The 55,088-nt window shown below is 68.3% G+C and carries 55 protein-coding genes (1 of these 55 only partly in view); 22 read left to right on the forward strand and 33 right to left on the reverse strand.

Annotated features, from left to right (window positions below):
• From C5B91_RS11835 to C5B91_RS11895, 13 genes are all read right to left on the reverse strand, one after another.
• Nucleotides 1-614, reverse strand: partial view of a winged helix-turn-helix domain-containing protein gene (locus tag C5B91_RS11835; RefSeq protein ID WP_049967806.1) — the 5' portion only. It extends 196 nt beyond the left edge of the window; 614 of the gene's 810 nt are visible here — the first part of the coding sequence; its start codon is at nucleotides 612-614; the stop codon falls past the left edge of the window.
• Nucleotides 615-713: 99 nt separating this feature from the next.
• Nucleotides 714-1,373 (reverse strand): hypothetical protein, encoded by a 660-nt coding sequence (locus tag C5B91_RS11840; RefSeq protein WP_008095098.1) that lies wholly within the window; start codon nucleotides 1,371-1,373, stop codon nucleotides 714-716.
• Nucleotides 1,370-2,083 (reverse strand): hypothetical protein, encoded by a 714-nt coding sequence (locus C5B91_RS11845; protein ID WP_008095101.1) that lies wholly within the window; start codon nucleotides 2,081-2,083, stop codon nucleotides 1,370-1,372. Before C5B91_RS11845 ends, C5B91_RS11840 begins: the two co-directional genes overlap by 4 nt.
• A 56-nt stretch (nucleotides 2,084-2,139) precedes the next feature.
• On the reverse strand, nucleotides 2,140-2,484 hold the full coding sequence (locus tag C5B91_RS11850) for a hypothetical protein (RefSeq protein ID WP_004974708.1): 345 nt from the start codon (nucleotides 2,482-2,484) through the stop codon (nucleotides 2,140-2,142).
• Nucleotides 2,485-2,571: 87 nt separating this feature from the next.
• Nucleotides 2,572-2,820 (reverse strand): DUF5816 domain-containing protein, encoded by a 249-nt coding sequence (locus C5B91_RS11855; protein ID WP_004974710.1) that lies wholly within the window; start codon nucleotides 2,818-2,820, stop codon nucleotides 2,572-2,574.
• 39 nt (nucleotides 2,821-2,859) lie between these two features.
• Nucleotides 2,860-3,225 (reverse strand): iron-sulfur cluster assembly accessory protein, encoded by a 366-nt coding sequence (locus C5B91_RS11860; protein WP_008095106.1) that lies wholly within the window; start codon nucleotides 3,223-3,225, stop codon nucleotides 2,860-2,862.
• Nucleotides 3,226-3,345: 120 nt separating this feature from the next.
• On the reverse strand, nucleotides 3,346-4,626 hold the full coding sequence (gene hisD, locus C5B91_RS11865) for a histidinol dehydrogenase (protein ID WP_181950704.1): 1,281 nt from the start codon (nucleotides 4,624-4,626) through the stop codon (nucleotides 3,346-3,348).
• Nucleotides 4,627-5,091: 465 nt separating this feature from the next.
• Nucleotides 5,092-5,697: a hypothetical protein gene (locus C5B91_RS11870; RefSeq protein WP_008095110.1), complete on the reverse strand. Its 606-nt coding sequence runs from the start codon at nucleotides 5,695-5,697 to the stop codon at nucleotides 5,092-5,094.
• A 72-nt stretch (nucleotides 5,698-5,769) separates the two neighbouring features.
• Nucleotides 5,770-6,036 carry a hypothetical protein gene (locus C5B91_RS11875; RefSeq protein ID WP_049967802.1) on the reverse strand — a complete coding sequence of 89 codons (267 nt, stop codon included), beginning with the start codon at nucleotides 6,034-6,036 and terminating at the stop codon, nucleotides 5,770-5,772.
• A 127-nt stretch (nucleotides 6,037-6,163) separates the two neighbouring features.
• Entirely contained in the window at nucleotides 6,164-7,300 is a 1,137-nt protein-coding gene (locus C5B91_RS11880) for an alanine--glyoxylate aminotransferase family protein (protein ID WP_008095115.1), read from the reverse strand.
• A gap of 195 nt (nucleotides 7,301-7,495) precedes the next feature.
• Nucleotides 7,496-10,642 carry an FAD-binding and (Fe-S)-binding domain-containing protein gene (locus tag C5B91_RS11885; RefSeq protein WP_115819365.1) on the reverse strand — a complete coding sequence of 1,049 codons (3,147 nt, stop codon included), beginning with the start codon at nucleotides 10,640-10,642 and terminating at the stop codon, nucleotides 7,496-7,498.
• 133 nt (nucleotides 10,643-10,775) lie between these two features.
• Nucleotides 10,776-11,588 (reverse strand): hypothetical protein, encoded by an 813-nt coding sequence (locus tag C5B91_RS11890; RefSeq protein ID WP_115819366.1) that lies wholly within the window; start codon nucleotides 11,586-11,588, stop codon nucleotides 10,776-10,778.
• A 30-nt stretch (nucleotides 11,589-11,618) separates the two neighbouring features.
• Nucleotides 11,619-12,194: a flavodoxin domain-containing protein gene (locus tag C5B91_RS11895; protein ID WP_049967799.1), complete on the reverse strand. Its 576-nt coding sequence runs from the start codon at nucleotides 12,192-12,194 to the stop codon at nucleotides 11,619-11,621.
• Between the two features lie 180 nt (nucleotides 12,195-12,374).
• On the opposite strand from C5B91_RS11895, the gene thiE reads away from it, so the two are divergent.
• From thiE to C5B91_RS11915, 4 genes are all read left to right on the forward strand, one after another.
• Nucleotides 12,375-13,007: a thiamine phosphate synthase gene (gene thiE / locus C5B91_RS11900; protein ID WP_181950686.1), complete on the forward strand. Its 633-nt coding sequence runs from the start codon at nucleotides 12,375-12,377 to the stop codon at nucleotides 13,005-13,007.
• The gene (gene thiM / locus C5B91_RS11905) at nucleotides 13,004-13,900 is read left to right on the forward strand and encodes a hydroxyethylthiazole kinase (protein WP_181950685.1); all 897 of its coding nucleotides are present in this window, start codon (nucleotides 13,004-13,006) and stop codon (nucleotides 13,898-13,900) included. Before thiE ends, thiM begins: the two co-directional genes overlap by 4 nt.
• Entirely contained in the window at nucleotides 13,901-14,758 is an 858-nt protein-coding gene (gene thiD, locus C5B91_RS11910; RefSeq protein WP_008095128.1) for a bifunctional hydroxymethylpyrimidine kinase/phosphomethylpyrimidine kinase, read from the forward strand.
• Between the two features lie 75 nt (nucleotides 14,759-14,833).
• Nucleotides 14,834-15,631: an HpcH/HpaI aldolase/citrate lyase family protein gene (locus tag C5B91_RS11915; protein WP_008095130.1), complete on the forward strand. Its 798-nt coding sequence runs from the start codon at nucleotides 14,834-14,836 to the stop codon at nucleotides 15,629-15,631.
• 9 nt (nucleotides 15,632-15,640) lie between these two features.
• Here C5B91_RS11915 and C5B91_RS11920 read toward each other — a convergent pair whose 3' ends face one another.
• Nucleotides 15,641-16,387, reverse strand: a complete 747-nt coding sequence (locus C5B91_RS11920; protein WP_115819367.1) for a class I SAM-dependent methyltransferase — start codon at nucleotides 16,385-16,387, stop codon at nucleotides 15,641-15,643.
• Between the two features lie 31 nt (nucleotides 16,388-16,418).
• Nucleotides 16,419-17,303 (reverse strand): aldo/keto reductase, encoded by an 885-nt coding sequence (locus C5B91_RS11925; protein ID WP_008095133.1) that lies wholly within the window; start codon nucleotides 17,301-17,303, stop codon nucleotides 16,419-16,421.
• Nucleotides 17,304-17,449: 146 nt separating this feature from the next.
• Between C5B91_RS11925 and C5B91_RS11930 the strand changes: the two genes are divergently transcribed.
• The 3 genes from C5B91_RS11930 (at nucleotide 17,450) to C5B91_RS11940 (ending at nucleotide 20,096) form a co-directional block, all read left to right on the forward strand.
• Complete coding sequence (locus C5B91_RS11930) at nucleotides 17,450-18,439, forward strand: ring-cleaving dioxygenase (RefSeq protein WP_049967796.1); 990 nt, start codon at nucleotides 17,450-17,452, stop codon at nucleotides 18,437-18,439.
• Between the two features lie 153 nt (nucleotides 18,440-18,592).
• The gene (locus tag C5B91_RS11935) at nucleotides 18,593-19,705 is read left to right on the forward strand and encodes an alanine--glyoxylate aminotransferase family protein (protein ID WP_049968582.1); all 1,113 of its coding nucleotides are present in this window, start codon (nucleotides 18,593-18,595) and stop codon (nucleotides 19,703-19,705) included.
• Between the two features lie 19 nt (nucleotides 19,706-19,724).
• On the forward strand, nucleotides 19,725-20,096 hold the full coding sequence (locus C5B91_RS11940) for a tautomerase family protein (protein WP_049967795.1): 372 nt from the start codon (nucleotides 19,725-19,727) through the stop codon (nucleotides 20,094-20,096).
• On the opposite strand, the gene C5B91_RS11945 is transcribed toward C5B91_RS11940, so the two are convergent.
• Nucleotides 20,057-21,943, reverse strand: coding sequence for a PAS domain S-box protein (locus C5B91_RS11945; protein WP_115819368.1), 1,887 nt, complete (start codon nucleotides 21,941-21,943; stop codon nucleotides 20,057-20,059). The genes C5B91_RS11940 and C5B91_RS11945 overlap by 40 nt on opposite strands.
• Nucleotides 21,944-22,068: 125 nt before the next feature.
• Between C5B91_RS11945 and C5B91_RS11950 the strand changes: the two genes are divergently transcribed.
• The gene (locus tag C5B91_RS11950; RefSeq protein ID WP_115819369.1) at nucleotides 22,069-23,427 is read left to right on the forward strand and encodes an NRAMP family divalent metal transporter; all 1,359 of its coding nucleotides are present in this window, start codon (nucleotides 22,069-22,071) and stop codon (nucleotides 23,425-23,427) included.
• A 72-nt stretch (nucleotides 23,428-23,499) separates the two neighbouring features.
• Nucleotides 23,500-25,113, forward strand: a complete 1,614-nt coding sequence (locus C5B91_RS11955) for a lipopolysaccharide biosynthesis protein (protein WP_049967793.1) — start codon at nucleotides 23,500-23,502, stop codon at nucleotides 25,111-25,113.
• A gap of 317 nt (nucleotides 25,114-25,430) precedes the next feature.
• Here the strand turns inward: C5B91_RS11955 and C5B91_RS11960 are convergent, their stop codons facing one another.
• Both C5B91_RS11960 and C5B91_RS11965 read right to left on the reverse strand, forming a co-directional pair.
• A complete protein-coding gene (locus tag C5B91_RS11960; protein WP_115819370.1) occupies nucleotides 25,431-25,874 on the reverse strand; it encodes a Tat pathway signal protein in 444 nt (147 codons plus the stop codon).
• Between the two features lie 42 nt (nucleotides 25,875-25,916).
• Entirely contained in the window at nucleotides 25,917-27,302 is a 1,386-nt protein-coding gene (locus tag C5B91_RS11965; RefSeq protein ID WP_115819371.1) for an NAD(P)/FAD-dependent oxidoreductase, read from the reverse strand.
• Nucleotides 27,303-27,632: 330 nt separating this feature from the next.
• Between C5B91_RS11965 and C5B91_RS11970 the strand changes: the two genes are divergently transcribed.
• The 3 genes from C5B91_RS11970 to C5B91_RS11980 all read left to right on the forward strand — a co-directional run bounded on the left by C5B91_RS11970 (nucleotide 27,633) and on the right by C5B91_RS11980 (nucleotide 29,238).
• Nucleotides 27,633-27,860, forward strand: coding sequence for a hypothetical protein (locus tag C5B91_RS11970; RefSeq protein WP_004974750.1), 228 nt, complete (start codon nucleotides 27,633-27,635; stop codon nucleotides 27,858-27,860).
• Nucleotides 27,861-27,915: 55 nt separating this feature from the next.
• Nucleotides 27,916-28,878 carry a D-2-hydroxyacid dehydrogenase gene (locus tag C5B91_RS11975; protein ID WP_049967790.1) on the forward strand — a complete coding sequence of 321 codons (963 nt, stop codon included), beginning with the start codon at nucleotides 27,916-27,918 and terminating at the stop codon, nucleotides 28,876-28,878.
• 99 nt (nucleotides 28,879-28,977) lie between these two features.
• Complete coding sequence (locus tag C5B91_RS11980) at nucleotides 28,978-29,238, forward strand: hypothetical protein (RefSeq protein ID WP_115819372.1); 261 nt, start codon at nucleotides 28,978-28,980, stop codon at nucleotides 29,236-29,238.
• A 42-nt stretch (nucleotides 29,239-29,280) separates the two neighbouring features.
• Here the strand turns inward: C5B91_RS11980 and ilvD are convergent, their stop codons facing one another.
• The 3 genes from ilvD to C5B91_RS11995 form a co-directional block, all read right to left on the reverse strand.
• On the reverse strand, nucleotides 29,281-31,035 hold the full coding sequence (gene ilvD, locus C5B91_RS11985; RefSeq protein WP_115819373.1) for a dihydroxy-acid dehydratase: 1,755 nt from the start codon (nucleotides 31,033-31,035) through the stop codon (nucleotides 29,281-29,283).
• A gap of 96 nt (nucleotides 31,036-31,131) precedes the next feature.
• Nucleotides 31,132-31,728, reverse strand: coding sequence for a molybdenum cofactor biosynthesis protein B (locus tag C5B91_RS11990; RefSeq protein ID WP_008095156.1), 597 nt, complete (start codon nucleotides 31,726-31,728; stop codon nucleotides 31,132-31,134).
• Between the two features lie 99 nt (nucleotides 31,729-31,827).
• Nucleotides 31,828-32,628, reverse strand: a complete 801-nt coding sequence (locus tag C5B91_RS11995; protein ID WP_115819374.1) for a winged helix-turn-helix domain-containing protein — start codon at nucleotides 32,626-32,628, stop codon at nucleotides 31,828-31,830.
• Between the two features lie 234 nt (nucleotides 32,629-32,862).
• On the opposite strand from C5B91_RS11995, the gene C5B91_RS12000 reads away from it, so the two are divergent.
• The 6 genes from C5B91_RS12000 to C5B91_RS12025 all read left to right on the forward strand — a co-directional run bounded on the left by C5B91_RS12000 (nucleotide 32,863) and on the right by C5B91_RS12025 (nucleotide 38,024).
• Nucleotides 32,863-33,903 (forward strand): zinc-binding dehydrogenase, encoded by a 1,041-nt coding sequence (locus C5B91_RS12000; RefSeq protein WP_115819375.1) that lies wholly within the window; start codon nucleotides 32,863-32,865, stop codon nucleotides 33,901-33,903.
• A complete protein-coding gene (locus C5B91_RS12005) occupies nucleotides 33,893-34,213 on the forward strand; it encodes a hypothetical protein (RefSeq protein ID WP_115819376.1) in 321 nt (106 codons plus the stop codon). The genes C5B91_RS12000 and C5B91_RS12005 overlap by 11 nt, the downstream gene beginning before the upstream one ends.
• 195 nt (nucleotides 34,214-34,408) lie before the next feature.
• Entirely contained in the window at nucleotides 34,409-34,816 is a 408-nt protein-coding gene (locus C5B91_RS12010) for a DUF5802 family protein (RefSeq protein ID WP_008095160.1), read from the forward strand.
• Nucleotides 34,817-34,903: 87 nt separating this feature from the next.
• The gene (locus C5B91_RS12015) at nucleotides 34,904-35,836 is read left to right on the forward strand and encodes a Vms1/Ankzf1 family peptidyl-tRNA hydrolase (RefSeq protein WP_115819377.1); all 933 of its coding nucleotides are present in this window, start codon (nucleotides 34,904-34,906) and stop codon (nucleotides 35,834-35,836) included.
• A gap of 124 nt (nucleotides 35,837-35,960) precedes the next feature.
• A complete protein-coding gene (locus C5B91_RS12020; protein ID WP_049967786.1) occupies nucleotides 35,961-36,986 on the forward strand; it encodes a DUF1611 domain-containing protein in 1,026 nt (341 codons plus the stop codon).
• Nucleotides 36,987-38,024, forward strand: coding sequence for a dipeptide epimerase (locus C5B91_RS12025; protein ID WP_115819378.1), 1,038 nt, complete (start codon nucleotides 36,987-36,989; stop codon nucleotides 38,022-38,024).
• A 47-nt stretch (nucleotides 38,025-38,071) separates the two neighbouring features.
• On the opposite strand, the gene C5B91_RS12030 is transcribed toward C5B91_RS12025, so the two are convergent.
• Both C5B91_RS12030 and C5B91_RS12035 read right to left on the reverse strand, forming a co-directional pair.
• Nucleotides 38,072-39,172 (reverse strand): hypothetical protein, encoded by a 1,101-nt coding sequence (locus C5B91_RS12030; RefSeq protein WP_115819379.1) that lies wholly within the window; start codon nucleotides 39,170-39,172, stop codon nucleotides 38,072-38,074.
• Between the two features lie 135 nt (nucleotides 39,173-39,307).
• Entirely contained in the window at nucleotides 39,308-40,141 is an 834-nt protein-coding gene (locus C5B91_RS12035; RefSeq protein ID WP_115819380.1) for a PspA/IM30 family protein, read from the reverse strand.
• Between the two features lie 54 nt (nucleotides 40,142-40,195).
• Between C5B91_RS12035 and C5B91_RS12040 the strand changes: the two genes are divergently transcribed.
• A complete protein-coding gene (locus C5B91_RS12040; RefSeq protein ID WP_115819381.1) occupies nucleotides 40,196-40,834 on the forward strand; it encodes a dienelactone hydrolase family protein in 639 nt (212 codons plus the stop codon).
• Between the two features lie 108 nt (nucleotides 40,835-40,942).
• Nucleotides 40,943-42,028, forward strand: a complete 1,086-nt coding sequence (locus C5B91_RS12045; protein WP_049967783.1) for a hypothetical protein — start codon at nucleotides 40,943-40,945, stop codon at nucleotides 42,026-42,028.
• Nucleotides 42,029-42,076: 48 nt separating this feature from the next.
• Here the strand turns inward: C5B91_RS12045 and C5B91_RS12050 are convergent, their stop codons facing one another.
• The 9 genes from C5B91_RS12050 to C5B91_RS12095 form a co-directional block, all read right to left on the reverse strand.
• Entirely contained in the window at nucleotides 42,077-42,406 is a 330-nt protein-coding gene (locus C5B91_RS12050) for a transcription factor S (protein ID WP_004042747.1), read from the reverse strand.
• A gap of 81 nt (nucleotides 42,407-42,487) precedes the next feature.
• Nucleotides 42,488-43,033, reverse strand: a complete 546-nt coding sequence (locus C5B91_RS12055; protein ID WP_115819382.1) for a hypothetical protein — start codon at nucleotides 43,031-43,033, stop codon at nucleotides 42,488-42,490.
• Nucleotides 43,034-43,048: 15 nt separating this feature from the next.
• Nucleotides 43,049-43,957 carry a hypothetical protein gene (locus tag C5B91_RS12060; protein ID WP_008095176.1) on the reverse strand — a complete coding sequence of 303 codons (909 nt, stop codon included), beginning with the start codon at nucleotides 43,955-43,957 and terminating at the stop codon, nucleotides 43,049-43,051.
• 76 nt (nucleotides 43,958-44,033) lie between these two features.
• Complete coding sequence (locus tag C5B91_RS12065) at nucleotides 44,034-44,870, reverse strand: HTR-like protein (protein WP_004974790.1); 837 nt, start codon at nucleotides 44,868-44,870, stop codon at nucleotides 44,034-44,036.
• 92 nt (nucleotides 44,871-44,962) lie between these two features.
• Nucleotides 44,963-45,925 carry a beta-ribofuranosylaminobenzene 5'-phosphate synthase family protein gene (locus C5B91_RS12070; RefSeq protein ID WP_008095178.1) on the reverse strand — a complete coding sequence of 321 codons (963 nt, stop codon included), beginning with the start codon at nucleotides 45,923-45,925 and terminating at the stop codon, nucleotides 44,963-44,965.
• Nucleotides 45,926-46,281: 356 nt separating this feature from the next.
• Nucleotides 46,282-46,602, reverse strand: a complete 321-nt coding sequence (locus tag C5B91_RS12080) for an NAD-binding protein (RefSeq protein ID WP_008095179.1) — start codon at nucleotides 46,600-46,602, stop codon at nucleotides 46,282-46,284.
• Nucleotides 46,599-47,516 carry a glutamine-hydrolyzing GMP synthase gene (gene guaA / locus C5B91_RS12085; RefSeq protein ID WP_008095180.1) on the reverse strand — a complete coding sequence of 306 codons (918 nt, stop codon included), beginning with the start codon at nucleotides 47,514-47,516 and terminating at the stop codon, nucleotides 46,599-46,601. The genes C5B91_RS12080 and guaA overlap by 4 nt, the downstream gene beginning before the upstream one ends.
• On the reverse strand, nucleotides 47,516-49,165 hold the full coding sequence (gene pyrG, locus C5B91_RS12090; RefSeq protein ID WP_008095181.1) for a glutamine hydrolyzing CTP synthase: 1,650 nt from the start codon (nucleotides 49,163-49,165) through the stop codon (nucleotides 47,516-47,518). The genes guaA and pyrG overlap by 1 nt, the downstream gene beginning before the upstream one ends.
• Nucleotides 49,166-49,300: 135 nt before the next feature.
• Nucleotides 49,301-49,858, reverse strand: coding sequence for a maltose acetyltransferase domain-containing protein (locus tag C5B91_RS12095; RefSeq protein ID WP_115819383.1), 558 nt, complete (start codon nucleotides 49,856-49,858; stop codon nucleotides 49,301-49,303).
• Between the two features lie 88 nt (nucleotides 49,859-49,946).
• Between C5B91_RS12095 and C5B91_RS12100 the strand changes: the two genes are divergently transcribed.
• Nucleotides 49,947-50,747, forward strand: a complete 801-nt coding sequence (locus C5B91_RS12100; RefSeq protein WP_008095183.1) for an aldo/keto reductase — start codon at nucleotides 49,947-49,949, stop codon at nucleotides 50,745-50,747.
• 399 nt (nucleotides 50,748-51,146) lie between these two features.
• On the opposite strand, the gene ppc is transcribed toward C5B91_RS12100, so the two are convergent.
• Nucleotides 51,147-53,840: a phosphoenolpyruvate carboxylase gene (gene ppc, locus C5B91_RS12110; protein ID WP_004974804.1), complete on the reverse strand. Its 2,694-nt coding sequence runs from the start codon at nucleotides 53,838-53,840 to the stop codon at nucleotides 51,147-51,149.
• Between the two features lie 225 nt (nucleotides 53,841-54,065).
• Here ppc and C5B91_RS12115 point away from each other — a divergent pair, with 225 nt between their 5' ends.
• Nucleotides 54,066-54,911, forward strand: a complete 846-nt coding sequence (locus tag C5B91_RS12115; protein ID WP_008095186.1) for a hypothetical protein — start codon at nucleotides 54,066-54,068, stop codon at nucleotides 54,909-54,911.
• The last annotated feature ends 177 nt before the right edge of the window (nucleotides 54,912-55,088 follow it).

The following is a 55,088-nucleotide window of genomic DNA, read 5'->3' on the forward strand; positions in this document are numbered from 1 at the left end:
GCGGACACGCGGACGCCGGCGTCGACCATGGCGTCGAGCCCGTCGGGGTACCGGTTCGAGAGCCAGTCGAGGGACTCCGCCGAGAGAACGAGCGTGGCGCTGTCACCGAGCCGCGCGAGTTGCTCGTGCGCTTCGGGCCAGATGCTGAACAGGAACGGGCCGTTGAACCCGGAGAGACTCGTCGATTCGCCGAGGTCGAACTCGAGGGGGGAGCACGCTTCCATCGCCGGGAGCTCGCCGGTGCAGACGACCGCGTCGCGGAACAGCGAGGGCGGCGGGTTGACCGATTCCGGGAGGCGGTCGAGCACGGGTTTCGCGTCGAGTACGTTCGCCATCGACCGGAGCGCCTCGTCGTGCGTCTCCAAGGCGACGCGACCCGCGCTCGTGGCGACGAAGCCGCCGTTCGACCGCTCGACGAGTCCGAGTTGAACGAGGCGCTCGACGCCGCGGTCGACGGTGGACCGAGAGACCGAGAGCGCGCGGACGAGGTCGGCCTTCGAAAGCGGCTCCGACGAGAGCGCCTGGAGGAGTCGACGGCGGCGGCCGACCGCCTCGAACGCGTCGGCCGCGTCTCCGCCCTCGTCTTCGTCCTCGTCACCAATCCAACTCGACATCGGTGTGAACATCTCAGGGCCTACACAAATGTATATCGGGACTCCGGATATTCGCCCGAAATCGGGGGGCTTGGGCAGACCGACGGCCGCCCCAATATGTCAACGAGCTGTTGATTCGAGCCGTTTCTGCAACGCGCCGACTACGTCGGAGAGGTGTGCGGTCCCCCAGATGGCGACGACGACCCCACCGACGGCGTCGAACACGAGGTCGAGGAGCGTGTCGTCGAGGCCGTACTGCGTCAGCACCGATGCGGTGCCGGCGAGCGAGGCAACCCCCGAGATAGCGAACTCGATGACCTCCCAGAAGACCCCGAACGCGAGCACGAAAAGCAGGATGAAGACGAACATGAATCGCGGTGGCAGGTAGATGTCCGCCGTGTGCTCGTCGACCGCGCGGACGGTCGCGTAGCCGGCGGCCGCGACGACCGACGACGACAGCGCGTGCGTGAGGTGGTCCCACCACCAGACGCCCGCGTAGAAACTGGTCTCCGAACCGGGGAGACCGACCGTACCCAGCGCGTGGAGGAACGCCGCCGTCGATATCCAGAGCGTCAGCCCGGCGTCCATCGGGATGCGGTAGTCGCGTTCGAGTAGCGCCGGGAGGTAGGTCACTCCGAGGCCGACGAGCGCGTTGACGACGATGCCGAGGTTCCCGCGGTCGAGGCCGATGAAGACGAGACCGACGAGGACGACCTGCATCGCCCGCGAGAGCTGGCGCTGGCGTCGCGCGTCGATGCGGAGATACGAGCGAACCCTCACGACGACTCACCGCCCTCTCTCGTGGAGTCGTCGTCAGTTTCCGCCGGACTCACGTCCTCGGCGACATCCGCCACCTCCTCGGGGAGCCGCTTGCGCGAGCCGGCCCGGCGGCGGAAGTAGTACTCGAACAGCAACCCGGCCCCGAGTCCGGCGACGGTGGCGGCGACGAAGTCCCACATCAGCCCCGCCTCGACGACGTGTTCGGGTCGGCCGTTCAACAGCAGGCGCGTCCCGAGATAGAGGTCCGAGAGCCACTGGACGACCGCCCAGACGCCGGCGGCGGCCATCGTGGCGATGACGACGAAGAAGACCGCGAACGAGTGGTTCATCCGGACCGGCGTGAACACGTCGAGTTCGACGGCGACGATGAGCGCGATGGCGGCCACCGCGAGGTACGTCGAGACGCGTCCGGAGAACGTCACGCCGCCGATGGTCTGGCCCCGAACGAGGACGCGAGCGACGAGCGGGAGCGACGCGAGCGCGACGACCTCCCACGGCAGCATCGCTCTCGGTTCGCGGAAGGCGACCGCCGGGACGACGGTGACCGCGGCGACGACGGCCGCGAACCCGCCCCAGACGAGGTCGCCGCCGGTGACGACGCTCCCGACGGCGACGGCGACGAGGAACCCCACGAACAGCCACGCGAGTACCGCGTTGAGCCGTCTACTCCGGACGAATTGCGCCAGCTCCGTCTGTGCGGCCTGCGACATGCCCGTCCGTTAGCGACGGGCTGAGAAAACGTTTGGGCGAAGACGCCCCGTTTCGATTACGTGTTCGTTCCGTGAACGACCTCGTAGTCGTTCCCACCACCGTTCGACACGCCGATGATTGCCCACTCGTATGGAAGGTCGATACCGCGAAGCCGCTCTCGAAGCGCGCTGATGTGGTCGTCCCACGTCACGAAGCAGCGGAACCGATACGGTGTCTCGGTTCCGCCGTCTGCGAGCACCGGACGGCATTCGGTCGCTTCTCGCGAACTCAGTGCGGTCACGTGGACCGTACGCCACTTGCGTTCGGCCAGCATATCGGTTCCGTCGCCCGAGACGGAGTAGCCGAGCCGGCCGAATATCGACCGAGCCTCCTGGACGGGAGGCATCGAAGCCTGGGCCATGCACGTCTACGTACACCCGCACCCCTGATAAAGATTGCCACGGTATGACATACCAATAGTTGACGAACGGTCGCGCCGGCCGCTCGACTACTCGTGAGCGGCGTCCCACTCCTCGGGCTTTCTGACGTTTCCGCAGTTGTTGCACTCGATGCGGGCCATCGTGTCCATCGCGGTGTCGAACGAGTCGCAGTTACCGCAGAGGTAGCCCCATCGGCTCTCGGCGTCCTCGGTCGAGTACACCACGTAGAACGGCCCCTTCGAGCCGCGCTCGGCCTCGTCAGTGGCGACGAAGACAGTCTTGCCGCTCGATACGGTCTGGGTCTGGAGTTCGGCCATGCCACCGATTCGCGCGGGGGTGGCTTAAGAAATTGGTCCCTACGTCCGGAACGACTCGCCGCAGCCGCAACTGCTCTCGGCGTTCGGGTTATCGACGTGGAAGCCCGCGCCCTGCAGGCCGCCCTCGAAGTCGAGGGTGGAGCCGCCGATGTAGTTCATGCTCGCGGGGTCGACGAACACCCGAAGACCGTGCTGTTCGACGACCGTGTCGTCGTCTTCCGGTTCGTTGTCGAAGCGCATCCCGTAGGACAGCCCGGCGCAACCGCCCTGCTGGACGAACAGTCGGAGGCCCGCCACGTCGGTGTCCATCGACTCCCCTTCGAGGAGGGAGACGGCTTCGTCCGCGGCCGCGGGCGTGACCGTGACCGCCACATCGCCGCCGCCACTCGCGGATTCCGTGCTCATACGCCCCACTATACTGTGGGAACGGTTAACTGTGGCGCAGGCGGAACCCGGAGCCGGCCCGGTAGGGTTCGGCTACCGGCCGCAAGTCGAGGAAAAACGAGTCGAACGAGCCGCGTTCGCTTACTCTTCGAACCGCTCGCGGACGCTCTGAGCGTGCGCGTCGAGCCCTTCGGCCTCGGCGAGCGTCGTAATCGTTCCCGAAAGCTCCGACAGTCCCTCGCGGTCGAGGCGCTGGACCGTCGTCGAGCGGACGAAGTGGTCGACAGAGAGCCCGCCCTGTCGCTTCGCGCCGCCGCCCGTCGGGAGAACGTGGTTCGTCCCGGAGGCGTAGTCGCCGGCCGCGACGGGCGTGTACGGGCCGAGGAAGACGCTCCCCGCGGAGTCGATGCGGTCCAACAGCGCCTCGTCGTCGTCGGCCTGAATCGTCAGGTGCTCGGCGGCGTACTCCTCGGCGAACAGCACCGCCTCGGACATCGACCGCGCGAGGAGGACGCCCGACGCGTCGCCTTCGAGCGCCGCCTCGATGGTCTCGGTCCGCTCGCGCTCGCCCGCCTGTCGTTCGACCTCCGCGACGACTTCCTCGGCGAGTTCGGCGTCGTCCGTGACGGCGACGACCGACGCGTTCGGGTCGTGTTCGGCCTGCGCGACGAGGTCGGCGGCGACGAACCGCGCCTCGGCGGTCTCGTCGGCGACGACGAGCACCTCGGAGGGACCGGCGAGGAAGTCGATGTCAACGTCGCCGCGGACCTCGGCCTTCGCCGCGGTGACCCACTTGTTGCCCGGCCCGACGACCTTCTGGACGGCCTTCACCGTCTCCGTGCCGTAGGCGAGCGCGGCGATGCCCTGCGCGCCGCCGACCGAGTACACCGCGTCCGCGCCCGCGACGTGCATCGCGGCGAGCGTGACGGGGTTCATCTGGTCCGCGGGCGGCGTGGCGACCGCGACGTGTTCGACCCCCGCGACCTTCGCGGGAATGACGCCCATCAGGACGCTCGAGGGGTAGGCGGCGGTGCCGCCGGGGGCGTAGACGCCGACCCGGCCGAGCGGGCGGTACCGACGCCCGAGTTCGCGGGTGCCGGCGTCGCCGAACTCCTCGCGCCAGTCCTCGGGGACCTGTTTTTCGTGGAACTCGCGGACGTTCGCCGCGGCGGCCTCGATGGCCTCGCGCACGTCGTCGTCGATTTCGTCGTAGGCGCGCTCGGCGGCGTCGGTCACGTCGATATTACCGACCTGAACGCCGTCGAACTCGCTTGAGAACTCACGGACCGCCACGTCCCCCTCGCGGTGGACGCGCTCGACGATGTCGCGCACGTCGGAGCGAACCTCGCCGACGCCGGCGTCCCGCTCGAAGAAGGCGCGGCGGGCGTCGGTGCCGAGGTCGGCCAGTTCGCGAACCTCGATGTTCATACCTCGGCTTTGCGGCCGGCGCGAAAAGTCGTTGCGGAAGCGGTGGGCGGCGCCCGCGCCTCGCGCCGCGGCCTCGCGCGACTTACGGAAGTACGAGGAGAAAGCCCCGTGCTTTAGCGCGGGGATGAATCCGACATAATCTTCTACAAGCCATGTTCGACGCTCAGAATGGATGTTTTAAGTAGTGTCAATTCGTATTATCGAGTAACCGAGGCGGCCTGCCCGCCCTCTTAATCGGACAATATCGGAATTCCCTGATTTCACGCAGAAGGCACCCCCTTCTGTACGGGAACTCGGGGTGCAGTCAGAAAAAGTATCTCTGAATCCCATGCCGGGATAGGAGTAACGGCTGGTTGGCACAGCCAGTAGTTGTCCACGTCGGGCGACTACAAACCGTAAACATCCCAACTCAGCGCCCCGGTGCCGTGGGAATCTTCGCCCTTCAGAGCGGGGAGGATGTCAAGCCACGTCGCGCTGTTCCGTGTACGTCAGGGTCCGGTCGTCGGTCTCGATGGTCGTCTGGACCGTAATCCAGCCGTCGGCCTGCCGGACCGCGAACGCCTCGGAGTACGAGAGTTTGACGCGCTTCGTCGTCGTGTAGGACTCGCCGGCCGCGAGGCCGCCGACCGCTTGGGACCCGCGCCAGACCTCGTCGTCCGGGTCGGTGCTGTTGCCGACGAAGATGCGACTGTAGACGGTGACGCCGGAACTATCGGCGTCCTGCTGGTTGGTTATCGTGCTCGTCACGTCGCGGCACGTCTGGCCGCACTTCTCGATGTTGTCGACGACGACGCCGAACGGCGGCACCGATTCGCTTTCGGCCGCGTCGCCGTCTCCGTCGTCGCTACTGCTGTCTCCGCTCTCGCTGTCACTACTTCCGCTGTCGCTGCTACCGCTATCGCCGCTATCGCCGTCGTCGGGCGGCGCGGTCGTCTGCGTGGGGAACGGTTCGTCTGAGTCGGCGTCGTCGTCGGAGAACGGTCCGATTCCGGTCACGAACGCGGCCGAGACGCCGGCCGTGAGGAGGACCAGAACTGTCGCGGCGACGAGGAGTGTTCGTCTCATAACTGAATTGAAACTTCGTCTTGGACGGCTGTCGTTCAGCTCAGTTGCCGGCTACCTTCGGGTCGCACTTAGTTACGCACCCGAAAAGTCGTCGGCGAGGTCGCTTAGCGAGCCCCCAAGCGACCCGTCGAGGGCCCCGTTCAGGAAGTCGCTAACGAGGTCGTGGATGTCCGAGACGAACTCCGGGGCCGGTCCGGGGAGTTCGCCGGGCGGCCCCTGCTGGCCGGCCTCGGGGCCCGATTGCTGTGCGTTCTCGCTCGGTGCGGCCGCGGCGAGGCCCGCGGTCGCGGCGAGAGCCGCGAGCGAGACGCCGACGAGAGTGAGTCTGCGTCGGTTCATGGTGAATCGCTTCGGTCGCCACTCGCGGAGCGACGCTCATGAATACGGGACACCGTGGCGGGCGTTTTGCGTCGGTTTCGCCGAGTTTCGCCGCGGTTCACATCGAATTGCCGCCGGTTCGGGGTCGCTACTGGCGCAACTGCTCGCGCATGGCGGCGAAGCCGGCCTCGGGGTCCACGTCCGCGCCCTGCGCCTCCAGCGCCTCCCCGAGTGCGGTCAGGAGGAACGAGACGTTCTCCGGCCGCGCCGAGTGGCCCATACAGCCGACGCGGAAGATGTCGCCCGCGAGCGCGCCGAGGCCGCCGGCGATTTCGAGGTCGTAGTGGTCGAGGACGTAGTCGATGGCCGCGCCCGCGTCGACGCCGTCGGGGACGAGCACCGCGTTGAGGCTCGGCAGCCAGTACTCGTCTTCGGGGTTGAGGCCGAGGCCCATCGCCTCGACGCCGGCTTTCAGCGCGCCCGCGACCCGGCGGTGGCGCGCCCACCGCTCTTCGATGCCCTCCTCGGCGACCAGACGGAGCGCCTCGCGGATGGCGTAGACGTTGGTGATGGGCGCGGTGTGGTGGTACGAGCGGTCGTCGCCCCAGTAGCCCTCCAAGAGCGACAGGTCGAGGTACCACGAGCGGGGCGACTTCTCCCGCGAGAGCACCTTGTCCATCGCGCGGTCGTTGAGCGTCAGCGGGCTCGCGCCCGGCGGGCACGACAGGCACTTCTGCGGCCCGGAGTAGGCCACGTCGATGCCCCAGTCGTCGACTTCGAGTTCGACCCCGCCCAGCGAGGTGACGGTGTCGGCGACGACGAGCGCGTCGTGGTCGTGGGCGATGCTCGTCAGTTCGGGCACGCCCGGCTGTTTCACGCCCGTCGAGGTCTCGGCGTGGACGAACCCGAACACGTCCGGCTGGTGTTCGTCGAAGGCATCCTGCACGTCCGCGGGGTCGAGCGGCTCGCCCCACGGCGCGTCCACGTGGACGACCTCGCCGCCGGCGCGCTCGGCCATCGACTCCATGCGTCCGCCGAAGTAACCGTTCGTCGGGACGAGCATCGTGTCACCCGGTTCGACGAGGTTGCCGATGGCCGCCTCCATCGACGCCGACCCGGTCCCCGAGACCGGAATCGTCCACTTGTTGTCGGTGCGGAACGCGTAGCGCATGAGCTCCTGCACCTCGTTCATGATGTCGATAAACGACGGGTCGAGGTGGCCGACGAGCGGCGTGGACATCGCGCGGAGCACGCGCGGGTGGACGTCGCTCGGGCCGGGGCCCATCAGCGTGCGATTCGGCGGGCTGAGTTCGCCGACATCGGGTGCATCGGACATGGTCTGACTGCACGTGCCACGCAAACGGGCAAAAGGGATGTGATTGCGGAACGCTGTGAAGTGGGACTGACTCCGACAGGCCCCGACTCGCCTATCCGACCCGTGGAACTCCGGCCGGCCGGTCGAGTGCTTCGCGTAGCCCGCTCACCCCGACAGCGCCTGCGCGACCTTCTCTATCGGGTGCGGCGGTCGCCGCGCCGCGTCGTCCCTGTCTTCCAGTTGCGTCCGACACGACGCGCCGGGGGCGACCACCTCGTCGCCCGGGCTCTCGTCCACCTGTTCGAACAGGATGTCACCGATTGCCTTCGAGAGGTCGTAGTGTTCGGCCTCGTAGCCGAAGCTCCCGGCCATGCCGCAACAACTCGAATCGAGGGGGTCGACCTCGTAGCCGACCCGCCGGAGGACGCCCACCGCGTGGTGGTCCTTGTTCAGCGCCTTCTGGTTGCAGTGGCCGTGGTAGGTGAGCGAGCCGAGCGCGCCGCCGTCGGCGACCGCGGAGGCGACGGTTCCGGCCGCGTCGCCGTCGGACGAGCGGCCGCGAATCGGAAGCCCCTCGGCCAGCCGATAGGTGTCGAGGAACTCCATGACGCCGTAGGCGGCCGCCGCGACCGGGGCGACCGCGTCGTCCGGCAGGAGGTCGGCGTACTCGTCTTGGAACATCACCGCGTCGGAGGGCTCGACGAAGACGACCGACCAGCCGTTTTCGACCGACGGGCGGAGCGTCTCGACGTTGTGTCCCGCGCGCCGCCGCGCGAGGTCGAGGAAGCCGCCGGAGTAGGCGGCGCGACCGCTCGGCTCGATCCCTTCCGCGAGGCGGACGTGGACCCCGGCCGCCTCAAGCACCCGCACCGCCGCCTTCCCGATTTCGGGCGTGACGTAGTTCGTGTAGGTGTCGGGAAACAGGAGGACGCGGTGGTCGGCTTCGGACGCCGGCACGCGGGGTCGTCGCGCGTCCATCCACGATTCGAGCGTGTCGCGGGTGAACGACGGGAGCGCTCGGTCGGGGGCGATGCCCGCGAGTCGCTCCATCGCGGCCCGCGCGCCCGGTAGCTCGGCCGCCCAGTTCGAGACGGGTGCGAGGGCGCTGCCGACGCCCGCCAACCGGTCGATGTGGGCGAACAGGCGCTCGCGGAGCGACGCGCCCGCCTCTGTGTGGTGGGCGTGTTTCACCTCGGCTTTGAGCTTCGCCAGGTCGACGCCGGTCGGGCAGTCGTTCTGACAGCCCTTACAGCCGACGCAGAGCCCGAGGACCTCCTCTTGGAACCGGTCTGAGTGAATCTCGTCTTCCGGGAGGTCGCCGCTGATTGCGGCGCGGAGCATGTTGGCCCGACCGCGGGTCGTCTCGGCTTCGTCCTTCGAGGCGCGGTAGGTCGGACACATCGTCTCCGACCCGGTCTGCCGACAGGTGCCGCAGCCGTTGCAGAGTTCGACGAGGTGGGAGAAGCCGCTCTCGTCCGAGAAGTCCAGCGTCGTCGCGGGCTCGATGGACTGGTAGGCCGCGCCGTACCGGAGGTTCTCGCGCATGTCCGCGCCGACGCCGCGGTCGCCCTCCGGACCCGGGTCGGAGGGACCGTCCCGATAGACGACGTTCCCGGGGTTCATGCGCCAGTCGGGGTCGAACGCCGTTTTCAGCTCCTTGAACGCGCCCCAGAGTTCGGGGCCGTACATCTTGGGATTCCACTCGGTCCGGGCCATCCCGTCGCCGTGTTCGCCCGAGAAGGCTCCGCGATGGTCCAACACGAGGTCGGTTACGTCGTCGGTGATGGCGCGCATCGTCTCGATGCCCGCGCCGTCTTTCAGGTTCAGAATCGGGCGGATGTGGAGCGTCCCCGCGCCGGCGTGGGCGAAGTACGCGGCCGACGTGCCGTGGTCTTCCAGCACTTCCTCGAACGACTGGACGTACTCCGCGAGTTCCTCGGGCGGGACGCTCGCGTCCTCGATGAACGGGTACGGTTTCGGGTCGCCCGGAAGCGACATGAGAAGCGGAATCGCCGCCTTACGGAGCTTCCAGAGGTCCGCCTGCGCCTCGGGCGTGTACGCCTCGATGGCCTCGAACGCGCCGCCGTCGGCGTCGCCACCGGCCTCGGTGTCGCCGTCTCGCAGGAAGTGGTCGTTCGCCTCGCGAATCACCGCCTCGAAGTCGTCGTGCAGTTCGGAGTCGAACTCCAGCATCAGCGTCGCCGCCGTCCCGTCAGGAATCTCCTCGACGTACTGCGCGTACTCGCTGGACTCGGCGGCCATCCGAAGCACCTCGTCGTCCATGAGCTCGACCGCGCTGGCGTCGAAGTCGAGGGCGTCGGGGACCGCCGCCATCGCCTCCACGAGGTCGTCGTAGGCGTAGAGGACGAGCGCCGTCTCCTCGGGGACCGTCACGAGAGACACGGTGGCCTCGACGACGACGCCGAGGGTGCCCTCCGCGCCGACGAACAGTTTGGAGAGGTTGATGACCGTCTCGCCGTCGTCGGTCTCGGAGACGACCTTGTGGAGGTTGTAGCCCGACACCGACCGCTTGAGGCTCGGATACCGCCGCTCGATTTCCCCCTCGTGTTCCTCGACGAGGCCGAGGACGGTCCGGTAGATGTCGGCTTCGCGGTCGTCTTTGCCGACGATGCGGTCCCACTCGTCGCTCCCGACGACCACGTCGCGGGTGTGGACGACCGACCCGTCGTCGAGGACGACCCGTAACTCCTCGGTGTAGGCGTCGGTGATGCCGTAGCGGACCGAGTGCGCGCCCGTGGAGTTGTTGCCGATGCCGCCGCCGACGGTCGCCCGGTTCGAGGAGGCGGGGTCCGGCGCGAACTTCAGTCCGTGGTCGGCGAGGCGGTCGTCGAGGTCGTCCTGCACCACGCCGGGTTGGACCCGCGCCCGCCGCGCGTCGGGGTCCACGCAGACGATTTCGTCCATGTACTTCGAGCAGTCGATGACGACGCAACCGGGGCCGACGGTCTGTCCCGCCAGCGACGACCCAGCCCCGCGCGGGAGGACGGGAACGTCGTGCTCGGCCGCCGTCCGCACCGCGGCGCGCACGTCGTCCTCGTCGCGGGGGACGACCACCCCCGCCGGGCGCGCTCGGTAAATCGACCCGTCGGTTGCGTACAGCACCTGCGCGTACTCGTCGAAGCGCACCTCGCCGGAGACGACTTCCCGGAGGTCGGCGGCGAGGTCGGCGTGCTCGGCTACGTCGACCACGTCGTAGTCGCGCGACTCCTGAAACCGCCGGAAGTCGCCTCGTTCCTCGTCGTCCGTCTCCGCCACGATGCGGGTCGCCCGCGAAGGGCCGTCGCCAGACATTATCACGTATAATCGTGCAGGATAGCAAAAACCTGTGTGTGACTCGCCATGTTTGCCAGAAGCGGTAGTCGTTCGCGGCGGACCGGCTTCGTCGCGCGCGGGACGAGTGTGCTGAGCCGGGTGAGAACCCGTCCTACTGCGGCGGATTCCGGAGGTAGTTCCCGACGCCGGTTCGCAGTTCGCCGTCGGCGACAACCCAGCCCTGGCGGTCCGCTGGGAGGTCGTAGGCGGCGACGTGGTCGACGTACTCGTTGTAGTTCCAGCCGCCGACCCACCACGAGTTCGCGCCGCGGAGTTCGACGCTCACCGAGACGTTCGTCGTCTCGGGGCCGTCGTACTGGACGAACAGCATCGACTCGTAGTCGTAACACCGGGTGTCGTCGCTGTTGCTCGGCCAGTCACACGGGACGAGCCGGGCGTTCTCGCGCGGTTCGAACAGCGGTTCGGTCCCCTCGGGCGCGAGCGTGTCGATGGACTGGTTCACCCGCACGTCGGCGCTGAGGTCTATGGCGTCGTGTTCGACGCGGAGCGTGTCGGAGTCGTTCCGACTGTACTCGCTCGCCGGAATCGGCTCCCAGCGGACGAGCCGGTCGTTCTCGACGACCGCCCGGTAGTACGTTGGGTCGGCGGGAAGCTCGTCGGCCCGGAGGCGGAGCATCGGGCCGTACTCCGTCTCGACCACGTCGTACGCCCAGCCCGTCGGAAGCAGGTACTCGCGGGACTCGACGGCCTCACCGACGACCGAGGAGCCGTCGCTGACGGGTAGCGGCACGAGGACCGTCACGTTCGAAATCGGCTCGTCGGCCGAGACGCGGACGCTGTAGTCGTACTGGCTCCCGTAGGAGTCGAGGGACGAAAGCCGGCCGAACGCCCAGAGCCCGCCGGCCGCGACCGCGACCACGACGAGCGCGGCGACGACGACGATGCCGAGTGTGCGGAAATTCATCGAAATCACCGGGCAGGTCAGACCGCCCGCTCAGACCGCCGCACCTCCCGCGGCGGTGCCCGCGGTCGACTCCACGAACTCGGCGAAGTCGGCGGCGAACGACTCGACTTCGTCCCAGTCGGTGTACTCGTAGTCGCGGGAGGCGTCCGTGTCGCCGGTCGCCCCCTTGGCGATGCGCTTCATCATCATCCGGGTGAGAAAGCCGTACTCCGAGTACCGAAGCGCCCCGCCGAACGCGGCCATCCGCTCCGGGTGCCAGCCGCTCTCTTCGACGAACTCGTCGAGGTACGTCGCGACCTCGGCGCGGGCGTCCTCGTCGTCGAGCGCCGACGACAGCGACACCTGGAAGAACCCGTTGGGCCGCGCCTCGATATCGTCGCGGTGCTCGCGGACGAACTCGTAGACCGGTTTCGAGTGCGCGCCCACGTGAATCGACGACCCGACGAGCACCGCGTCGGCGTCGGCGAGCGCCTCGCTAACGTCCGAATCGGCGACCGAGGCGGTCCTCGCGTCGTGCCCGTGCGCCGCCAGCGCCTCGGCGATGCGCCCGGCTATCTTCTCGGTCTGTCCCTCTTTGCTCCCGTACGCGACGAGTATCGTCCCCATACAGCTCACCGCATACCTGTTGGTTCGCGCACAGCATAACCCCACACACAGCCTCTCACCCCCCGAGAACCGACCGCGACCCGATTCGACGCGAAGCCGGCCGAGTCGACTCCGACCCGCGAGGAGGAACTATTTTGCCCGTCGCTACATCACTCCAGAATACAACTCATGAATACCTCGATGGGAACCTATCTAGTGACGCAGTCGGACCGCTCCGGCGGGCGGTCGACGCCGGACGTGGTGCAGGCCGCGGTCGACGGCGGCGTCGACGTCGTTCAACTCCGGGAGAAGCACGCGAGCGCCCGCGACCGCTACGAGGTCGGTCGCGAGGTTCGGGCCGTGACGGCCGACGCGGGCGTCCCCCTCGTCGTCAACGACCGGGTCGACATCGCGGCGGCCATCGACGCCGACGGCGTCCACCTCGGCGACGACGACGTGCCCGTCTCGGTCGCGCGCGAACAGCTCGGCGACGACGCCATCGTCGGCCGGTCGGTCTCGACCGTCACGGGCGCGAGAACCGCCGAGGAGGCCGGTGCGGACTACCTCGGTGTCGGCGCGGTGTTCGCCACGGACACGAAGGACACCGACCCCGAGCAGTCCGAAATCGGGACCGAGCGGGTGTCGGCCATCGCGGACGCCGTCTCGATTCCGTTCGTCGGCATCGGCGGCGTCACGCCCGACAACGCCGCCGACGTGGTCGCCGCCGGGGCCGACGGCGTCGCGGTCGTCTCGGCTATCACCGCCGCGGACGACCCCACCGACGCGACTCGCCATCTCGCCGACTCGGTCGCCGCCGGGAGGGACCGCCGATGAGCGGACGCGACGACGCGGACGGCGCGGGTGGACCGGGCGGTTCGGGCGACGCGAACGACGTGGGCGGCGTCCCCGACGTGGCGCTGGACGAGGCGCTCGCCGCCGTCGCGGGCGAGCAACCGCTCATCAACTCGGTCACGAACGACGTGACTGTCAACGACGTGGCGAACATCACGCTCTACTGGGGCGGCCTGCCGGTCATGTCCGACGACGAGCGCGAAGTCGGCGACATGGTCGGCATCGCCGACGGCTGTCTGCTCAACATGGGGACCGTGAGCGAGTCCGGCGAGGAGACGATGCTGACCGCCGGCCGCGCCGCGAACGAGGCCGGCGTCCCCCTCGTCGTCGACCCCGTCGGCGTCGGTGCGACCCCGACGCGCGACCGGGTCGCGGACCGCCTCGTCACCGACCTCGACGTTGACGTGCTCAACGGCAACTACGGGGAGATATCCGCGCTCGTCGGCGACGACGCCGAGGTCCGCGGGGTCGAGTCGGTCGGGGAGTACGCCGAAATCGCCGCCGCGGCCGTCGAGTGCGCCCGGAAGACCGGCGCGGTCGTCGTCGCCTCCGGCGAGACCGACATCGTCGCCACCGAGGAGGCCGCCTTCGAGGTCGACGCCGGCCACTCGATGATGGGCGCGGTCGTCGGAACCGGCTGTATGCTCGGCGTGACGCTCGCCGTGTTCGAGGCCGCGCTCGACGACCCGCTTTCGGCGGCGCTCTCCGGGACCGCAGCCTACGGGCTCGCGGGCGAACTCGCCGCCGAGGGCGCGTTCGGCGACTACCGCGGCCCGGCGAGCTACAAAATCGCCTTCCTCGACGCGGTCGCCGGACTCGCGGACGCCTCGACGCCAGACATCGCCGACCGAATCGACCGCATCGAGGTCCGATAGATGCCGGGGGCCGCCCCCGACCCGCGGACGCCGCCGTACGTCCTCACCATCGCCTCCAGCGACTCCGGCGGCGGCGCGGGCATCCAAGCGGACCTGAAGACGATGACTCGGCTCGGCGTCTACGGCGGGTCGGTCATCGTGGCCGCGACGGCCCAGAACACCCGCGGCGTCGAGGGCTCGCACGTCCTCCCGACCGAGTCGATTCGCGCCCAGTACGAGGCCGTCGCCGACGACTTCGACATCGCCGCCGTCAAACTCGGGATGCTGGCGACCGTCGAGGCGGTCGAGACGGTCGCCGACTGCCTCGCCGACTACGACGGCCCGGTCGTCCTCGACCCCGTGATGGTCGCCACCTCCGGCGACCGACTGCTGGACGAAGACGCCGTCGACGCCTACGACGCCCTGTTCGCGCGGGCGACGCTCGCGACCCCGAACGCCGACGAGGCCGAGGCGCTGACGGGCGTGTTCCCCGACTCGCCGGCAGCCGTCTCCGAGGCCGCCGACTGGTTCTTCGACCGGGGCGCCGACGCCGTGCTCCTGAAGGGCGGCCACGTCGCCACCGACGACGACACCGTGGTGGACACGCTCGTCACGCCGACGGAGACGACGACGTTCGTCAATCCGCGCATCGACGCGACGGCGACTCACGGCTCCGGCTGTACGCTTTCGAGCGCCGTCGCCGCCCGCCTCGCCCGCGGCGACAACCTCGCCGACGCCGTCCGGCACGGTATCGAGTTCACGCGCGCAACCCTCGCCGAACCGGCCGACGTGGGTGAGGGTGCGGGGAGCGTGAACCACCTCGTCGGCGTCGGCGACGGCTGGACCCCCGACACGGACGCGCCCGACGGCGACGACTGACCGCCGGTCGCGCCGGCACTCGTCCGAGGTGCTCGCGGCACGCGCCTTTTTCCAGATACGTGTTGTATCACGAACATGGCAGAGAAAGCAGCCGCGAACGCGCTTCGTGCCCGAATCGAGAGTGGCGGCGTCGCGCTCGGCGTCCTCGACAACACCTACAGCCCGACGCTCGTGGAGTTCTACGGCGAGCTCGGCCTCGACTTCGTGTGGCTCGACCTCGAACACGGCGGGCCGAGTCCGCTCGACTCGGGCGCGATGGAGGACCTCCTCCGCGCGGCGGAACGAACCGGCATCGAGCCGCTGGTCCGGCTCCCGACGACGGACCCGGAGTTCGTCCGGAAAGCCCTCGACCTCGGCGTCAGGAACGTCTTCCTCCCGCGCGTGGAGTCGGCCGAGGAGGTCCGCGAGGCGGTTCGGTCGGCCCGATTCACCTACGGCGACGGCCCCGGCGACCGCGGCCTCGCGTCGCCGCGCGCCCGCCGGTGGGGGCTCGCCGACGACTATGTCGCGAGCGAGGACCGCGAGACCCTCGTCGGTGTGACCATCGAGACCGCCGAGTCGCTTTCGGACCTCGACGCGATTCTCGACGTGCCCGAACTGGGCTTCGTCTTCATCGGCCCGTTCGACCTCTCGGTGTCGCTCGGCCACCCCGGAGAGATAGACCACCCCGACGTGCAGGAGGCCGTCGAGCGAGTTCGCTCGGCCGCGGTCGAAGCCGGCGTCCCCGTCGGCGGCCTCGGCTTCGACATGGACGACGTGAACGAGAAGGCGGAAAACGGCTATCGGCTCATCAACCTCGGCAGCACCACCGGCGCGCTCAAGGGTGTCGTCGACGGCTGGTTCGACGCCGCGACGTTCGACCGCGAGGGGTAGCGCCCGCGCCTATCGAGTCGCGTCCGACCCCGAGTCGGACAACCGCATCGCCACGCTGTACATCTCGCCCGCGGACTCCGATTCGACCGCGTCGGCGACGCGCTCGGCCTCGTCGGCGAGCCACTTCCCCATCTCGCCGGGGACTTCAGCCGCCAGCGAGGTCGCCACCGACGCGTGCGCCTCGACGTGGCTCGCGGACCACGGCACCGGGTCGAGCAGGGTCAGTTCGCGGTCGAAGCGCCAGCCGCACCCCGAAAACAGCGCCCTGAGCGCGTCGGCCGGATAGAACGTCAGCGCGGGCCGCCCGCGGGCCAACTGACTCGCCGCGTTTTCGAGCGCGAACAGCTCTCGAACCGCGGCGTCGTCGGGGAGCGGTTCGTAGTCGTCGAGGACGAGGTGACAGCCGGGCGCGGCGACCCGCGTTAGCTCGCTCGCGACGGCGGCGAGCGACGCGGGACCGACGAGGTTGAACAGCCCGTGAGTGGTGACGACATCGACCGCGTCGTCGGCGAGCGGGAGGCTCCGGACGTCGGCCTCCAGCACCGCGGTTCTCGCTCGCTCCGTCGGCGACGGAGTCACGCGGTCGCGGACGATTGCCGCGTGTTCCGGGTCGTTCGTGACGGCGTAGACGCGCTCCGCGCCCGCGTCGAGGAGTCCGGCGGTAGTGTTGCCGGTCCCCGCGCCGGCCTCCAGACAGACCGCGCCGCGGACCGGACGGTCGTCGAGGGCGGCCGTGACGGTCGTGGGAACGTCCATCGCGGGAATCGAGGGTAGAGCCGTTCGCTCGCTAGTGGTGCAATTGCTCCGGAACCGGGCTCTCGTCGTGCCGGAGGCGCTCGATGAGAGACCGCTGGGCCGTCTCGTCCATGCCGTTGTACCGCGTCGCGGCGTCGAGGACCATCGCCACGAGCTTCGGGTCGCCCGGCGTGACGACGCTCGTGAGGCCCTGGGCGGCCGCGAAGTCGAACCGCTCCGCGATTTCGCCCGGGGTGTCGACCGGCTCGTACCAGTTGGGGAACGGCCGGTCGGCCTCGGGTAGTTCGTCGGTGTCGGGCCACGGCCCGCGGGCGAACGCCTTGATTCCGAGGGTGCCGATTCCGGCCTCCTCGGCCGCCTCGAAGACGCCCGCGTAGTCGTGTTCGTCGTCGTCCTTGCCGACGACGACGGGGTTCAGCGGGAACATCAGCGTTTCGAGGTCGTCGATGCGGTCGATGGCGTCGCGGATGAGCCCCGGATTCCCGTGACTCGTCAGGCCGATGTGGCCGATTTTCCCCTCGTCTTTCGCCTCGCGGAAGGCCGCGAGCGCCCCGTCGTCCGCCGTGATTTCGTCCAGTTCGGACTCGTATTCGAGGCCGTGGACCTGATAGAGGTCGATGTAGTCGACGCCGAGGCGGTCGAACGAGCGGTCGAGCTTCCGCTTTGCGCCCTCGTAGCCCCGCTCTTGGGTCTTGCAGCCGAGGAAGATGTCCTCGCGGTGCTGGCGGAGCTTCGGCCCCAGCTTGAGTTCCGCGTCGCCGTAGGTCGGAGCCACGTCGAAGTGGTTGACGCCCTTCGAGAGGACGTGTTCGACCATCTGGTTCGCGCCCTCCTGTTCGAGCCAGTTGAGCGCGATAGCGCCGAACGTCGCGATACTACTCTCGTGGCCGGTGTCGCCGAGTGCGCGGGTTTGCATACGTCGAACGTCACCGTCGACGGACAAAAACGTGTGTCTCGACAACTAAACTGCCGTCTCTGCGTCCGCGACGCGATAGCGTCACCGCGACCCGGTAACACTCGCGTCAGCGGATACTCAAGTCCTTGCGGCCCGTAGCACCGTCCATGGCAGAACCCACGCCCACACCCGGCATTCACCACGTCACCTGCATCGCGGGCGACCCGCAGCAGAACCTCGACTTCTGGGTCGAGACGCTCGGGCTCCGCCTCGCCAAGCGCTCCATCAATCAGGACGACCCCAGCACGTACCACTTCTTCTTCACGGACGCGGAGGGGACGCCCGGCACGAGCATGACGTTCTTCCCGTGGGAGAACCTCTCGCAGGGGAAGGTCGGCACCGGGCAGGTCTCCCGGACCGCGTTCCGCGTGCCCGAGGGGAGTCTCGACTACTGGGAGGAGCGATTCGACGAGTACGGCGTCGACTACGACGAGCGAGTCGAGCGATTCGGCGAGACGGTCCTCCCCTTCAGCGACCCCGACGGCCTCCCGGTCGAACTGGTCGAAGTCGAAATTCCCGACGACGACCCGACCGTCCCGTGGACCGAGTTCGTCCCCGAGGAGGCCGCGATTCGCGGCTTCCACTCCGTGACGCTCTGGTTGGCCGACCCCCAGCCCACCGAAGACCTCCTCGAAACGATGGGCTTCGAGCGCGTCGGCACCGAGGAAGCGCAGGGCGACACCCCCGGCGACGAGCGGACGCGGTTCGCCGCGACCGGGAGCGTCGGGACGTACGTGGACGTGTTGCCGACCATCGAGAGCAGTCGACAGGGCCTCGGCACGGTCCACCACGTCGCCTTCCAAACGCCGACCGACGAGGACCAAGAGGCGATGCGCAAGGCCGTCCAGTCGAAGGGTCTGCGCCCGACCGCACAGATCAACCGCCACTGGTTCCGGTCGGTCTACTTCCGCGAGTTCGGCGGCGTGCTGTTCGAACTCGCCACGAGCGGGCCGGGCTACACCGCCGACGAACCCCTCGAGGACCTCGGCGGCCGCCTCGTCCTTCCCGGCGAGTTCGAAGGCCGGCGCGAGCAGATAGAGGCCGGACTGACCGACGTGACGGTCCCGCGGGCCGAGTCCGCCGAGGCCGACGACTAACCCTCGGAATCACCTCGCCCCGGAGCAGTGTTCCGCCCGTCGACGCCGCCCGTTTTGCCCCGTGTTAGCACCCCGTGAGCCACCGCGACGAGTGTCGCAATCACAAGTACCATCATCGCCCGCGACGCAGTGGTCCGTACTTAGGTGGATGACGTGACGGAAAAACGCGAATACACGGACGACTATCAGGACAAGACGCTGTACATCCCCGGTCCGACCGAGGTGCGCGAGGACGTCATCGAGGAGATGTGCCAGCCGATGTTCGGTCACCGGATGGACCGCATGACCGACCTCTATACGACCATCGTCGAGGACACGAAGGAGTTCCTCGGCACGGACAACGACCTGATGATTCTCACGGGGTCGGGCACCGAAATCTGGGAGTCGTCGACGCTCAACCTCGTCGACGAGAACATCCTCGTGCCGACCTGCGGGAGCTTCAGCGAGCGCCACGCGAACGTCGCGGAGCGCCTCGGCAAGAACGTCGACCGCATCGAGTACGAGTGGGGCCAGGCCATCAAGCCCGAGGACATCCGCGAGGCGCTGGAGTCCAGCGACAAGCACTACGACGTGGTCGCCACCGTGATGAACGAGAGTTCGACCGGCATCCGCAACCCCATCGAGGAAATCGGCGACGTGGTCGCCGAGTACCCCGATACCTACTTCGTCGTCGACGCGGTGTCCGCTCTCGGCGGCGACTACGTCGACATCGACGAGCACAACATCGACGTCATCTTCGCCTCGTCGCAGAAGGCGTTCGCCATGCCGCCGGGACTGGCCATCTGCACCGTCAGCGACGACGCCTACGAACGCGAACTGTCGAAGGACTCGGCGTCGTGGTACGGCGGCTTCCAGCGCGCCCTCGACTACTACGACCGTAAGGGCCAGACCCACTCCACCCCCGCGATTCCCATCATGCTCGCGTACCGCAAGCAGATGAAGTACATGCTCGAAGAGGGCCACGAGGGCCGCGACCAGCGCCACCGCGAGATGGCCGAGTACACCCGCGACTGGGCCTACGAGCACTTCGACATGTTCCCCGAGGAGGGCTACGAGTCCCAGACCGTCGCCTGCATCGAGAACACGCAGGGAATCGACGTCGCCGCCACCATCGAGGAGGTCTCCGAGAAGTACGACATGGCCTTCTCGAACGGCTACGGCTCCGCGCTCGGCGAGAAGACGTTCCGCATCGGCCACATGGGCGAACACGACGTGGAGTCCATCAAGGCGCTGACCGACGCCATCGAAGACGTGGCCGGCCTGTAACGGCCGCGGCTCACCCCAGATGCCGCACCTACAGTTCGACCTCGACTTCGAGGTCACGGAGCGAGAGGCGAACCAGTTCGCCACCGAGCTGGCCGAGTTGTACGCCGAGCGAATGGACGCCGACACCGACTACGCCGCCGTCACCGTCCGCGAAGTCAAGACGATTCATCTCGGCCGGGCGACCGACGAGAAGACAGTCGTACTGCAGGCCGATATCCGGGCGGGTCGGTCGGCGGACCGGAAGCGCGAACTCGCCCTCGCGGTCATCGACGCCGTCGCAGAGCGGTTCGGCGTGCCGGAGTCGAACCAGAAGGTCGTCTTCACCGAACACGAGGGGAGGCAGATGATGGGCTACGACCGCGTCGGCGACGACTGGTCCGAGCCGTCCTGACCCTCGTCGGCGGTCCGGAGTTCGACCGCGAAGACGGACCCGCAGGGGTCGTTGTCTTCGACCCACACGTCGCCGCCGTACGTTTCGACGAGCGACTGCACGAGATACAGTCCGAGGCCGGTTCCCCGACTCTCCAGTCCCTTTTCGTCCTTGGCGAAAATCGCTTCTTTCCGCTCGTCCGACACTCCCCGCCCGTCGTCGGCGACGCGGACGACGACGCGGTCTCCTCTCTCGGTCTCCGAGACGGAGATGTCGACAGTCGGTTCGTCTTTGTCGGTGTGCTGGACGGCGTTCGTGAGGAGGTTCCGAAAGACGGACCCGAGCATGTCGTCGGCGAGCACCGCGACCGCGGGTATCTCTGAGTTGACCGTCACGGTCGCGTCCGGGGCCATATCCCGGAGCGACGCGAGTTCGGATTCGAGCACGGGTCGGAGCGGGACCCGCTCGTTTTCGACGCCCCGACCGCCCATCATCTCGGCCATGTCTCGCGCCGTCTCCGTTAGTTCGACCGCGTGGTTGGCGCGCTTCCGAACGATTTCGACGTACTCCCGCGCCTCGTTGTCGTCGTCGTCGACGCGCTCGGCGAGCAGTTCCGCGTAGGCGGTCACCAACTGCAGGTCGTTGCGAACGTCGTGGCGGACGACCTGATTCAGCACCTCGAGTTCGTCGCGTTGCGTTTCGAGGAGGCGGTTCTGCTCGCGGAGTTCCGCCTCGTAGCGCTTCCGCGTCGTGATGTCGCGGGCGACGCTCAGCACGACCGTCTCCCCGCGGTAGGTCACGAGGCTCGAACTGATTTCGACGGGGAACTCCCGGCCGTTTTTCGCCCGATGGACCGTCTCGAACACCTGCGTTCCGTCCGTCGGCATCTGGGAGATGAGCGCCGAAGCCTCCTCGTCGCTGAGTCCCGCGTCGATGTCGTGGACTGTCATCGAGAGCAGTTCGTCCCGGGAGTAGCCGAGCAGTTCCACCGCGGTCTCGTTCACCGCGAGGATGTGGCTGTCGATGTCGATGACCCAGACGGTGTCGTTCATCCCGTCGATGAGCTCTTGGTACTCCTCGCGGGCGCGCTTCAGTTTCTGCTCTCGCTCTCGTCGGTCGGTGATGTCCCTCGACACGGCGATGACGCCGACGACCTCGTCGGTCACTCGAAACGGCGCGAAGCGGTAGCTCAGCGTCCGCGATTCGCCGTCAGGGGTGACGAGTTCGGTCTCGCCTTCGAGGCAGTCTACCTCGCCGTCCAAGAGTTGCTGATACGGGTCACCCGTGCGCTCCTCGCGAATCCTCTCGACGAGCAGGCTTCGCTCGCCTTCGAGTTCGGCGGGCGTCGCCCCGTAGAACCCGGCGAGGTAGTCGCTCACGAGTACGAACCGACCGTCGCGGTCGTACAGGCACGCGCCCTCCAGTATCTGTTCGAAGACGCGCTCGTAGACGAGCGACGGGTCGACCGCCCGGCGGCCGGTCGCCGCGACCGCCCGCTCGACTCGGACGGCCAACTCGTCGTACCCCTCCGAGCCTCGCGCCCGGACGTAGTCGGTGACGCCGGCATCGAGGGCGTCGCTCGCCGTCACCTCGTGTTCCCCGTCGGCGACGACGAGAAACGGAAGTTCCACGTCCCGCTTCCGAATCGCGGTGAGGAAGCCGAGCGCGTCCGTCTCCCCGGCGTCGACCCCCGAGACGACACAGTCGAAGTCGGCGTCTTCGAGCAGGTCCAGCGCTCCGGTCGCGGTTCGAACCGTCTCGACCTCGAACTGCGCCTCCCGCCGGCGAACGGCTTCGGCGACCGCCGCCGTGACCCCCAAGCTGGCGACGACGAGAAGTTCTACCGCTCCGCTACCTCCATCGCTCATTACATAGGTCACTCAGGTGCGGCAAATAAAAGGTAGCGTGCCGACCCACCGCGGTTCCGAAATAATTACTCGGTTGTAACACCCAGTAGCAACACTTTTGTGACGACCGCCGAGACCACGACGGCATGAACGAACCAAGACTCGACGTATCGGCGGTAACGGGCGGCAATTGGCGGGGATATCTCTCGGAGATGGGCCCGTCGTGGGTCGCGGGCGCGGTCGCGGCGGGGCCGGCGACGATGGCGACCGTGCTCACGGCCGGCGCGACGTTCGGCTACGCGATGCTGTGGGTCGTGGTGCTCTCGGCGGTCCTCGGCGCGTCGGCGCAGTACCTGTCGATGCGACTCGGCCTGCTCACGGAGGACGGTCTCATTGCCGTGGTCGAACGGGAGTTGGGCGACGGCTGGGCGTGGGTGCTCGTCGCCGACGCGGTGCTGGCCGCGGGGCTGGCCCAACTGGTCATCATGAAGGGTCTGGCTGACGTGAGCGCGACGATAACCGGCGTCGACGCCCGGGTCTGGGGCGTCGCGTGGGCGGTCGTCCTCGCGGCCGGGCTGGCCGGGCGGGGCTACCGCTTCGTCGAACTCCTCGCGAAGGGGCTCGTCGCGGCCGTCGTCGTCGCGTTCCTCGCGTCGCTGTTTTTCGTCCCCATCGACCCGGCGGCCGCGGTCGGCGGGTTCGTGCCGCGCATCCCGGCCGGGGTCGACGGCGCGCTCGTCGCCGCCGGCATCCTCGGCGGCGCGGTCCACATCACGCTCATCACGATGCACTCGTACACGATGCGCGCCCGCGGCTGGACGACCCGCGACTACGGGCTGGCGACGTTCGACGTGGGCGCGTCGATGCTCGTCGCCTTCGGCATCTACAGCCTCGCCATCTTCGTCGTCGCGGCGGGCGTCCTCCACACCCCCGAGGTGGCCGCGAGCGACCTCTCGGCGGTGACGGCCGCGCAGGCGCTCGGCCCGCTGGCGGGCGCGAACGCCAAGTGGCTGTTCCTCCTCGGCCTCTTGGGCGCGGCCGTCTCCACGCTCGGCGGCAACACCGTCGTCCCGCCGTATCTCGTCGCCGACAAACTGGGCTGGGGGACGGACCTCTCCGACGGTCGGTACCGCGCGCTCCTCGCGGGCGTGGCGCTGTTCTCCGGCGTTGGCGCGTTCCTCGGCGGCGCGTTCTTCCCGCTTCTCGTGTTGGTGCTGGCGTTCGGGCTCGTCGGCACGCCCTTCGCCATCGCCGTCGTGCTCGTCCTGCTCAACAGCGACGCGGTCGCGGAGCCGAACTCGACGCTCGCCAACCTCGGCGGCGTCGTCCTGCTGGCCGTGACGACCGTCCTCGCCGCGAACTTCGTCCGCTCGCGGGCGCTGTCCGACCTCGGCGACCCGCTTTCGGTGTTCGTCGTCGCCTTCGCCGCGGCGATGGGGGCGGCGACGCTCGGACTGCTCGGCAAGTTCGTCCGCGAGACCGTCGGGCGACCGACCGCGGCCTGAGCGGCAGGCGCTCACTCGCGGGGGGAATCAAGCGACTTATTTTCGACCCCGACAAGCGACAGAGACGCGACAGTGCCCTCCGAAACAGCCGCGGACGATACTCTCGACGGCGTCGTCCCCGACGACGATGTCCCTGACAGCGACATCTCTGACGACGAACGCGAGGCGCTCTTGACCATCGGCCACGGCGCGGTCGTCGCCTCCGGCGGACAGTCGCTCCAGCGGGCGCTGACGACGGCGACCGAGTACGCGCTCGCACAGGGGTTCGGCCCGGTCGTCTACGGCGTCTACGCGTTCGCGTGGCGAGTCTCCCAGCTCTTGTTCCGTCTCGTGAACTTCGGGTCGGTCCCGACGCTCCAGCGGTACCTCTCCGCACACGACGACGACCCCGCGCGTCAGGGACGAGTGGTGGGGCTGGCGTATCTGACGACGCTCATCGTCGGTCTCGGATTCGCCGGCGGGTTGGTCCTCGCGAGCGGGCGGCTCAACGCCGCGACCGTCTCGCACCCTGACTTCCCGCCGACGATACACCTGTTCGCGGCGCTGGTTATCCTCGTCGGCTTGGTGCAGGTCCACGCGGGAATCCTCAGGGCCGTGCAGTCGGCCCGCGGCGAGGCGCTTTTCAACCGCATCCTCCGCCCGGCGGTCAGGCTGGTGGGGGCCGTCGGCGCGATGGCGCTCGGGTACTCGCTCGTCGGCGTCGCCGGCGCGTTCGTCGTCGGCATGGCCGTGCTCGTCTTGGTGGGCTTTCCGATGGCCGTCTCGGCGAGCGGTATCCGACCCGGTCTTCGCGGCGTGCGCTCCGAGGCCCGGCGGTTCTACAACCACTCCGCGCCCATCGCGCTGAGCAGCCTCGGGAAGGTGTTCCAGAACCGCGTCGACGTGATGCTCGTGGGGTTCCTCCTGACGGCGAAGGCGGCGGGCGTCTACAACGTCGTACTCGTGTTGGTGACGCTGGCGTGGATTCCGCTCCTCTCGTTCAACATGCTCCTGCCGCCGGTCGCGTCGGCGCTCTACGCCGACGACGAGATGGAAACGCTCAACGCGGTGTACACGGCGGTGACGCGGCTCATCGTCACCTGCGTCGTTCCGATACTGGTCGTGCTCACGGTGTACGGGCGGTCGATTCTCTCCGTGTTCGGCCCGAACTTCACGGCGGGCTACGTCCCACTCGTGGTCTACCTCGGCGGCGTCTTAGTCGGGAGCGCCGTCGGCGCGACGGGGTGGCTGCTCATGATGACCGACCACCAGTACGCCCGGATGGCGCTCGACTGGCTGCTCGCCGTGCTGAACACGCTCCTCACGTTCGCGTTCGTCCGGGCGTTCGGCTTGTCGGGCGCGGCGCTCGGAACGGCCGTCGCCATCGCCGTCCAGAACTCGATTCAGGTCGTCCTCCTGCGGCGCTTCGAGGGGCTGTGGCCCTTCGACGCGACGTTTTTCAAGCCGCTCGGCGCGGGCGTCGCGGCGGCCGGTGTCATGTTCTTCGTCCGCGAGGCGTTGGGCGGGGCCGGTGCGGTCGTCGTCGCCACCGGCGCGACGCTGGGCGCGGCGACGTACGTGGTCGCGCTCGTCGCGCTCGGCGTCAACGACCGCGACCGACTCGTGGTGACGGCGTTGGCCGCCCGGTACCGCCGGGCGATACGCGCGGCACTCGGTGAACGGTCCGGCACGTTCGGGGACCGATAGCGGCTGCTCGCGGGGCTTCGGATTCGCCACACTCGCGAGTTGGACCGACGACTGGCGACTGACGGCTGACGAGCGTCGACGAAGTCTCTCACCGAGAGAAGGTGTCGCCCAGAACACTAACGGCCGGTCTCATCCCGAGGCGGCGTGCCGCGTCGACCGGGAAACCCTCGTGCCGGGCGGTCCGTCTTTCGGGCGCGGACGTTCCGAAGTACGCCGGCGTCTGCCGGCCAGTAGCTGTTGCGTACCCGGGTTCGCCGTGCTGTCATCGCTCCCGAAGCGGGAACACTCGGACGGGGACTTGAGGTACGCAGTCGACCCTAGCGCGCCGGGGGTAAAACGAGTTCCGACCGGCGGGCGTCGTCGCCGGCGAAGAAGACGGCCCGAAGTCGGACGACCTGCCCGTTGACGCGGACGAAGTAGAGACGGTCTTCGGACCGGTCGAACGCCGGGAGCGCGTCGAGGTCCGCGCGGAGGGCGTCGTAGTCGCTCAGGCAGTCGGAGATACTCGACTCGCGCGGGTGGCCCTCGGCGGCGGCTTCGACCACCTTCAGCACCCACGGGCTGTTCGCGACCCGGGGGTCGGCGGCGTCGACGACGGTCGCCCCGTCCGGGGCGTTCCCGACCAGTTCCGCCCGGAGGACGATTTCGGCCGACGTACACCCACGAAGCGACGAGCAGCCGGCGAGGCCGCCGGTCAGCCCGACGCCGACCGCCGCGGCTCCGTGACGGAGTAGCTGACGGCGAGAGGGTCGACCGGCCATCGACTGACAGAAATTCGGAGAAACTGATAAGTCTTCCGTCGACTACAGCGCGTACTCGTCTTCGCGCAGTTGGACGTACTTGCCCTTGCGGTACTTCACCTTCGTCCGCTGGTACTGCGTGGCGAGTTTGGCGGCGCTGAACCCCGCGCTGAGCTTCGAGGCGCCGAACGCCTTGTAGCCCTCGTCCTTTTCGAGGAGCTTCCGGGCCGCCTTGAACGTCTTGTCCCACTGGCCGGGGCCGTAGTCGTGGACGATTTCGGCCATGGCGACGTTCCGGAGGATTTCGTCGCCGATGGCGTCCTTCCAGCGGTCGTTGTAGTCGCTCAGGTCGCCCTCGGCGGCGAGTTCGCCGGCGATGGCTCCCGTCCGGACGGCGACGTGGTCGCCGCCCTCGTGGAAGGCCGAAGTCGCGCCCATCGCCCCGCCGGTGACGGCGATGCCGGCCGCCGCGGGCGAGTCGATAGGTCGCGTCGAGGAGATGGCGTACGTCTCGGTCCCCTTCGTCTTCCCGCGGTCCTCGACGAGGGGGAAGTCCTCGTCGATGTCGTACTCGTCGCCGTACTCCTGTTCGAGGAGGCGGCGGACGTACTCGCGGCCCTGCGGGATTCGCTCGTCGTCCTCGCGGAGGAGCTTGTACGCCTCGCGGTCTTCGACCTCGTCGATGTCGAGACCGATGGGCATCGTGAGGCCGACCCGGCAGACGTTGTTGTCGTTCGGGAAAATCCACGGATACGCCGTGTGGCCGGGCATGTAGCCCCACCAGAACTTAATCGCGCCGTCGACCTCGTCGAACAGTTCCGGCGGGAACTCGCGGTGTTCCTGATAGGCGATGTGGTTCGCCTCGGTCGACGACAGGCGGTCCGTGATGGGGAACGGAAGCAGGTCGTCGAGCACCTTGTTCGTGACCGTCCGCTGGGGGCCGTCGGCGAGCACGACGAAGTCAGCACCCACGTCCTCGCCGTTGGCGAGGCGGACGACGTGCCGGGGGTCGCCGCCGGCGGCGTCGAGGTCGGTCTCCACGTCGCGGACGGAGGCCTTCACGCGGTACTCCGCGCCGACGTCTTCGGCGCGACTGCGGAGCCAGTCGTCGAACTTCGCCCGGTGGAAGGTGTAGCCGAACTCGTCGTACGAGGAGTCGATGCCGGTGCTCCGAAGGGTCAGCGACTCGTTCGGCCCGATGAACTCCGCGCGGTCGAGGATGTCGAGCACGACGTCGTCGGGGAACTCGTCGGGGTGGATGCCCATGATGTCCACCCAGTAGTCGAGGATACCGGCCGCGTCCGTCGAGTCGGGCCCGAGGCGCGGTCGGTCTGCTCGGGGGACGCCCTTCTCGAGGACCAGGGCGGAGGCCCCGGCCGAGGCCGCGGCGTGTGCCGCCGACGTGCCGGCCGGACCGCCGCCGATGATGGCGACATCTACGCGTTCCATACCGCTACAGCACTTCGCTCGGGTATTAAACCCCCTGAACCGACGCGGCGTCCGACGGTTTCGAGCCGCGCGTCCGCGCGCTGCACCGACCGCGCTCCAGCAACGCCGCGTTCGCAGCTCGACGCGCCGCCGCTCGGCCCTCTCGACGGGAACTCCCCGGTCGATTCCGTGACGTGGCTCACCGCTCTTTCAAAATACTACTACCGATAATCATAGGACTCGATGAATTTCATCGGCGTATGGCGTTTTTGTCAACAGAATCTAGCTGAATACCGGGGCTGATAACTGAGTGCGGAGGTTTATAGCGGAGAGCGCGGTAGCTCCGAGTCAATGACCGCAGACGAGCCGGACGAACCGAGAGAGCCCGTCGTGTTTCGCGACGAGACGGGCGACCTCGTCTTCGTCGACGGCGGCCCCGCCCCACAGGGGTATGCGCCCGTTGCGTGGAGACTCGGTGAAGACGGCTCGCGGTTCGTCGTCGACCCGACAGTCGATGCCGTCGCGGTCACCCGTACGATTTCGAAACGTCGCCCGCGACGGCGGGAGCCCATCGAGTGAGCGTACACCCGGCCGAATCGGACAGATTCATCACCGACTTCGAGAATCATCGAGCATGTCCGACCCAGACATCGCGGTGCTTCGGCAGAAGATTCACGGCCTGTCTGCCGAGGCGTACGCCGAAACGCTCCGCGAGCGGCTCCCCGACCGCGAGGTCGCCCTCGCCACGACTCCCGCGGAGGAGCGAGACCTCCTCTCCCGCGCGCGAGTCGCGACCGGCTTCGACGCGGACGAAGCGGACCTCGAAGCCGCAGAGAACCTCGACCTGTTCGCCTGCGTGTTCGCCGGCACGGGCCACCTCCCCATCGAGGCGTTCGAGGCTCGCGACGTGGCCGTCACAAACGCTTCCGGTGTCCACGGCCCGAACATCGCCGAGCAGGTCCTCGGCAGCCTCCTCTACTTCGCCCGCCGCTTCCACGTCGCGGAGCGCCAGCAGGACGCCGGCGTCTGGCAGTCGTACCCGACGGTCGAACTGCAGGACTCGACGGTCACCGTCGTCGGTCTCGGCGCGCTCGGCGAGGCGATCGTGGACCGACTCGAACCGTTCGGCGTCGAGACCGTCGGCGTGCGCTACTCGCCGGAGAAGGGCGGCCCGACCGACGAGGTCGTCGGCTTCGACGACGAACAGGGCCTCCACGACGCCTTCGCCCGCGGGGACTACGTCGTCATCGCGTGCCCGCTGACCGACGCCACCCGCGGTCTCGTCGACGCCGACGCGTTCGCGTCGATGGCCCCCGACACCGTCCTCGTCAACGTCGGCCGCGGCCCGGTCGTCGACACCGACGCGCTCGTCTCGCAACTCCGGAGCAACGGCATCCGCGGGGCGGCACTCGACGTGACCGACCCCGAACCACTCCCCTCGGACCACCCGCTTTGGGACTTCGAGAACGTCCTCATCACCCCCCACAACGCCGGCCACACCCCGAAGTACTGGGAACGCATGGCCGACATCATCGCCGAGAACCTCGACAAACTAGACGCCGGCGACGACGACGACCTGCGGAACCGCGTGGCCTAATCCGAGTCGACTCGGCGACTCCGCGACCCCGCAGTCGGCGACACCGTGACCGAGTTCCGCACCGAAACTGTCAATCCAGTAGCTACTGTCGGTTGCGCCGTGCAGTTTGCATCGTGGCGGTGGAACCGAATCATCGCGTTCTTCGGCGGCGCTGGACTCCTCTTTTTGGTTCCGTGGTCGGGGCTCTCGCCCGCCCTCCCGGAGTGGACGATAGACGTGCTGCTGTCCGTCCCACTCGGCCTGTGCGTCTACGGGTTCACCGAACAGCCGCGAAAAGTGATTGCGCTGATTCCGGTCGGAACCGCGCTCGGAATCGGGGTGCTCGCCCTGTACCGGGCGTCCGGCGTGCACCTGTTTTGACGACTGTGGTCGCGTCGCGGGAGACGCCGCGGCGACTCGTCGTTACTCGTCGCGCGTGAGCGCGGGATTCGTCACCGCGCCGTTCGCGGCGGAGCCGAAGTCGCGGGCGTACTTCGCCAGCACGCCGGAGGTGTACGCCGGCGGCTTGGGTTCCCAGTCCTCTTTCCGCGCTTCGAGTTCCTCGTCGGAGAGGTCCACGGAGAGTTCGCGGTTCGGGATATCGACGGTCACCTCGTCGCCGTCTTCGAGGAGGCCGATGGGGCCGCCCTCGGTGGCCTCGGGGGCGACGTGGCCGACCATCGGGCCGCGCGTCGCGCCGGAGAACCGGCCGTCGGTGAGAAGCGCCACGTCGTCCTCGTGGCCCTGTCCGACGACGGCCGCGGTGACGCCGAGCATCTCGCGCATGCCGGGGCCGCCGCGCGGACCCTCGTTGCGGATGGCGATGACGTCGCCCTCCTCGATGTGACCCTCCTGCACGTAGCGCATCGCGTCCTCCTCGTTCTCGAAGACGCGGGCGGGGCCGGTGTGGTGGAAGGCGTCGTCGCCGGTCACCTTCAGGACCGCGCCGTCGGGCGCGAGGTTGCCGGTGAGAGTCTTGATGGCTCCCTCCTCCTGATACGGCTCGTCGACCGTGTAGAGGAAGTCCGCTTCGAGGCCCTCGTCGTCCGGGAGGTCGAGGTGGTCGAGTTCCTCGGCGATGGTGCGACCGGTGACGGTCATCGCGTCGCCGTGGAACAGGTCGGCCTCGACGAGACGGCGGATGACGACCGGGATGCCGCCGATTTCGTGGAGGTCGTTCATGACGCGCGTGCCGCCGGGCTGGAGGTTGGCGATTTTCGGCGTGCGTCGGGAGATTTCGTCGAACTCCTCGATGTCGAGGTCGACGCCCGCCTCGGCGGCGAGCGCGAGCAGGTGGAGCACGGCGTTGGTCGACCCGCCGGTGGCGACCTGCAGGGTGATGGCGTTCTCGAAGGACTTCTTCGTGAGGATGTCGGAGGGGCGGCGGTCGTTTTCGACGCAGTCGAGGACGACCTCGCCGGCGCGGCGGGCGTTCTCGTAGCGCTCGTCGGACTCGGCGGGCGCGGAGGCGGAGCCGAGGGGGGCCATTCCGAGCGCCTCGGAGATGGAGGCCATCGTGTTGGCCGTGAACATCCCGCCGCAGGAGCCCGCGCCGGGGCAGGCGTGGCGTTCGAGGTCGTCGAGTTCGTCGGCGCTCATGTCGCCTTCGGCGTAGGTGCCGACGCCCTCGAAGACGTTCTGGACGGTGACCTCGCGGCCCTCGTGCTGGCCGGGCATGATGGAACCGCCGTAGAGGAAGACGGAGGGGAGGTCCGTCCGGATGGCGGCCATCATCATGCCGGGGAGGTTCTTGTCGCAGCCGGCGACGGTGACGAGCGCGTCCATGCGCTCGCCGAAGGAGACGAGTTCGACGGAGTCGGCGATGACCTCGCGGGAGATGAGCGAGGCCTTCATGCCCTCGGTCCCCATGGAGATGGCGTCGGAGATGGTGACGGTCCCGAACTCGATGGGCATCCCGCCCGCGGCGTCGATACCCTCGATGGCCGCGTCGGCAACGTCGTCGAGGTGGACGTTACACGGCGTGATATCGGCGGCGGGGTTCGGCACGCCGACCATCGGCGACGAGAAGTCCTCGTCGTCGAAGCCCATGGCGCGGAACATCGCACGGTGCGGGGCCTTGTCGGGACCCTCCGTGACCTCCGTGCTGCGGAGGTTCGGGTCCTTACCGCTGGAGAACACGTCGTCCGGGTCCTCCTCGCGTGGGGACTGCTGGCTCATACCTCTTCGGAGCGTGTGCGCGAACTTAAATGGCCGCGACTGGGCAGACGTTGCAGTCGGATTCGCCCGAGGACCCCCGATTCTGTGGGCACTTACCTACTCCTCGTCGCGCCGAGCTAGGCCGGTGAGATGCGGCGCTTCCGGGACGATTATCTCCGCGGTCCCGAGTCGGGCGGCGTTTTCGCTCCCCGGCAGACAGAACGTCGGCATCCCGTCGACGACGCCCGCGGTCGCGCGGGTGCCGACGACCTTGGTGCCGATTTCGTCGTACGAGAGCCGCCGGAACAGCTCGCCGAAGCCCGGAAGCGTCTTGTCGAACAACTGGGTCGCCGCCTCGACGGTCCGGTCGTCGGGCGTGACGCCCGTCCCGCCGGTCGTGACCGTCACGTCGACGTCGCCGCGGTCGGCCATCCGCGCGACCGCGGTCTGAATCTCGTCGTAGTCGTCGTCGACGACCCGCCGGACCGACACCGAGTGTCTGGCCTCTCGGAGCAGTTCCGCTATCGCGTCGCCCGCCGGGTCGTCGTCCACGTCGCGGGTGGACGAAACCGTCAGTACCGCCGCGTCGAGGTCGTCGATGTCGTGGTGGTGATGGTCGTGGTCGTGTTCGCCGTCGCCGTGGTGACCGTCGTGGTCGTGGTGATGGCTGTCGTCTCCGGCTCCGTGGCTCTCGCCGTGGTCGTGGTCGCTCACGGCCGCGGCTTCGTCGTCTGGCGATAAAATTCCCGCGTCGGCCCGGCGGTCGCTGGCTCGCGGCGGCCGGCCGGACAGTTCACCGCCGAGCGGTGCGGCTCACTCGCCGTCGGCTTCGTCGAGGTCATCGAGCGTCAGGCGTTCTGCGTTCTCGCGGAGCGTCTCGAACTGCTCGTTGGCCCACTCGACCGCGTCTTCGGTATCGTTGCGGGCGACCCCGCCGAGGCCGGTGTCGGTGTAGACGACGATGCCCGCCTCGTCTTCCGTCACCCAGAGGCCGAACCGGAACGGGACCTCGGCCCGGTAGAGCGTCACCGACTCGTGTCGGAGCTGGTCGGCGATGACCGCGTGAGAGTCCGGAGTGGCGACGAGACGGTCGAACAGCTCGTCGGCGATTATCATCTCGACAACCGTCCCGCCGGCCGTCGCCGTCTCGTAGAACGGGCGGAGCTGACCGACGAGCGCGACCGGGGCGACGCCGTAGACTCGCTCCGCGCTCTCGACGCTCGAAAACAGCTCCTGAATCGCGCTGTCCGGGATGTTCGGACTCGACGTGTGCACCGTCGCGCCCGTCAAGAACGCGGGGTCGAGCGGCGCGTCGACCGGGAGCATCGAGAGGAGGTCTCGGGCCGCGTGGACGCCGCGGAGCGAGTCGAGACACTCGTCGTACGCGTCGAGCGCGCGCCGGCCGACGCACGTCAGTCGGTACTCGCCGTCGCCGCGCTCGACGAGCCCGGCGTCGAGCAGTTCGCGGACGACGCGGTCGACCGTCGAACGCGACGTACCGAGGTCGTCGGCGAGCCCGCGCTTGTCTCGCGGTCGCTCCGCGAGCGCTCGGACGAACGCCGACCGCCTCACGAGCAGACGCGAGAGCTGTGCTGAAGTCCCGTCTCTGGTCACGTGCGTGCCTCTCTTCGGAGCAGGGTCCGACGACTGTCGGCCCGGCTGTTCAGCCCGCTGATCCCGTCGGCGAGCGCGACTGCCAAACCCGACTGTGTTGGGTACCCTGCGTCGTATATATCTTCGCACCGATAGGTTTTGACACCTATGAAATTACGTTAAATGTCGAAATAGAGGAAAGACGATTGGCGTAAACCCACACTTTAGTTCCTACCCTCCCTCGGTGAAGTCGAGATGAAAGCGGTCCAATTCACGGAACACGGCGACCGAGACGTCCTCGAATACGGCGACTTCCCGGACCCGGAGGTCAGCCCCGACGAGGTCCTCGTCGACGTGAAGGCGGCGTCGCTCAACCACCTCGACATCTGGACGCGACGCGGTCTTCCGGGCGTCGAGTTGGAGATGCCGCACATCCCCGGCAGCGACATGGCCGGCGTCGTCACCGAGGTCGGCGAGCGCGTGACCCGGTTCGAGGCGGGCGACCACGTCGCTCTCATCGCGGGCGTCGCCGGCGGCGGCGACGAGTTCTCCCGAAAGGGCGATCCGACGCTCGCGCCGGACTTCCACATCATCGGCGAGCACGTCCGCGGCGTCCACGCCGAGTTCGCGGCGGTTCCCGAGGAGAACCTCGTGCCCGTCCCCGAGGACGTGCCGTGGGAGGTCGCCGGTTCCGCGTCGCTCGTCTTCCAGACCGCGTGGCGGATGCTCGTCGACCGCGGCGAACTGCGCCCCGGCGAGAAGGTGCTCGTCCTCGGCGCGTCCGGCGGCGTCGGGCACGCGGCCGTCCAAATCGCCGACTACGCGGGCGCGGAAGTGTACGCGACCGCCTCCACCGACGAGAAACTGGAGTACGCGAAGGAGTGCGGCGCGGACCACGTCATCAACTACGAGGAGGAGGACTTCTCGAAGGAGATTCGGAAGCTCACGGACGGCCGCGGCGTCGACATGGTCGTCGACCACATCGGCGAAGCGACCTACAAGCAGTCGCTCAAGAGCCTTGTCAAGGGCGGCCGCGTCGTCACCTGCGGGGCGACGACCGGTCCCGACCCGAGCGCGGGCCTCAACTACATCTTCTGGAACCAGCTTTCGGTCATCGGCTCGACGATGGCGACGCCCGGCGAGGCCGACGAAGTGCTCGACCTCGTCTGGGACGGCACCTTCGAACCCCGCATCCGCGAGACGCTTCCCATGAGCGAAATCGACCGCGCGCACGAACTCATCGAGGAGCGACAGGGCTTTGGCAAGGTGGTCGTAATCCCAGATAGTGAGCTCTGACACCACGACTCGGGACGACGCGACCGCCGAGTCCGACACCTACGTCCACCGGCCGGACGGCGTCGCCGTCGGCGGCGGTAGCTCGGAGCCGGAGGCGACCGGCTTCGGTGACCGCGGCTGGGTGCTCGTCGGCGTCGTCGCGCTCTGCTTCCTCGTCATCCCCGGCGCGGTGTACCTCGTGCCGTCGCTCCCAGCGATGGCCGGCCTGCCGTACCTCGCGGCCATGCTGGCCCTGCCGATGCTCCCGGCGCTCGCGCTCGGCCTCGTCGCCGTCTGGTCGATGACCGCGGCGACCCGCGACGGTGACTGAGCCGACCGACCCGTCGAAACCGCTCTTTCGGGGAGTCGAGACGCCCGTTTTCACCCCGATTCTCTCGCATCCGAGCCGCGCTCTCGTCTGCCGGTGTCGCACCCGGCCGCCGGCTCTCAGCGGTGGAATTGCGTGCCGATATAAATGGTTCCGACAAGGCTTATCCCGTTCCGTGGTTGACATTCACACGCACAGATGTTCGAACGGTTCTCCAGCAGTTACTTCCTCGGCCGCTTGTACGTCGAACCGTACGACGGAGCCGAGGCGGCGATTCACCGAACGGAACACGAGCGACTCAACGAGTGCGTCTACACGGACGGCCGCGGCGTCGAGCGAGTCGACTACCCGCTCGTGATGAAACTCGACACGGCCCACTTCCCCGTCGTCGGCGACGACGGCGTGCCCTCGGGAACGCTCGCGCTTCCCCGAGACGCCGTGGACGCGGACGCGCTTCCGGACGACAGACCGGTGCTTCTCGCCGACGCCCCGCGGGCCGCCGAGTTGCTCCGGTACGCCGGCTACGACCTCGACGGCCTCGTCCCCGGCGGTCCCGGTGAGACCGGCGGACCCGGCCCGGACCGACCCGACGACAGGCTGGCCTGAGACCCCGACGCCGTCGCGGCGAGCGGGTTCCCGCGCCGTCCGCCTCGCGTCCGAACGCTCAAGTGGTCGGCCCGCACGCGTCCGTGTATGCTGGACGAGTTGTTGGGTCGAGCCGAACTCAAAGCGCGCATCGCCGAGTTGGAAGACGAACGCGACGCGCTAGCCGGGCGTCTGGAGGGCGAGTCCGAGCGCCGAACGGAGGCGGCCCGCGCGCGACAGGAAGCCGAGAAGGAGGTCAACCGCCTCGAAGACCGCATCACCGAACTCGAAGACCGCGTAGAACGCCTCTCGGGCGACGACGACTCTCTCGACTACCGCGGCACCGAGGACCTCCGCGGCGACCGTCTCCGCGAGGTGCTGTCCCGCCTCGACTCGCTTTCGACCGACGCGGAGGGCGCGCTCACCGCCGCCGTCACCGACGACCGCTCGCTCCCCTCGGCCGTCGAGTCCGCCTTCGGCGACCGGGCCTCGCTCGTCCGACGGGCCGCGCCCTGCGTCGCGCTCGCCGACGACGCCGAAGTCGTGACCGTCGCGCTCTCACCGCCGCGGCAACCCGACGGCTTCGACGCGTGGAGCGACGGCTTCGACCTCGACCCGGCGTGGTTCCACCCGACCGAGACCACCGTCGTCGCGCTCGTCCGCGGCGACTTGTTCGCTCTCGGCCGCTACGAGGGCGGCGACCTCTCGTTCGTCGAGGGCTTCGAGAGCGACGTGAAGTCCGCCCACTCGAAAGGCGGGTTCTCGCAGGGGCGATTCGAGCGCATCCGCGAGGGCCAAATCGACGACCACCTCGACCGCTGTCACGAGGCGCTCGACGAGTTCCTCGACGGCGGTTCCGGCGCGGGCGCGGGTGCCGCCGGCGGCGACGTCGACCTCGTCGTCCTCGGCGAGCGGACCGTCCTCGGCGAGTTCCGCGACCGGGCCGCGCTGACCGCGACCGTGGACGCCAGCGGCGACCCCGAAGTGGCGCTCACGGAGGCGTCCAGAGAGTTCTGGACCACGCGGCTCTACCGGCTCTGAGCCGGCGGCGACGCCGCGGTGCGCTCCCTGTCGTCCCGAATAGTCGCAGACGACTCGGCGACGCGACCCGACGGTCGCCGCCGAACCGTCCCACCTTTTAGGGTGGCACGTAGTGTCACCCAGTATGAGCGACCCACAGCGAGTCGTCGTCCTCGCACACGAGAAGTTCCCCGACCGCGCGAAGACCGCCACGGGCGTCCTGAAGTACGCCGACTACGACGTGGTGGCCGTCCTCGACCGCGACAACCCCGGCACCTCCGCCGCCGATCACCGCCGCGACCTCCCCGACGTGCCGGTCGTCTCCTCGATGGCCGACGCGCCCGACGCCGACGCCCTCCTCATCGGCATCTCGCCCATCGGCGGCGCGTTCGACGAGACGTGGCGCGACGACGTTCGCACCGCCCTCGAACGCGGCTGCGACCTCATCTCCGGCCTCCACTACTTCCTCACCGAAGACGAGGAGTTCGTCCGACTCGCCGACGAACACGGCTGCGACATCAACGACGTTCGCAAGCCTCACGACGACCTCGGCGTCGCGCAGGGCAAATCGGCCGACGTGGACGCGGAAGTCGTCCTCACCGTCGGAACCGACTGCTCGGTCGGCAAGATGACCGCGACGCTCGAACTCGTCGAGGCCGCCCGCGAGCGCGGCATCGACGCGGGCTTCATCCCCACCGGCCAGACCGGCATCATGATTGCCGGGTGGGGCAACCCCGTCGACCGCGTCGTGAGCGACTTCACCGCCGGCGCGGTCGAGGAGATGATTCTCGAAAAGGGCGACGAACACGACGTGCTGTTCGTCGAGGGCCAAGGAAGCATCGTCCACCCGGCGTACTCCGCGGTCACCTGCGGCATCCTCCACGGCTCGATGGCCGACAAGCTCGTTCTCTGTCACGAGGCCACCCGCGAGGCGATTCACGGCTACGAGGAGTTCGCCCTGCCCGACCTCTCGGAGTACGTCTCGCTGTACGAGAACCTCGCCGCCCCGGTCCACGAGGCCGACGTGGTCGCCGGGATGCTCAACACCTCCCACGTCGACGACGACGTGGAGGCGGCCGAGGCCGTCGACACCTTCGCCGACGAACTCGGCGTCCCCGCGGTCGACCCCGTCCGGTTCGGCTCGGCCGACCTCGTCGACGAGGTGTTCTAGATGCTCGCGACCGAGTTCGAGCGCGTCTCGATGCCGCTGGCCGAGCCGTTCGGCATCGCCCGCGGCGTCCAGACCGAAGCCGAGAACGTCGTCGTCCGAATCGAGGACGAAGGCGGCATGACGGGCGTCGGCGCGGCCGCCCCGTCGTCGCACTACGGCGAGACCGCCGACACCGTCGAGGCCGTGCTTCCGGACCTGCTCTCGGTAGTCGAGGCGGTCGGCGACGCCCACGCCATCGACCGCATCGAGCGCGAGATGGCCGAGACGGTCCGCCGCAACCCGGCCGCGCGGACCGCCGTGAGCATCGCTCTCCACGACCTCGCGGCCAAGCGCCTCGGCGTCCCGCTGTACCGTCTCTGGGGGCTCGACCCCTCGAAGACGCCCACCTCGTCGTACACCGTCGGCCTCGACGACCTCGACACGATGCGCGAGAAGACCGCGGAGGCCTACGAGGCCGGCTACGACGTGCTCAAGGTCAAACTCGGCACCGACCGCGACAGGGCTATCGTCGAGGCCGTCCGCGACGAGGCCCCCGGCGTGACCATCCGGGTCGACGCCAACGAGGCGTGGACGCCCCGCGAGGCCGTCGAGATGACCGAGTTCCTCGCCGACCACGGCGTCGAGTTCGTCGAACAGCCGGTCCCCGCGGAGGACCGCGAGGGGCTGAAGTTCGTCTACGACCACGGCGCGCTCCCCATCGCGGCCGACGAGTCCTGTATCACGGCCGACGACATCCCGAAAATCGCCGACCGGGTCGACATCGCGAACCTCAAACTGATGAAGTGCGGCGGCCTCACAGAGGCGAAACGCGCCGTCCACGCCGCCCGCGCCCACGGGCTGGAAGTCATGCTCGGCTGCATGATAGAGACGAACGCCGCCATCGCGGCGGGCTGTCACCTCGCGCCGCTGCTCGACTACGCCGACCTCGACGGCTCGCTCCTCCTCGCGGACGACCCCTACGAGGGCGTCCCGATGCCGAACGGCGAAATCGACCTCGACGCGCTCGACCGCCCGGGAACCGGCGCACAGCGTCGGTGACGCGGACGCGGTGACGCCGCGACGTCGTCGCGGGACCTCCGACTCCCTCAGGACTCCCAGTCGAGGTCGTCTTCGCGGGTCTCCGACCGGAGCACGAACGGCCCGATAGAGAGCGTCCGCTTGGCGACCGTGGAAATTCGGAGAACCGCGGCCGCGAGCACCGCGAAGGGCGCGAGCGAGACGGCCACCACGAACGCGACCGTGAGAAGCAGGTTCGACACGCCGAGCGTCGCGCCCGTAACCGTCGTCGGGTCGTCGAGAAAGAGAATCGCGCCGATGCTCGCCACGAGCGCGGGGACCGCCGCGTAGAACATCGTCCGCGAGAGGTCGACCAGTTCCCACCGGAAATAGAGCGTCTTGACGTGCTCACGGGCGGGGCCGAACAGTTCGAGCGCGTCGCGAAGCTCCGACAGCGCGGTCTTCGTCTCCGCCGAGAGGTCGGCGTCGTGGACGCGTCGGAGCCGCGCCGCCTGATAGATTTTCCACGAGTAGTTCAGGTCCAGCGCCGCCGACAGCACCGCGAACGTCCCGAACTGCCGGCCTTCCAAGCGCCCCGCGACCGCCTCGGCGTTCGACTCGACCTCCTCGGCGAACTCGCGGACGCGGGTCGTCGGGTCGTCGGCGGCGTCGACGTCGCTCGCGTCCGCGTCGCCGCTCTCGCCCGCGTCACCGTCCGCACCGAGCGTCTCTTCGACCGCCCGCGCCCGCGACGCGATACCCTCGGCCAGTGCGCGCAGGAACGCCGAGGGCTCCGGCGGCGCGACCGGCGCGTCCAGCAGGTCCGCCACGTCCTCGCGGAAGGTCATCGACCCCTTCATCCGGTCGCGCTGGTCGCCCAGCGGGCCAAGTTCGCGCGAGAGCACGAGCTGATTGATGGTGACGACGAGCGTGACACCCGTGATAATCGCGGTGAGAAGCCCCTGCGCGAGCGTTTCGATGGGGTCCGAGGCCTCGACGGCGACCCGGAGCGGGGTCGGGTCCAGTTGGCCGAGGACGACGACGCTACAGAAGATGACGACGAGCGGGGCCGCGGCGACGACGCGGCGGTCCGCGTCGAGGAGGGCGCGTAGTTTCGCGCGGCTCGTCGTCCCGCGCTCCCGCATCGTGTCGTCGGGCTCGCCGGCCGACGGGCCGCCGGTGTTCGACATGGACGAAGCTATCGCGGGGTGGGGTCAAGTGCGTACTGGCGATTAGTCGGAGGGACGACCGAGTCGCGGGACGGTGGGGGCGGTAGGGGGGCGGAGCGGTTGAGGCGGCGAGAGAGATTGAGACGGCGGGCGTGCTCAGGAGGAAGAGGACGAGTCGTCTTCGTTCTTCAGCTCTTCGAGCTCGGCTTCGACCTCCTCGTCGGCCACGTCGGTCTCGACGTCCACGTCGGCGTCAGCGGCGCTCTCGCTTTCGGCGTCCGACGACCCGGACGACTTGCCCATCTCGGCTTTGAGCGTCTCCAGTTCGGTGTCGACCTCGGCGCTGGAGCGACCGGCTTCGAGTTCGCGCTCGATGGAGTCCTTGTCCGACAGGGCGTCGTCGAACGCGCCGGAGTCCATGAGTTCGTCCATCGCGGCCGAGCGGGCCTCCATCTCGTCGGTGCGCTCCTCGGCGCGTTCGAGCGCGCGCCCCACGTCGGCCATCTCGTCGCCGACGCCGGACATGGCCTCGGAGACGCGGCTCGACGCCTCGGCGGCCTCGTAGCGGGCCTTCATCGTCTCTTTTTTCGTGCGGAACTCCTCGATGCGGCTCTGGAGTTCGTCCTTCTTGTTGACGAGCTGGTCCTGCGTCTCCTGCAGGCTGGCGATTTGGGTCTCCAGCTCCTCGATTTGGCTCATCTTCGCCTGCTTCTTTTCGAGCGCCTTGCGCGCGAGGTCCTCGCGGTCCTGCTGGACGGCCTCGCGGGCCTGATCGTTGTGCTTTTCGACGTTCTCTTCGAGGCGGCGCTTCTGAACTTCCAGTCGCTTCTTCTGGGTGGTCAGGTCGGCGATACCCTGTTTGACCTGCTGTAGCTCGTCGCGCATCTTCTCGTAGGAGTAGTCGAGCGTCTCGGTCGGGTCCTCCGCACGGTTGAGGAGGGCGTTTATCTTCGACCGGATGACGTACGACGTGCGAGAGAGAATTCCCATACCCAATTACTACGCGACGTTCGGCTTAAAACCTCACCAGCGCAACCTGTCTCTATGACCGAGACGATTCTCGTTCCCGGGGGGCGCGACGTGCGGGCGACCCTCGACCGCGCCCGCGAAGACGGTGCGGACGGCACGAACGACCCGGCGACCCGAAGCGACGCCGTCGTCGTCGCCTGTCCGCCCCATCCACAACACCAAGGCCACCGCGGCGACGGCCGCCTCGTCGCCGTCAGCGACGCGCTCACCGCCCGCGGCGTCGACTGCCTCCGCTTCGATTACGGCGCGTGGGACGAGGGCTATGGCGAGCGCGCCGACACCCTCCGGGCGGTCGAGTGGGCCGCGGAACGCTACGACCGCGTGGGCCTGTTCGGCTTCTCGTTCGGCGGCGCGATGGCGCTCCTCGCGGCCGCCGAGGGCGCGGCCGTGGACGCCGTCTCCGCGCTCGGCCCCGCCGGGCGACTCGCCGACGACCTCGACGCGATCGCGGCCTTCGACCGCATCCCCGTGCCCGTGCAGGTCGTCTACGGCACCCGCGACGACGTCGCCGACTGGGAACCCGTCGTCGAGCGCGCCCGCGAGTACCACCAACCGGTCGTCGAGTTCGCGGCCGACCACTTCTTCGTCGGCCAAGAGGCGAAGGTCGCGGCCGCCGTCGCCGACTTCCTCCTCGCGAACCTCGGCGTCGAGTGAGAACGAGGGTGGGAGACGGGGTCGCCTCCGACGCCAGCGACCCGCGACGAAACGACCGATGACAATTCGACCGAACGACATTTTTGACTCGGCTCCGAAGCCGGGCGTATGGTCCCCCGAAAGCGACTCGCCGCCGTCGTCGCCCTCCTCCTCGTCGGCGTCGCGCTGAGTCAGTCGTTCGCCGTCGCCACCTCTACTTCCTCGCTCGAATCGACGTACGAAGCCGACGAGGTGACGGCCGATTCGCCGCCCGGCCTCGTCGCCTCCTACGACCCCGGCGTGGTCAACCTCGCCGCGACGGTCAACCGGACGCCGCAACTCCGAGAGCCGGTCGCCACCGCCGCCCGGACCGGCCGGTACGACGGCGATATCGAGCCCGAGGCGTACATGACTCTCTCGGACGTGAACGAAGACGCCGAGTTCGCGGTCTACGACGGCCGGTACTACCGCTTCTCGCTGAACGTCTCGGGCGACCCGGTCCGTGCGACAATCGAACTCGACCCGACCGACTGGGAGACCGTCGCCGCCGCGGCGTCGTCGCCCGCCGCGAACGCCAGCGCCGACGTGCGCGAGGCCATCGACGGCGGCACCGTCACCAACAGTACGTTCGTCGTGCCGGGGCTCTACGAGCGCGGCGACGCGCACTATCTCGTCTCCCCCGCGAACGAGGGCGAGATTCTCGGGAACTTTCTCGCCGTCATCGGTGGGTTCCTGTTCAACCCCATCGGCTGGGCGTACACCGTCGCCGGTCTCGGCCTCCTCGGTGCCATCCGGATGCGCCGCCGCGCCCGCCCGCTGGACCGCCGAACCGCCCTACTGGTCGTCCCCGGCACGCTCGTCGCGATGTGGCTGGCGACGACGCTCACCAACACGGGCTCGCTCGGCATGCGCTACGTCCTCGTTCCCGGCATCGGCGCCGTGACCGCCTTCGGACTGTTCGCCGGCTTCTGCATCCGCCGCGGGTCGTGGAAGTCGCTCGTCGGTTGGAGCGTCGCGCTCACCGTCGTCGTCATCGCGGCCGACGCCGTCGCAATCGGCCTCGTCGGGACGATATTCGGCGCTCTGGGACTCGTCGTCGGCTGGTTCGGGAGCCTGTTGCTCCTTCCGTACGGCTACGCGCTCGCGGCCGATTCCGAGGACGAAGTCGAGGACGGGCCGGGTGCGGTGACGGCCGCGGAGTTGGGAGACGGGTGACTCGGCTCGGTAAGGTGTGAGTGTGTGGAGAAGTCGGGGGGCGGGGTCTCAGTTGTACTCCCGCCACCGATAGCCGCACTCTTGGCACTTGAAAAAGCGCGTCGGCGGTTCGTCGGCAGACCCGGTCTGCTTGATTGTGTACCACGCCTTGGTGTGGCCGCAGTCGTCGCAGTGAACGTCCTTCGCGGTGGGCTTGCCCTCGAACTCCGCGCCCTCTTCGGTCTCGATGAGTTCGTCGCCCGACTGCGCCTCGGTGGAGACGAACTCCGCCGCGAGTTCCTCGTCGCGCTCGGCGGTCCCCCCGCAGTCGTCGTTCGTGCAGGTCATCGCGCCGTTCTGGCTCACCATCATCGAACCGCACTCGTCGCAGAACTGCATACCCGCCGGTAGCGGACCGAGGGCAAAGAAGCTGTCACTCCGCGCTGTCGGGAGAATCAGAACCGACCCGCCGCGCCGCAGTCAGTCGTCTTTCTCGACCATCGGGCAGTTCCGCACCCGGAAGTGGTCGCTGTCTTCGAGTTCGACGATGGTCGTCCCCTCGTGGTGGCACGCGAGCGCCGGCGGGTCGCCGAAGTGCTCGCAGCGCTGGCAGAACTCGGTCTTGGGGACGACGTGGTCCGAGACGCCGTCGGCGTCGTCGACGGGGGTGGCCTCGGCTCCGACGCCGACGGCCGTCGCGCGCTCGTCGTCTTCACCTTCGACGAGCGCCGTCCACACGTCCTCGCGGTCGAGTTCGCCGACCTCGACCGACTCGAACAGTTCGTCCGTCTCGTCGCGCTGGTCGGTGACGCGCGAGCGAGCGCGGCGTTCGGCCACGCGTCCGGCGAGGTCCGAAAGCGGGGCCGAGTCGGCGTCGTCGCTTCGCCCGTCGCGGCTTCCGTCCGGGGCGCGGACGGCTTCGGCGCTGTCGTCTCCCGGGTCGGCGCGTCCGAATGAGTCGTCGCGGTCGCCGGAGACGGATGGCTCGCCCTCCGCCGCGTCGTCTGTTGAGTTGTCGTCGGTCATCGTCCTCGTGAGTCTTCAGTCGTCGCCGTGTTCGCTCCCCGCCGCGGCACCCTGCTGAGCCGACTCCTCCTCCCGGGAGGCGTATCGGTCGTCGTCGCCGTCGGTCGCGTCGTCGACCACGCCGGTAATCGCCTCGTCGAGGAGGTCGGCGACCTCGTCGGTCGCGCGGGCGTCGTCCGCCGATTCCAGCGCGGGGAGCCGGCCGGTGTGGAGCGTCGCCGACCCGAAGAAACCGGGCGAGGACGACAGCTCGCGGAACGGGGACCGACACGACGGACAGCGGGGCTCCGCGAGCAGGTCCAGGTGGACGGTCTCGTCGCACTCCTCGCATCGCGCTTTCTTCTCGCCGGCCGCGTTCGCGGTGCGGAGGAGTTCGGCGAGCGCCTGTCGTTCGAGGCCGGCGGCTTCGAGGTCGGCCGCCCGACCGCGGAGGTCGAGTAGCGTCCGCGCGACCGTCCGGAGATTCTCGTCGAGCGTCGCGGTCGTCTCGTCGAGGTAGGTGAGAATCTCCTCGAAGTTCTCGAAGCCGGCGTCGACCCGCTCGTCTAGGTCGGTCACGCGGTTCCGAGCCGCGCGCACGTCGTCGGCCAGTCGGTCGAGTTCGGCGTCTAACTCCGGATGCGTGTGGTCGCGCGGAGCCTTCTCGTCCGCCTCGCGCTTGACCTGCACGACGCGCATCCGAACGTCTGATATCTTCTCGTCCAGTTCGCCTTCGAGCTCATCGACGCGCGCTTCGACCCCGCCGAGGCGGTCCGAGACCGCGTCCGCGCCGTCGAGCGATTCGCCCGCGTCGCTCACGGCGAGCCGATAGGTCCCGAGGGCCCGTGCGAGCACCGTCTCCGGGTCGACGCCCTCCTCGTCGGCGCGCGCCTCGACCCACGTGCGGAGGTCGTCTGGGAGCGACACCCCGTCTTCCCCTTCCATCTTCGTTTCCAGTTTGTCTACGCAGCCTTAAGAACTATCCCCGAATTCGCGACTGTTCGGTGATTCGACAGTCGAATCAGCGAATCTTCCGCACGTCGCTCACGTCGAGGCCGCTCTCGTTGATTTCGGTCTCGAACTGCACGATGTTCTCGCTCTCTAACCGGGCGAGCACGCCGCGGAACTCCTGGACGACCATGGTCCGCGCGCGCTTCGACCCCCCGGACTCCCACTCGAAAAGCAGCGAGCCGCCGGTCGCGCCCTTGAGGACGCCGAGTTCGGTCTTCGAGAGCGCCTCGGTGCTCACGAGCACGAGGATGAGCCCGCCCCACTGGTAGGAGGCTTTCTCCAGTCCCTTGATGACCATCGCGATGTCAGACCACGTCATCTCGTCGGACTGGCTCGCCACGAGGTCGGTCAGGGAGTCGATGACGACGAGGTTGCCGGGCGCGTGCTGACTCAGGGTGGTCCCCAGCGCGCCCAGCACGGACTCGCGGTTGTGTCGGTGGCCGAGGTCCTCCAACTTCGTCGGCTGGCCGAGGTACCACTCGCGCGGAATCGGGCTGAGTTGGAAGTACTCCGGCGAGAGGTCGTGGAACTCGATGTGTTCGACCGCGGATTCGACGAGTTCGTCGTCCATCGTGTAACCCATCTCGCGGCGCAGGTACTCCTCGCCGGCGGTAAACGAGACGTAGTGAATCTCCGGCGGCGGCGTCGCGGTGTCCGCGAGCGAGCCGTAGTGGAGGTCGAACAGCTCCTCGTCGGTGTGCGAGAGGGCGTTCATCGTCGCGCTCGTGTAGAGGAACTCCCGAGCGCCCGCGCCGGACTCGCCCGCGAGGAGCACGACGTTCCCCGGGGGTGCGCCGCCGCCGATGATGCTGTCGAGGCGGGGGACGCCGAAGGGGATTTGAGACATATCGAACCCGACTCGGCCGCGTCGGTTAGGCGTTTCGGGGAGCGCGACGCGAGGTTCCGCCGCCGGCGCTCCCGCCCCGTCGCCCCCCGCACTCACTCCACGCTCGCGCCGCGGTTCCGCCCGCGGGCGACCGAGACGCTTCCGTCGATGTCGGCGTCAGCCAGCGCTGCCCGCCCCGCCTCGACCGCCTCGTCGACGTGGTCGGCGTCGGTCACGCCGTAGACGGTCGGCCCCCACGACGACTGACCCGCGCCGTAGACGACCGGCGACTCGGACAGCGACGAGACGAGCGCGCCGACCGGCGGTCGGTAGACGCCGCCCTGCTCGTCGGCGTACCACGTGCCGTTGAGCCGGCCGACGGACTCGACGGCCTCGCCGAAGCGCTCGGCGGACCCCTCGGCGAGCGCCGGGAGCAGTCGTCTGGTGACGATGCCGGCGATTCGGTCGCCAGTCTGTGCGTCCGCGCGCTCGACGACGGAGCGCATGCTCGACTCCTCGGCCGCGCCGTTGCGGCCGGGGTCCACGTCGGGGACGACGAGCAGGAACCGCCAGCGGTCGGGTATCTCGTGTCGGGCGGCGACCGCCGGCACCGACCACGAACCGTCTTCCGGTCGGTCGGTGGTGAACCGCGCGGTCGGGTGGCCCGCGTCGAGGACGGCCCCGCCGGCTTCGAAGGTGCCGACGCCGACGCCGGAGCGGCCGCCGCGACCCATCTCGGGGGCGAGTCGGCGCACGTCGGCCTCGCGGCCCGTCGCGGCCCCGACCGCCCGCAACACCGCGAGCGCGAGCTGTGTCCCGCTCCCGAGGCCGGCGTGTCGCGGCAGGGTGCGCTCGACCGAGAGGTCGACGCCCTCGACGCCGAGAAGTTCGACCGCCTGCTCGGCGTACTCGCGGGCGGCGGGATGCCGACACCGAACCTCGGACGCGGGCTCGGCGGCGACGACCACCCGCGGCTCGTCGAGCGCGACGCCCACGCCGCCGTAGAGGCGGTCGCGGGCGAGGCTCAGATTGAGGAAGCCGAAGTGGATGCGCGCGCCGGTCGAGACCCGGACCATGTCACCGGCTATCGGCGGGGACGCCAAAAGGGGGTTTCGACCATGGCAACGCGGGCCGGAGTCACCCGCCGCTGTCGGCCGGTTTCGACTCTCGTGGCGGTCGAAGAGGGTGGGCCGAGCGTTCGAAAGCGCAGGAAGAACGAAAGCGGGGCGAACTGAAATCGGGGCCGTGTCGCCGCGGTCGTCGCGCCGCCGGCGAGTAGCAGTCCGGTCGCGCCGAGGCTCTTCAGCATCGTTCGCCGGGAGAAAGACGACAGTTGCAACCGTCATGAAGGTCCATAAAGTCATCAATATTTCTACAAATCAATCATTGAAAAAACTCTTCGGGTCGAGACAGTCAGGCGTTCCTGACCGTCTCAGACGAGTTCTTCGGCGACCACGTCGACCGAGAGCAGGTTCGGGTCGATGGCGAGGTCGGCCTGCGCCGTGGCGAACTCCGGGAGGGAGTCGTAGGCGTAGGTCACGACGCGCACGTCGGGGTTCAGTTCCTTCGCCACCGAGATGGCCGTCGCGTCGTCCATATCGGTGAGCACGAACAGGTCGGCGTCCTCGATACCGGCCTCGCCGAGCGAGTCGGCGGAGGCGATACCGCTGACGCGGACGACCGTCGCGCCCTCGGTTTCGAGCGCCTCGCCGAGTCCGTCGGGGTCGGTCCCCGCGACGACTGCCGTCGTCATTCGTACTCGATGGTCGCCGGCGGTTTGTGGGTCACGTCGTAGACGACGCGGGCGACGTTCTCGTTCGTTCCGGTGATGCGCGACTGGATGCGCTGGAGGGTGTCCCACGGCAGTTCCTGCGCGCGGGCGGTCATGCCGTCGCGCGACTCCACGGAGCGGACCGAGACGATCCAACCGTGGACGCGGTTGTCACCCTTGACGCCGGTGCCCTTGCCGATGACGGCGGCGAACGCCTGCCACGGCTCGTGCTTTTCGGTCTCGTCTTCGACGACGTGACACGCGTCGCGGGCGACCTGCACCTTCTCGGGCGTGACTTCGCCGAGGACGCGGACCGCGAGGCCCGGCCCCGGGAACGGCATCCGCTCGGCGATGATGGACTCGAGGCCGAGCGCGCGGGCGACCTCGCGGACCTCGTCCTTGTAGAGGTCGCGGACGGGTTCGACGATGCCCTCGAAGTCCACCACGTCCGGCAGACCGCCGACGTTGTGGTGGGACTTGATGTTGCCCTCGGACTCGATGCGGTCGGGGTAGATGGTCCCCTGTACGAGGTACTGGGCGTCGGTCTCTTTCGCCTCGCGTTCGAACTCGCGGATGAACTGCTCGCCGATGACCTTGCGCTTTTCTTCGGGGTCGACGACGCCGTCGAGGGCGTCGAAGAATCGGTCCCGGGCGTCGACGACGCGGAGGCTCTCCATGAAGGAGAAGGTGTCCGCAATCTGCTCGGTCTCGCCTTTGCGCATCAGGCCGGTGTCGACGTAGACCGGGGTGAGTTGCTCGCCGACGGCCTCGTAGGCGAGCGTCGCGGCGACCGAGGAGTCCACGCCGCCCGAGAGGGCGATGATGGCGTGCTCGTCGCCGATTTGGTCACGAATCGATGCGGTCGCGTCTTCGATGAATTCGTCTACGTTTACCATTATGCTGTCACCTCTTCGTTGCCGAGTTCGCGCGCGTCGAGTTCGCCGAGGACCGCGCGGAGGAAGCCGAGGAACGGCGGGCTCGCGCGGTCGGGTCGGGAGCGGAACTCGGGGTGGAACTGCGTCCCGAAGAAGAACGGGTGGTTGGTCAGTTCGAGAATCTCCATGCGGTTTTCGGCGCGGCCGGAAAAACGGAGCCCCTCGGACTCGAGTTCGTCGATGAGTTCGGGGTTCACCTCGTAGCGGTGGCGGTGGCGCTCCGTACAGGAGGTGTCGCCGTAGACCGCCTCCGCGAGCGTGCCGGCGTCGATGTCGGTGTCGTGCGCGCCGAGGCGCATCGTGCCGCCCATCTCGTCGACCTCGTACTGCTCGGGCAGGAGGTCGATGACGGGGTACGGCGTGTCGGGGTCGAGTTCGGCCGAGTGGGCGTCCTCGTGGCCGAGGACGTTCCGGGCCTGCTCGACGACGGCCATCTGGAAGCCCAGACAGAGGCCGAGGAACGGGATGTCGTTCTCGCGGGCGTAGCGGATGGCTTCGATTTTCCCGCCGGTTCCGCGGGAGCCGAAGCCGCCGGGGACGACGACGCCGTCGGCGTCCTTCAGGCGCTCTTCGTGCTTGTCGAGCATCTCGTCGGAGTCGACCCAGAGGATGTTCACGTCGACGCCGCACTCGATGCCCGCGTGCTTGAGCGCCTCGTGGATGGACATGTAGGCGTCTTCGAGGGCGTACTTGCCGACGAGCGCGATGTCGACCGAGCCGGTTCGGTCGGCCGTGACGAGCTCGCGCCAGCGGCTGTCGCGGTCTTCCTTCGGAAGCGCCTCGTCGGCGATGCCGAGTCGCTCCATGACGTACTCGTCGAGGCCCTCCTCTTCGACCATCAGCGGGACGTGGTAGATGTCCGGCACGTCGGGGTTGGAGAACACGGCGGCGTCCGGCACGTCGCAGAACTGCGCGATTTTGGTCTTCGTCGCCGGTTCGAGCTTGTCGTCGGCGCGGCCGACGAGGATGTCGGGCTGGAGGCCGATGCTCCGAAGCTCCTTGACGGAGTGCTGGGTGGGCTTCGTCTTCTGCTCGCCGTTCTTCGAGTAGGGGACGAGCGTGACGTGCGTGAACAGCACGTCGCCGTCTTCCTCCTCGGAGGCGAACTGGCGGAGCGATTCGAGGAACGGCATCGACTCGATGTCGCCGACGGTGCCGCCGACCTCGACGATACACACGTCGGTCCCCTCGGCCGCCTCGCGGATGCGGCGCTTGATGTCTTCCGTGACGTGCGGGATAATCTGGACCGTCTTCCCGAGGTAGTCGCCGTCGCGCTCCTTCTGGATGACGTGCTGGTAGGTCTTGCCCGTCGTGATGTTGTGGTCGGCGGTCATGTCGACGCCGAGGAACCGCTCGTAGTTCCCGAGGTCGAGGTCGACTTCAGCGCCGTCTTTCAGCACGTACACCTCCCCGTGCTCGTAGGGGTTCATCGTCCCGGCGTCGACGTTCAGGTACGGGTCAATCTTGACCGCGGTGACGTCGAACCCGGCGTTCTTCAGGAGTCGGCCGGTGCTCGCGGCCGTGATACCCTTCCCGAGACCGGACATGACACCCCCGGTTACGAAAATGAACTTGCGCCCCATCTCTGGGTCGTATTCGTCCGTCGGCATACTGACCGTGTGCGAGCGTACTTCAAAACCATTTCGGAGGGAACATCGTGTGCCAGAGCACCGCACGCTCCCGAATCCGCGAGAATCGCGCGACGGCGACGCGACGATGACGCCGACTCGGCGGCGCGTCCCCAGTCAGTCCAGCCTTTTAATGACCCGCGCCGGGTTACCGCCGACGACCACCGAGTCGGGCACGTCCTTCGTGACGACCGCACCCGAGGCGACCACCACGTCGTCGCCGATGGTGACGCCGGGATTGACGACCGCCCGGCCGCCGAGCCACGCGTTGTCGCCGATGGTCACCGGCTCCCCCGACTCGGGGCCCTTGATTCGCTCCGCGGCGTCGAGCGGGTGGGTCGCGGTGTAGATGTGAACGCCCGGCGCGAGCTGGCAGTTGTCGCCGAGCGTGATGGGACACACGTCGAGGAAGACGCAGTCGAAGTTGGCGAAGAACCGCTCGCCGACGCGGATGTTGTAGCCGTAGTCGCAGCGGAACGTCGGCTCGATTTCGAACGAGTCGCCGACCTCCCCGAACAGCTCCCGAATCAGCTCCTCGCGGCGTTCGATTTGGGTCTCGTCGGTCTCGTTGAACAGGCGCGTGAGCCGCCGCGCGCGCTTTCGTTCCGCGACGAGTTCCGGGTCGCTCGCGTCGTACAGTTCGCCCGCGAGCATCTTCTCCTTCTCGGAGGGCATACCCTCGATGACTGGGGGAGCGGTGGTAAGTGTACGCACGACTTCCGCAACCGCAGGATTTGACTCGCCCGCCCACGACCACCCGTGCATGAAGGACTTCCCGCGACTCGGCTTCGGGACGTACAAGCTCGAAGACCGCGACGAGTGCGTCGAGGCCGTCAAGACCGCCCTCGACGTTGGCTACCGCCACGTCGACACGGCCCAGATGTACCACAACGAGGAGTTCGTCGGCGAGGGGCTCGCCGAATCCGACGTCGACATCGACGACGTGTTCGTGGCGACGAAGCTCGACACCGACAACCTCGGCCACGACGACGTGCTGGAGACCGCCCGCGAGTCCGCCGAAAAGCTCGGCGTCGACACCATCGACCTGCTGTACGTTCACTGGCCGCTCGACAGCTACGACGAGGACGAGACGCTCGCGGCCCTCGACGAACTCGTCGAGGAGGGCGTCATCGCCAACGTCGGCCTGAGCAACTTCCGACCCGACCAGCTCGAATCGGCAATCGAGACGCTCGACGCGTCCGTGTTCGCCCACCAGGTCGAGATGCACCCGATGCTCCAGCAGCGCGAACTCCGCGAACACGCCGCGAAACACGACCACCGTCTGGTCGCCTACTCGCCCATCGCGCGCAACCAAGTCGCCGACGAGGCGGTCATCGTCGACATCGCCGAGAAGCACGACGCCTCGCCGGCGCAGGTCGCCCTCGCGTGGCTCATCGAGAAGGGTGCGACGCCCATCCCGAAGGCCGCCTCACCCGACCACATCCGCGACAACTTCGCCGCGCTCGACCTCGACCTCGACGACGAGGACGTGGCCGCCATCGACGACCTCGATTCGACCCACCGCATCGTCGACTTCGAGGAAGCGCCGTGGAACCACGCCTGACCTGAGTCGACTCAACCCTGACCGATACCGGTGACGCTGAGAATCCTCATTTTTCGCCGCGAACGGCCCGCTGTGTGTCGTCTTCGTCACCGACGAATCCCTGATAGAGCGGGCCGTGGGTCCCCGCCACAAACAGGGTGAACATATATGATGGACTCGGCCGTACTGGCGAATATGGTAACGGTGGTGGTGTGCCCGCACTGCGGACAGGAAGTGGAATCGAGATACGAGGGCGACGCCGACTTCGACGGTGTCAGACAGCGGTTAAAAAGCGAGTATCGCGTCGCGCGGCAGACCTGTCCGGTCTGTTCGAACCCGTACGATCTCCGTCGGGCCTAATCGGTTCCGACGGCGCGGCGACGACGGTCTCGGCGGGTGGCCGAGGGCGTCGGCATCGCGTTATCCCGTGTTCTTCATCCCGGCGGCGATTCCTTTGACCGTGAGCCGCAGGGTCTGTTCTTCCTCGTCGGTCCGGTGGGTCTGCGACAGCAGGTGCGTCTGCAGCAGGTTCAGCGGGTCGACGTAGGGGTTGCGGCGGCGGAGGCTCTCTTCGAGCCACTCGCGCTTCAGGAGACTGCTACGCTCGCTGATGTCGAGCATGAGGTCCGCGGCGTCCTCGTACTCCTCGGTGAGGCGGGTGAAGAACTCCTCGCGGAGCTCCTCGTCGGCGAGGTTCGCGTACTCCGTGGCGATTTCGAGGTCGGTGCGCGCCAGCGCCATCGCGGCGTTGTCGAACGTGCTCCGGAAGAACGCCCACTCGTCGTACATCTCGCGGAGGTCGTCCATGTCGCCGCCGTCTTCGAGGAAGGCGTTGACGCCGGCGGCCAGCGAGTACCAGCCGGGGAGGATACACCGCGACTGGGTCCACGAGAACACCCACGGGATGGCGCGGAGGTCCTCGACGCTGCGCTCGTCGGACCGAGAGGCCGGCCGGGAGCCGAGATTGAGTTCCTCGATGACGGTGATGGGCGTCGCCTGCTCGAAGTAGGAGACGAAACCGTCGGATTCGAGGAGGTTCCGGTACTCCTCGCGGGCGGCGGTCGCCATGGTGTCCATGGCGTCGACCCAGCGGTCGGGCACCTCCTCTTCGGGCGTCCGGATCGCCTGCAGGCGGGCGCGAATCTGGGCGTTGAGCATCTGTTCGAGGTTCCGCTCCGCGATTCGCGGGTTGGCGTACTTCTCGGCGATGGCCTCGCCCTGCTCGGTGAACTTAATCTGTCCCGTGACGGTCTCGTTCGGGAGCGCGAGCATGGCTTCGTTCATCGGACCGCCGCCGCGGGAGATGGAGCCGCCGCGGCCGTGGAACAGCCGCATCGTCACGTCGAAGTCGTCGCAGATGTCGGCGAGGCGGCGCTGGTTCTTGTAGAGGTCCCAGTTGGCCGCGAGGAAGCCGTTTTCCTTGTTCGAGTCGGAGTAGCCCAGCATAATCTCCTGGACGTCGTTCCGGGCGGCGAGCGCCGTCCCGTAGGCCTCGTTTTCGAACAGCGTGCCCATGATTCGGCGCGCGCCGTTGAGCGCCGACTCGGTTTCGAGGAGCGGGACCACGTCGATGCCGCAGTGGTCGGGCAGAGAGACCACGCCCGCTTGGTCGGCGAGGAACAGCACTTCGAGGACGTGCGACGGCTCTTCGGTCATCGAGATGCAGTAGGTGTCGATAGCGCCGACGCCGTACTCGCGCTGCCACTCGCCGAGCTTGCGGAACCGGCGGAGGACGCGCTCGGCCGTCTCGGAGATGTCACCGGGGTCTTCGAGGTCGACGACCGGTTCTTCCTGCAAAATCGCGTCGGTGAGGAGTTCGACGCGCTCCTCCTCCGAGCTCCCGTAGTAGTCGAGGCCCTCGTGGGCGAGCGCCTCGTGGACGGCCTCGGTGTGGTTCTCCTGGTGGTCGCGGAGGTCGAGGCTGGCGAGGGTGAAGCCGAACGTGTCGGCCTGCCGCATCAGGGGCTCGACGTACACGTCCGCGACCTGCGCCGCGCCGGTCCGCCGGAGGCTGGCGTCGATGACTTCGAGGTCGGCCAAGAGTTCGCTCTCGTCCGCGTAGCCGTTCGGCCGCACGTCCTCGACGCGGCGGAGTCGCTCGCGCATCAGTTTGAGCTTCTGGCGGTACGGCTCGTTGGGGTAGCGCTCGTCGGCCTCCTCGGCGACGACGGGGAGGAGTTCGCGGTCGGCCTTCAGCGAGCGTTCGAGCTCGTGGCCGGGGTCGATTCGCGTCGCGTCCTGACTCAGCACACCGGAGAGACGTTTGAGCGAGTCGCTGTACTTTTCCAGGGCGACGCTGCGCTGGCGTTCGAGCGTATCCTCTGTCACCTCGGGCGTGACGAACGGGTTGCCGTCGCGGTCGGAGCCTGCCCACGACCGGAACTCGAACAGCTTCGGCACGTCGAGGCCGGGGTACTCGGCCCGAAGCTCCTCTTCGAGTTCCTCGTACACCTCGCCGACAACGTCGAAAAGCGTGTTTTCGAGGTACCACTGGACGTTGCGGGCTTCGTCGGTCGGCTCCGGGCGGCGGTCGCGGACCTGCGAGGTCTGCCAGAGGCTCGTCACCTCGGCGACGACGTGCCGCCACTCCTGGTCGTGTTCGAGGTCGGTGAGGCGGCGCTCGTCGAGCGTCTCCAGCCGGTTGGCGATGGAGCGGAGCTTCGATTTCACCGTCTTGCGGCGGGCCTCGGTCGGGTGCGCCGTGAACGTCGGTTCGATGAGCACGTCTTCGAGGACCCGTCCCAGAAGCTCCTCGTCGACCTCCTCGTCGTCCAGCGCGTCGAGCGTGTCGAGGATACCGTCTTCGAGCGTCCCCTCCTGTGACGCCTCGCGGATGACGCGAACACGCTCGCGCTCCTCGGCGAGGTTGATGAGTTCGAAGTAGGTGGTGAACGCGCGGGCGACGACGCTCTCGCGCTCCGGTTCGAGGTCGCCGACCACGTCGTAGAGCCGCTCGCGCGACCCGGACTCGCCTTTCCGGTAGGCGATGGCCGCCTGCCGAAGCTCTTCGACCGTCTCGAACGACGCCGTCGACGTCTGCGCTTCGAGCACGTCCCCGAGCAACGCCCCGAGCTCGCGAACATCTTGCCGCACGTCTCTGGTGTGCAATCGCATCGTACTCGGATACGAGTAGCACATTCTAAAAGGCCACGAGTAACGTCGAAAATTTGCCCGGAAGTCGGTTCTAAACGAACGTTACGAACGTTTTCGTCCAGTTTTCGACGACCGACGAATTCCGCGCGTTCGAGCGGTCGAACCCCCTCGCTGGCGGCCGTTTCGTGGGGCGCACTACCACGGTGGATTCGTCACGCTTTTACTGGCCGCCTCGAAGGTGGGAGTATGAGCGATAGCGACAAGTACCCCGCCGACTCGGGTCGCCGTCGGTTCGTCAAGGGCGTCGTCGGGGGAGCGGCGCTCGCGGGCGTGGGAACGACAGGCGCGGCCGCCATCAACACCGCAACGTCATCCACCGGGACCGGTGGGGGGCCGACGCAGGCGTACGCCATCGAGAACACCGGCGGTCCCGCACCGCGCGGCATGCCGCAGATTCCGATTGAGATCGACGACGAGGGCTACATCCGCGGCGTCTGGCCGGAGGTACAGACCATCACCCAGAACGGTGTGGATGTCGAACTCGCCCTCACCGAGGACTACCAGGGGACGGGCGTCACCTACTCGCAGGACTGGTACCAGTACTGCGGCGTGCAGACCTACGAGGGCCTGAACCCGACCTACGAGTCTGACAACTACTTCCGCTCCGACAACGGCGGGTACGACTGGCAGTCCGAGACGTACAGCGCCGGCGACCGCCTGAACGTCAACGACTTCGACGAGTACGAGACCTGGGGCAACGGCATCGGACAGGCCGGCATCGGGATGCCCGCGACCGGCACCTGGCGCTCCCAAGACGCCGAGGACACGATTCCGATTCAGGTGCTCCGCTCGACGCGCATCGAAGAGGCCGCCCAAGACAACGAGTGGCTCGCCGCCTCGACGGACCAGGGCGTCATCGCGTGGCTCAACAAGTGTACCCACTTCTGCTGTGTCCCCGGCTACAAGCAGACGGCCAGTTCCGCCACGTTCGGCGGCGAAAACGGGGTCTACTGCCAGTGCCACCAGTCCATCTACGACCCCTTCTCCATCGTCCAGACGCTGTTTACGGCGCTGCCGCGTCCGGGCGAGTAACGACCCTCGAAGCCGCCCTCCCGTTTCGAGTCCGACCGCGACGCGTTCCCGCCGTTTTCTCTTTTCCGACTCCCGAACGACCCGTTTCCGCCCCGACGAGCCGCTCGTTTCGACCCCGTGGCCTCGTTTTCGTCTTCCGCCCACGAGTGCCGACGGAGCCGCCGCTCGCGGGATGTG

It is taken from the genome of Haloferax sp. Atlit-10N, from assembly GCF_003586325.1.
Lineage (GTDB): Archaea > Halobacteriota > Halobacteria > Halobacteriales > Haloferacaceae > Haloferax > Haloferax prahovense.

What these genes read in the sequence shown, in the direction of transcription:
- C5B91_RS11925 (WP_008095133.1), bottom strand. Translation starts at nt 17,303, where the DNA reads ATGCAAACCCGCGCACTCGGCGACACCGGCCACGAGAGTAGTATCGCG.
- C5B91_RS12040 (WP_115819381.1), top strand. Translation starts at nt 40,196, where the DNA reads ATGACCGAGACGATTCTCGTTCCCGGGGGGCGCGACGTGCGGGCGACC.
- thiD (WP_008095128.1), top strand. Translation starts at nt 13,901, where the DNA reads ATGCCGGGGGCCGCCCCCGACCCGCGGACGCCGCCGTACGTCCTCACC.
- C5B91_RS11845 (WP_008095101.1), bottom strand. Translation starts at nt 2,083, where the DNA reads ATGTCGCAGGCCGCACAGACGGAGCTGGCGCAATTCGTCCGGAGTAGA.
- C5B91_RS12055 (WP_115819382.1), bottom strand. Translation starts at nt 43,033, where the DNA reads ATGACCGACGACAACTCAACAGACGACGCGGCGGAGGGCGAGCCATCC.
- C5B91_RS11975 (WP_049967790.1), top strand. Translation starts at nt 27,916, where the DNA reads ATGTCCGACCCAGACATCGCGGTGCTTCGGCAGAAGATTCACGGCCTG.
- C5B91_RS12115 (WP_008095186.1), top strand. Translation starts at nt 54,066, where the DNA reads ATGAGCGATAGCGACAAGTACCCCGCCGACTCGGGTCGCCGTCGGTTC.
- ppc (WP_004974804.1), bottom strand. Translation starts at nt 53,840, where the DNA reads ATGCGATTGCACACCAGAGACGTGCGGCAAGATGTTCGCGAGCTCGGG.
- C5B91_RS11875 (WP_049967802.1), bottom strand. Translation starts at nt 6,036, where the DNA reads ATGAACCGACGCAGACTCACTCTCGTCGGCGTCTCGCTCGCGGCTCTC.
- C5B91_RS11965 (WP_115819371.1), bottom strand. Translation starts at nt 27,302, where the DNA reads ATGGAACGCGTAGATGTCGCCATCATCGGCGGCGGTCCGGCCGGCACG.
- C5B91_RS11885 (WP_115819365.1), bottom strand. Translation starts at nt 10,642, where the DNA reads ATGTCTGGCGACGGCCCTTCGCGGGCGACCCGCATCGTGGCGGAGACG.
- C5B91_RS12035 (WP_115819380.1), bottom strand. Translation starts at nt 40,141, where the DNA reads ATGGGAATTCTCTCTCGCACGTCGTACGTCATCCGGTCGAAGATAAAC.
- C5B91_RS11860 (WP_008095106.1), bottom strand. Translation starts at nt 3,225, where the DNA reads ATGAGCACGGAATCCGCGAGTGGCGGCGGCGATGTGGCGGTCACGGTC.
- C5B91_RS12095 (WP_115819383.1), bottom strand. Translation starts at nt 49,858, where the DNA reads ATGCCCTCCGAGAAGGAGAAGATGCTCGCGGGCGAACTGTACGACGCG.
- C5B91_RS11880 (WP_008095115.1), bottom strand. Translation starts at nt 7,300, where the DNA reads ATGGGCCCCGGCCCGAGCGACGTCCACCCGCGCGTGCTCCGCGCGATG.
- ilvD (WP_115819373.1), bottom strand. Translation starts at nt 31,035, where the DNA reads ATGAGCCAGCAGTCCCCACGCGAGGAGGACCCGGACGACGTGTTCTCC.
- C5B91_RS11890 (WP_115819366.1), bottom strand. Translation starts at nt 11,588, where the DNA reads ATGAATTTCCGCACACTCGGCATCGTCGTCGTCGCCGCGCTCGTCGTG.
- guaA (WP_008095180.1), bottom strand. Translation starts at nt 47,516, where the DNA reads ATGGTAAACGTAGACGAATTCATCGAAGACGCGACCGCATCGATTCGT.
- thiE (WP_181950686.1), top strand. Translation starts at nt 12,375, where the DNA reads ATGGGAACCTATCTAGTGACGCAGTCGGACCGCTCCGGCGGGCGGTCG.
- C5B91_RS12070 (WP_008095178.1), bottom strand. Translation starts at nt 45,925, where the DNA reads ATGGTCCGGGTCTCGACCGGCGCGCGCATCCACTTCGGCTTCCTCAAT.
- C5B91_RS12020 (WP_049967786.1), top strand. Translation starts at nt 35,961, where the DNA reads ATGAGCGACCCACAGCGAGTCGTCGTCCTCGCACACGAGAAGTTCCCC.
- C5B91_RS12080 (WP_008095179.1), bottom strand. Translation starts at nt 46,602, where the DNA reads ATGACGACGGCAGTCGTCGCGGGGACCGACCCCGACGGACTCGGCGAG.
- C5B91_RS12030 (WP_115819379.1), bottom strand. Translation starts at nt 39,172, where the DNA reads ATGTCGAACACCGGCGGCCCGTCGGCCGGCGAGCCCGACGACACGATG.
- C5B91_RS11870 (WP_008095110.1), bottom strand. Translation starts at nt 5,697, where the DNA reads ATGAGACGAACACTCCTCGTCGCCGCGACAGTTCTGGTCCTCCTCACG.
- C5B91_RS12050 (WP_004042747.1), bottom strand. Translation starts at nt 42,406, where the DNA reads ATGCAGTTCTGCGACGAGTGCGGTTCGATGATGGTGAGCCAGAACGGC.
- C5B91_RS12100 (WP_008095183.1), top strand. Translation starts at nt 49,947, where the DNA reads ATGAAGGACTTCCCGCGACTCGGCTTCGGGACGTACAAGCTCGAAGAC.
- C5B91_RS11850 (WP_004974708.1), bottom strand. Translation starts at nt 2,484, where the DNA reads ATGGCCCAGGCTTCGATGCCTCCCGTCCAGGAGGCTCGGTCGATATTC.
- pyrG (WP_008095181.1), bottom strand. Translation starts at nt 49,165, where the DNA reads ATGCCGACGGACGAATACGACCCAGAGATGGGGCGCAAGTTCATTTTC.
- C5B91_RS12010 (WP_008095160.1), top strand. Translation starts at nt 34,409, where the DNA reads ATGTTCGAACGGTTCTCCAGCAGTTACTTCCTCGGCCGCTTGTACGTC.
- C5B91_RS11950 (WP_115819369.1), top strand. Translation starts at nt 22,069, where the DNA reads ATGAACGAACCAAGACTCGACGTATCGGCGGTAACGGGCGGCAATTGG.
- thiM (WP_181950685.1), top strand. Translation starts at nt 13,004, where the DNA reads ATGAGCGGACGCGACGACGCGGACGGCGCGGGTGGACCGGGCGGTTCG.
- C5B91_RS11920 (WP_115819367.1), bottom strand. Translation starts at nt 16,387, where the DNA reads ATGGACGTTCCCACGACCGTCACGGCCGCCCTCGACGACCGTCCGGTC.
- C5B91_RS12000 (WP_115819375.1), top strand. Translation starts at nt 32,863, where the DNA reads ATGAAAGCGGTCCAATTCACGGAACACGGCGACCGAGACGTCCTCGAA.
- C5B91_RS12015 (WP_115819377.1), top strand. Translation starts at nt 34,904, where the DNA reads ATGCTGGACGAGTTGTTGGGTCGAGCCGAACTCAAAGCGCGCATCGCC.
- C5B91_RS12025 (WP_115819378.1), top strand. Translation starts at nt 36,987, where the DNA reads ATGCTCGCGACCGAGTTCGAGCGCGTCTCGATGCCGCTGGCCGAGCCG.
- C5B91_RS11940 (WP_049967795.1), top strand. Translation starts at nt 19,725, where the DNA reads ATGCCGCACCTACAGTTCGACCTCGACTTCGAGGTCACGGAGCGAGAG.
- C5B91_RS12065 (WP_004974790.1), bottom strand. Translation starts at nt 44,870, where the DNA reads ATGTCTCAAATCCCCTTCGGCGTCCCCCGCCTCGACAGCATCATCGGC.
- C5B91_RS11960 (WP_115819370.1), bottom strand. Translation starts at nt 25,874, where the DNA reads ATGGCCGGTCGACCCTCTCGCCGTCAGCTACTCCGTCACGGAGCCGCG.
- C5B91_RS11970 (WP_004974750.1), top strand. Translation starts at nt 27,633, where the DNA reads ATGACCGCAGACGAGCCGGACGAACCGAGAGAGCCCGTCGTGTTTCGC.
- C5B91_RS12045 (WP_049967783.1), top strand. Translation starts at nt 40,943, where the DNA reads ATGGTCCCCCGAAAGCGACTCGCCGCCGTCGTCGCCCTCCTCCTCGTC.
- C5B91_RS12060 (WP_008095176.1), bottom strand. Translation starts at nt 43,957, where the DNA reads ATGGAAGGGGAAGACGGGGTGTCGCTCCCAGACGACCTCCGCACGTGG.
- C5B91_RS11895 (WP_049967799.1), bottom strand. Translation starts at nt 12,194, where the DNA reads ATGGGGACGATACTCGTCGCGTACGGGAGCAAAGAGGGACAGACCGAG.
- C5B91_RS11945 (WP_115819368.1), bottom strand. Translation starts at nt 21,943, where the DNA reads ATGAGCGATGGAGGTAGCGGAGCGGTAGAACTTCTCGTCGTCGCCAGC.
- C5B91_RS11855 (WP_004974710.1), bottom strand. Translation starts at nt 2,820, where the DNA reads ATGGCCGAACTCCAGACCCAGACCGTATCGAGCGGCAAGACTGTCTTC.
- C5B91_RS11930 (WP_049967796.1), top strand. Translation starts at nt 17,450, where the DNA reads ATGGCAGAACCCACGCCCACACCCGGCATTCACCACGTCACCTGCATC.
- C5B91_RS11915 (WP_008095130.1), top strand. Translation starts at nt 14,834, where the DNA reads ATGGCAGAGAAAGCAGCCGCGAACGCGCTTCGTGCCCGAATCGAGAGT.